Origin of the sequence: Candidatus Enterococcus moelleringii (genome assembly GCF_017377575.1) — a bacterium.
In the GTDB taxonomy this organism is placed as follows: Bacteria; Bacillota; Bacilli; order Lactobacillales; family Enterococcaceae; genus Enterococcus_A; species Enterococcus_A moelleringii.
This window is the reverse complement of the sequence record NZ_JAFREM010000031.1, coordinates 1-57671: the sequence shown is the minus strand read 5'-3', so window position 1 is coordinate 57671 and position 57671 is coordinate 1. Positions and strand designations below refer to the sequence as shown.

Genomic DNA, 57671 nt, shown 5'->3' with positions numbered 1-57671 from the left:
TCGTCCCAATGGGAGAAGTTTGTGCCATCGCCACGTAAGGCGTCCAACAATAGTTTTTCGTATGCTTCAGGACTATTTTCGGTAATCTCTGCTGATTGACGGAAGTCCATTTTTACTGGTTCGGGACTAAAGCCTTGTCCAATTTGCTTCCCGTTTAGGGTTAATGAAAATCCTTCGGTTGGTTGGATGTAAATGGTTAACACGTTTTCGGCTAATTCTGGTGAAACATCTTCGTTATCAAAATGGAAGACATTAACCGGTACTTGTTTGAATACAACATTGATCCGTGTTCCTTTTTCCGTCATGCGCTTACCGGTTCGAATATAAAAGGGAACACCTGACCAGCGGAAGTTGTCGATTAAAAATTTCCCAGCTACAAATGTTTCGGTGGTTGAATCTTCGGCGACGTTGGGCTCCTTGCGATAAGGAATGAATTCTTTAGTATCTAACCTGCCGGCGTCATATTGACCGCGAACAAAATTTTCTACAACTTCTTCCTTAGTATAACGACGAATCGCTTCTAAGGCTTTTACTTTTTCCAAACGAATCGATTCATCGGAAAACGAAACGGGTACTTCCATTGCTAAAAGAGAAACAACTTGCAAGATGTGGTTTTGAACCATGTCTTTTAAGGCGCCACTGTTTTCGTAATAGCCGCCACGGTCTTCAACACCTAAACTTTCGGAGAAGGTGATTTGAACGTTATCAATGTAACGGTTATTCCACATAGATTCAAAAATATTGTTGGCAAAACGTACCACTGCGATGTTCTGAATCATTTCTTTTCCTAAGTAATGATCAATTCGGAAAATATCTTTCTCAGGAAAAACTGCTCGAATTTGTTCATTTAACTTATTGGCGGACTCGTAATCAAAGCCAAAGGGTTTTTCAATGACCAAACGGTTGAAGCCATCTTCGGTCAAAATGCCTTGCGATTGCAAATGTTGAACAATGGTACCGAAAAATTGAGGTGCCATGGCCAAGTAATAAACGCGGTTGTTCTTTAATTGATATTGCTCGTCCAGCTTCCGGGTCAGCTCTCGCAATTCGTCGTAATGCTTCGTATCATTAACGTCGTGAGAAAGATAGTAGAAATGACTAGCGAATTCTTCCGCCTCAGCTGGAGATGGCTGTAATTCGGCAATGGTTTCTTTGACAATGCCGCGATAGTGTTCGTCGCTCCAAGGTCTGCGAGCTGTACCGATCACAGCGAAGTGTTCCTTGAGGTTACCTTTTCTATATAAACGGAACAGGGAAGGATATAGCTTTCTTTTTGCTAAATCGCCAGTTCCGCCGAAAATCGTGAATAATGCTGATTGATCCATGTATTTCCACTCTCCTTATAGTTGATCAACAAATATGGTGCTGGCAGCTTTGTAGCTGATGCTTACTGTCTTCTGGTCATTGGTTAAAGTAATCGGACCTTCATAGGCTGCAATATCTGTAATAGTAAAATCCTCGTGAATCTCGACTTCAAGGTTAACGAGGTAATCCAATAGATCCTTTTCGTCTAAGACGCGAGCAATACGAATATTCGTACCTACTGGGTAATCCACCAATGTTTGTCGTTCCTTTTCATGAATTACTTGTCCGTCTTGGGGAATCATTCCACCGTGAGGACAGTATTTCGGATGTTCAAGATAAGTATCAAGTCTTTTTTCCAGCTGTGAAGAGGTTACGTGTTCTAACACCTCAGCGTCATCATGGACTTCATTCCAGGAGAAACCTAAATGGTTCACAAGAAATACTTCCCATAGTCGGTGTTTGCGAACAAGAGTACTTGCTTTTTCTAAACCTAACGGAGTTAGTTGTACTCCTTGATAAGGTGAATGACTAACTAGTCCTTCTTTCACTAATTTGGATATCATTTCACTAACGGAGGCGCCAGAGATGGTCAGCCCAGAAACAATTTGTTTGTTGCTGACTTTTTGTTTGTCGCCGCCTAGCTCTAATATCAATTTTAAATAATCTTCGCGGTTTGGTGTCATAATGAGTCATCCTTTCAAGACTTGCGCATATCAGAATTAGTTTATCAAATAATCGGATTTTTTACCATTTGATTCAACTTCTTTATTCTGAGATTATTAAGGTTGACTGACAGAACGAAAAAAAATTTCTAAGAAGTATTGCGTAACGCAGGCAAACAAGGTAATATATTAAAAATAAATGAGAATTGTCAAAATATTTAAAGGAATGGTGCCAATATGTCGAATCAGACGCTATCTGGAGCCCCAACCATGTACAGCCCTTCATTTGAGAAGGACGCATGTGGTATGGGCTTTATTGCTCAAATGTATGGAAATGCATCCAGAGAATTAGTTGTACATGCATTAACAATGCTGGAAAGAATGAATCATCGTGGTGGAACTGGAGCAGAGCCGGATACAGGAGATGGTGCCGGAATTTTGATCACTCTACCTGATCGTTTTTTCCGTCGTGAAGCGGAGAAACAAGCGATCACGCTGCCTGCTAAAGGCGAATATGCAGTAGGTATGTTCTTTTTACCTACAGAAGAAAAGCAAAAATTAGGGTTAATGCAAGCAATTATCAATGACATCGAAACGGCTGGTTATCCAGTCATCTGGCATCGTGATGTCCCATTCCAATTTGAAAATTGCGGACCGGGCGCTCAACAAGTTATGCCAAGCTTTGTTCAATTGTTTGTCAAAAAACCGATGGATGTTAAGGCTGGTCGGATGTTTGAAGACCACTTGTATCGTATGCGCCGAAAATTGGAAAAGACCTATCATTCTAATGAAATGTCACTGTGCAGTTTGTCAGCTAAAACAATTGTTTACAAAGGGATGCTGCATGCGTATCAAGTCGGCATATTTTATGAAGATTTACAAGATCCTGATTTTGAAGCGAGTATTGCGGTGGTCCACTCACGGTTCTCCACCAATACCTTCCCAAGTTGGGACCGGGCGCAGCCATTCCGCTTTTTAGCCCACAATGGTGAAATCAATACCTTACGCGGTGCTGAAAACTGGATGAAGAGCCATGGCGTCGAAGTCTACAACGAAGAAGATTCGGATTCCGCTAAATTGGAAAACTGTATGGAATATTTGTATCGTAATGGTCGTGATATTCCACAAGCGTTAATGATGATGGTTCCTGAAGCTTGGTCTGAAGAGGCTGGTCTTGGGGAAGAAATGACCGCTTTTAGTGAATACAATGCCAGCTTTATGGCACCTTGGGACGGACCTGCTGCTTTATGCTTCACTGATGGGGACACAGTAGGGGCTGCTTTAGACCGTAACGGTTTACGCCCATCCCGTTACTCAATTACTAAAGACGGTTTAGTACAAGTCGCTTCCGAATCGGGTGTGGTTGACTTTGAAGCATCCAATATTGTTGAAAAAGGTGTTTTAGGACCGGCTAACATGATCTTAGTAGATACAGTTAAGGGACGTTTCTATCGTAATGAAGAAATCAAAGAAAAATATGCAAAAAGCCATCCATACCAAAAATGGTTGGAAAAAAATCGTTTAGAAATAGATCAACTGACAACGAAAGCTTCAACTGAGACAAAAATGACGGAAGCTGAATTGAAACAAATGTGGCGTTTAAACGGTTATACAGATGAAATCATCCGCGGTGCGATCCTGCCAATGGCGGAAAATGGCGAAGAGCCGGTTATTTCAATGGGTTTTGATGCACCATTAGCTGTGTTAAGTGAAAAACCGCAGTCGTTGTTTACGTATTTCAAACAGCAATTTGCGCAGGTGACCAACCCGCCGATCGACGCGATCCGTGAGCAACTGGTTATCGGAACAGAAATGTTCTTAGGTCGTGATGGGGACATCAGTAAGGATGTTGCTGTCAACTGTCAGAAACTAAAAATTGAAAGTCCAGTTTTAAATACAGAAGATTTTCAGAAAATCGTTTCATTGAATACGAAAAATCAAAAGACAGTCACCGTTTCAACGCTCTATACACTGGGTGAAACAACTAGTCGTTTAGAAGATGCGTTAGAACAAATGTTTAAAACTGCTGAAGCAGCGGTGGATAAAGGAGCGACAATCTTAGTATTAAGTGACCGGAATCCTGAAGAATCGAAAATGGCAATGCCGATTCTTTTAGCTGTTTCCGGGCTGCATAATTACTTAGTTCGTAAAGGAAAAGCGTCATTAGCCAGCATTGTGGTTGATTCTGCTGAAGTTTGCGAGGTTCATCACTTCGCTACCTTGATCGGCTACGGCGCTAGCGGTATCCATCCATATGGAGCATATGCGACCTTACAGGACTTCTCAGTTGAAAACGGCTTTGAAAAATATCGGAAAGCTGCTGAAAAGGGTATCGTTAAAGTCATGTCCCGGATGGGGATTTCAACGATTGCCGGCTATCATGGTGCGCAATTATTTGAAGCCGTAGGGATTAGTCAAAAAGTTACTGATCAATACTTTACTGGTACAGCTAGTCGAATTGGCGGCTTGTCATTAGCTCAAATCGAAGAAGAGTATTTGCATCGTTACACGTTAGCTTATGGTTCAAGAGCCAATGATTTCTTAGCTTCAGGCGGAAGCTTCCAGTTTAAAGCAGAAGGCGAGCATCATTTATACAACCCGAAAACAATTTACAATTTCCAACAGGCAGTACGTGCCGGAGATTATGAGTTGTACAAACGTTATGCGGCTGAAATGAATGAAGAAGCGGATAAAGAACCAACTACCTTGCGCTCTATGTGGGAATTTGCCAGCAAGCGTCAACCAGTGAAGTTGTCTGAAGTTGAGCCAGCTTCCAGCATTGTGAAGCGATTTAAAGTCGGGGCGATGTCTTATGGTTCATTAAGTGAAGAAGCCCATCAATGTATCGCCGAAGCCATGAATGCAATTGGCGCAAAATCCAACAGTGGTGAGGGCGGAGAAAACCGCAATCGTTTCAAACCACGTGCAGATGGCAAGAACTTCAATAGTAAAATTAAACAGGTGGCTTCTGGTCGTTTCGGTGTGAATGCCGAATACTTGATGAGTGCTGAAGAGCTGCAAATCAAGATGGCGCAGGGCGCAAAACCAGGTGAAGGCGGACAGCTTCCAGGGAATAAAGTATTCCCTTGGGTGGCAGAAATCCGCGGATCGACACCAGGTGTACGTTTGATTTCACCACCACCGCATCACGATATTTACTCAATTGAAGATTTGGCGCAATTGATTTACGATTTAAAAACCATCAACCCGTATGCCAAAATCAATGTGAAATTGGTTTCTAGTACCGGTGTTGGCACGATCGCAACTGGTGTAGTAAAAGCGGGTGCCGACGTAGTAGTAATTTCTGGTTACGACGGCGGAACGGGGGCGTCTCCAAGAAACTCAGTCCGTGATGCTGGTTTGCCATGGGAAATGGGCTTAGCCGAAGCACACCAGACTTTAGCGATGAATAACTTGCGTCAACGAATGATCTTAGAAACAGACGGCAAGCTGATGACCGGCCGCGACGTTGCCATGGCAACCTTACTTGGAGCCGAAGAATACAGCTTTGCTTCTTTAGCCTTAGTAGCAATTGGCTGTGTCATGATGCGGGTCTGCAGCTTGAATACTTGTCCGGTTGGTGTGGCAACACAAAATCCAGCCTTGCGCAAATTCTTTGTCGGCAAGCCTGAGCATATCATCAACACGATGATGTTCATTGCTGAAGATTTACGAGAAATTATGGCCGAATTAGGCTTTAGAAGTATCGACGAAATGGTTGGACAGACAGATGTCCTGCAGCCGCGCTTTGTGGCCAAAGGCAAGGCGAAATCTCTTGATTTCAGCCGGATTCTATCAACCAATGTTGGTATCGAACGTAAAGTCGCCGATCCTTTCACTGACAAGCGTCAATGGAAAGAGCTGGATCACTTTGCTGAAAATGCGATTGAAAATGGTGAAATTGTTCGCATTGAGCAGCCAATTAACAACGTAAACCGTTCTGTTGGTGCCCGAATGGGTGGTTGGATTGCTGAACGTTTTGGCAATTACGAGCTGACTCCAGGACAATTGAAATATACCTATCGGGGAATCGCCGGACAAAGCTTCGGGGCCTTTACCACCCAAGGGATGGAATTAAAACTAATTGGTGAGGCTAATGACTATGTTGCTAAAGGTCTAAGTGGTGGGCGCTTAATTATTGTTCCGCCTGAAGATGCCGCCTATGATGTTGAACATTCACCAATTGTCGGTAACGTAGCCTGTTTTGGCGCCAATCGAGGAGAAGCTTTCTTCCGTGGTCGTGCTGGTGAACGTTTCTGTGTTCGTAACAGTGGTGCAACGGTTGTTGTCGAAGGTGTCGGTGATCACGGCTGTGAATACATGACCGGTGGTATTGCGGTTATTCTGGGCTCAACCGGCCGCAACTTTGCAGCAGGGATGTCTGGTGGGGTTGCTTATGTCTATGATCCTGAAGACAAACTTGCAGGCAACTGCAACATGGAAATGGTAGAACTCTTCAAGCTGGATGAAACCGGCGATGATTCCGCTTTGAAGGAATTGTTGGAAAAACACTTAGTCTTTACTGATTCACAAAAAGCTGAAAAGCTTTTGGAAAATTGGGAAGAAGAAAAACAACATTTTGTTAAGGTATACCCAAGTGAATACCACGAAATGATTCGTGTAACCGAAGAATTAGCGAAAACAGGTTTATCCGGGGATGCCTTAGTTGAAGAAGCCTTTAACAAAGTAGTCGGCGTTCAAACCGTACCTGTTGGAAAGGAGCGTGGCTAAACATGGCAGATCCATTTGGTTTCCTAAAATATGCCCGCAAAGATAATCCCTACCGCCCAGTCGAAGAACGAGTGCAAGACTGGAATGAATTACAAGTACCACTAACTGCTGAAGAACGCCAGGAGCAAGCTGCTCGTTGTATGAGCTGCGGTATTCCTTTCTGTCATACGGGTATTTTTTACGGCGGCAAACGAGCTGTGTCCGGCTGTCCCAACGATAACTTAATTCCTGAATGGAATGACTTAGTTTATCGCGGCGAGTTTAAGAAGGCCTTTGACCGTTTAGTGAAGACCAACCCGCTGCCAGAGATGACTGGACGGGTTTGTCCCGCTCCTTGTGAAAAAGCCTGTACTGAAGGCTTGAACGGCTCTGGAGTAACCATTCACGACAATGAGCGCTTTATTATTGATAATGCCTTTGAAAATGATTGGGTCAAAGAGACTGGCTTGCCGGTTGAACGAACCAATTTCAAAGTAGCAGTAGTGGGTTCAGGCCCTGCTGGTTTGTCCGCCGCTTGGCGCTTAAACCAATTAGGTCATAACGTAACGGTTTATGAACGCAGTGATCGTGCTGGTGGATTGTTAATGTACGGCATTCCGAATATGAAACTAGACAAAGATGTCGTTGAACGTCGTATCAAGGTGATGGAAGAAGTAGGCATTCAATTTATCTTGAGTACCGAAATCGGTGTGGATATCACTGGTGAAGAATTACAAAGTCAATACGACCGTGTACTTGTCACAAGTGGTGCCAGCGTGCCGCGGGACTTGAAAGTACCTGGTCGTGAATTACACGGAGTTCAATTTGCAGTTGATTATCTAACTGAATGTACGAAAGATGTACTGAAGCATGGCAAAGAAGCAACCAGCAAGAAATTAGCAGGCAAACATGTCGTTGTAATCGGCGGCGGAGATACTGGTAATGATTGTATCGGTTCAGCTATTCGCCAAGGAGCCGCATCAGTGAAACAGTTGGAAATTACACCGCAATTGCCGCCGTCTCGTACAGCTGCAAATCCTTGGCCGGAATACCCGATGATTAACCGGACAGGTTATGGCCAAGAAGAAGGGCTGGCTGCCAATGAAGATCAGCTAACTTACTATAGTACTTCAACCACTTCCTTCATCGGAGCTGAACGGGGGCAAGTTATTGCAATTGAAACAACTCAAGTCGATGGAAGCTTCCAGCCGGTAGCTGGAACAGAAATGGTGCTAAAAGCTGATTTAGTATTGTTAGCAATGGGCTTTACCGGGGCCGAACAGCGTTTGTTGGATGGTTTTGATGTTCATGAGATTTATGATGATTACACCACTGACAATGAACATGTTTTTGTAGCGGGTGATGCCAGACGGGGACCAAGCTTAGTTATTTGGGCGATTCGTGAAGGCCGCAAAGCTGCCGAAACAGTCGATCAAATGTTACGAGCATTAGTTTATCAATAAAAACAAAAAAATTCTGTTGCGGGAGAACCTGCAACAGAATTTTTATTCTTTATACGCCAGAAATTGGGAACGAAACATCATCTGCTTCGTCGTATAGCGTTGTTGGAACACCATTTTCTGTATGAATGATTAAATGATAGCCGAATTGATCTTGAATCGTTAGTTTATTTTTCGTTAGCTCAACCAAATGATAAGCAATTTCTTTTCCATCAATGTTCATGGATAAGTCTGGATAAATGGTCAGCACGTGATGCTTAGCTTCTTTAGGATGAAAAAACGACCACGAGCCGACATAAAGCAAGCTGGGATCTTCAGACACAGCCTCCTCTTTGCGCAGGAACAAACCTAACGCGCCAGCCACAACAGAAGCACCTAGAAAAACATGCCATTTTCTTTTCATCAAAAAGCTCCTTCCCAATAATCTTCCATTTTACTATATAATAAAGAGTGCCTGGTGACTATCGGGCTTAAGGAGTATTTAATAATTTTAAAGGAATTTGATAAAGATGGAGTATTCGAATATTCAATTGGCGTATTTTATTGAGCGCCCTAATCGTTTTATTGCTCATTGTCGTTTGGTAGAGACTGGGAAAACAGTGGTTGTCCATGTGAAAAATACTGGCAGAGGCAAGGAAGTGCTGCTGCCGGAAGCTTTGGTCGCCTTAGATTATGTACCTTCTCCTAAAAGAAAAACCGATTACGATTTGATTGCAGTGAAAAAGGGTGATAGGTGGATCAATATTGATTCCCAAATCCCCAACGACTTAGCAGCTGAGGGGTTGCTGCAGAAAAAGATTGTCCTCCCTAAATTGATGGGAGAAATTATTTATCTGAAACGGGAATATCGTTATGGAAAGTCGAAATTTGATATGTATTTTGAAACGGATCAAGGAGAAAAGGGTTTTGTTGAGGTAAAAGGATTAACGCTGGAAAATCAAGGGATCGGAGCCTTTCCAGATGCGCCTACCCTGAGAGGAAAAAAACATGTATTAGAGCTGATCGAGGCAACTGCTGCTGGCTATCACAGCTATTTGTTGTTTATTGTGCAATTTTCCAAGATCAAAGTGGCGACGATTCATCAGGCGATGCAGCCAGAATTTTTTCAGGCAGTTGCACAAGCCAAGCAAGACGGCGTGACGATTTTAGCGTATAATTGTGAAGTAGATGAATCAACGATTGAGTTGCTGGGGGAAGTACCTTTTGATTTAACGCAACCGTTTATCGATCCTAATCTTTGAAAGGTGGAATAAGAATGATCAATTTAGGAATTATCGGTACAAATTGGATTACCCACCAATTTGTCGAAGCAGCGATAGCGACAGGAAAGTACCAGCTGACAGCGGTCTATTCTAGACGTTTAGAAACCGCTCAAGAATTTGGCGAACGCTATGGAGATGTTGAATATGCGGTGGATCTGTCAACCTTTTTTAATATTGCTCATCTTGATACAATCTATATTGCTTCTCCTAACAGTTTGCATTTTGAACAAGCAAAGGTGGCCATTTTAGCTGGGAAAAATGTAATTGTCGAAAAACCAGCCTTTTCCACACCCAAGGAAATGGATGAAATCATTCAATTGGCTAACGAAAAGCGAGTATTTTTCTTTGAAGCAGCTAGAAACATTCATGAGAAAGCCTTTAAAACGGTGGCTGATTTCTTACCGCTAAAGGATCGTATTTTGGGAGCAGATTTCAGTTTTTCCAAATACTCTTCTCGTTATGACCTGGTTCTAGACGGTGAAGTGCCAAATATCTTTTCTCCGCATTTTTCTGGCGGGGCGCTAGTCGATTTAGGTGTTTATCCTATTTATGCCGCACTAGCTTGGTTTGGAATGCCTAAAGAGAGTCATTATTTCAGCCAGCTGATCTCGACAGGAGTGGATGGCCTAGGCTATGGTATTCTGCGTTATGATGATTTTGATGTGTCGATTCGCACGGGAAAAATTAATGACAGCTTCCAAAAAGCAGAAATTTATTTAGACAACGGAACCTTGGAAATGAATGCCATCAACTCCATTGATGAAGCAGTTTTCCACGATCGCAACCACAAGCGTCGTGAAAAATTACCAGTGCAGCAATTAGAAAATCCGATGATTGAAGAAGCGGAAGTCTTTGCCAAGGTTATGATGAATCCTGAAGACCGTGATTTAGGATTGCTGTATGAAGAATGGGTAGAATTAGCCCGCAACGTAAACCAAGTATTATATGATATGAGAAAAAGCGCAGGCATCGTTTTTGATGCCGATGAGAAATAGAGGAAATTATGGATAACCAACAATTAACACCATTTCTACAAGAAAACTGGCAAGCAGCTGGTTTTACAGACCCATCATTGATTCAGACCGAAGTATTTGAACCTATTACGGCTGGAAAGAATTTAGTCGGAGTTGCACCTACTGGCAGCGGCAAAACCTTAGCTTATCTTTTGCCCTTAATTAATCAACTGCAGCCGAAAGAAGCCAACCAGCTGCTGATTTTGACTTCATCGCAGGAACTGGCGATGCAAGTAGTGGAAGTCGCGCGGACTTGGCTGAAGGGCTCCGAAATCAAGGTAACTTCGCTAATTGGCGGAGCAAACATTAAACGCCAACAGGATGCCTTAAAGAAAAAGCCAGAGGTCATCGTAGGAACGCCAGGTCGAGTAATGGAACTGATGACCAGCAAGAAACTGAAAAGTCATCAATTTAAAACGGTTGTTTTCGATGAAGTCGATCAACTGATTCACGGACAAAATCTGCAGTTGATCCAGCGAATCTTGAAAAGTCTGCCGCAAACGATTCAACGTTTGTATTTTTCAGCTACAGCTGACAAAGTTTTAACCGAAATTCAACAGATCGATGAAGATTTAGTGGTAGTGGATGTCAGCCATGAGGACACTAGTCAAGGTGATGTGGCACATTTTTATCTAGAAACCAGTGAACGAAAGAAAGTAGACAACTTACGACGTTTATTGAACATTCCCGCATTTTGGGGATTATTATTCTTTAATCAGCTAAGCGATCTAGGCGCGGCTGAAGAAAAGCTGCTTTTCCATAAATTGCCTGTGGCTAGTCTAGCGTCCGATCAAAACAAGCAATTAAGAAAACAAGCGATTGAAAAACTGAAAAAGCATCAGCTAGTTGGTTTACTAACCACTGATATTGCTAGTCGTGGATTGGATATTGATGCCATGCCATTTGTGGTTAATGTAGATTTTCCTAAAAGTGAAGAAAGCTATCTGCATCGAGCTGGCCGCGTAGGTCGGATGGGGAATGAAGGGATCGTCATTTCTTTCGTAACGCCGCCGGAATTAGCCGAAGCTAAAAAGACGGCTAAAAAATTAGGTATCACCATAGAGCCTGTGTATATATTCGGTGGTGCCTTAACGACTGAGAAACCAGAAGTTCATCCTGATCCAAAGAGTAAAAAAAAGAAAAGCAAAGGAAAAAAACGTAAATAACTTTTTTTCTCTTGCGCAAGCAGTCCGAAATCGCTAAAATATAGAAGTATGTCCTTGTAGCTCAGTAGGATAGAGCAATCGCCTCCTAAGCGATAGGTCGCTGGTTCGATTCCAGTCAAGGACGTCTTCTTAAAAACAGCCCCTTTAGAGTTTAAGGGGGCTGTTTTTGGGCCAATAGTATAAATCTTTTATAAAAGGGAGTTTTCTGGGGACAGAGGACTCCTTTTTTTTGTATTTTTTTATGAACCCAAAAAGGAGGGGAGTTTTATGAAGGAAAGCGGCAAAAATAGTGTTAGAACAGGAAAAAACTTGCTTCATCACAACTGAATGTTTGATAACGTTTTCAAGTTGTGATGAACTCCTGAGAATTCGGGGAAATCTAATTTAATATAAATAGTGTGAGGTGCAGGTTGATGAAAGAATTGGAAATCCAAATCATTCAAGAAAGTGTACAGCAACATCAGTTGGAGTTAAAAGAGTTTGTTGCCAAGTACGAAGCTTCTGAACAAAGCATTGTAGAGGCTTTAATGCAGATTAATCAGTTGTTAAAAACGAATTTTATTTCGGAAGGAGGGCAAGTAAGTATTTCTGAAGTTGATCGGGATCGCTGCTACCGTTATTTGAAATACAACCAAATAAAAATGTCGGCTTATTATGAAGTAGGCTGTCGTAGGGATTTATTGTTTCTGCATTTAATTTTTAGCGAGCTGGATCTTAATTTACAAGAATTAGCTGATCAACTGATTGTCAGTAAAAATACTGCTTTAGCTGACATTAAGCGCTTGAAGCTGGAGCTGGAGAAAAAAGATATCTATGTTAAGTATTCGCGAAAGAAAGGCTACTATTTATTCGGTTCTGAATTTAATTTACGAAATGAACTCTTGCTGATTATCAAAAAGATTCTTCGCAAACCTTACGGACGTTACTTATTATTGGATACGGGATACATCAAAGAAAATGAACTTTTACTTTTACGAAATCGTCTGATTCATTGTCAAGAACAAGCCCATGTCACGTTTACCGAAGAAAGTATGGAAGAATTGCCGGTTTTGCTGAGTTTGCTGATTCGTCGAGCGCAGCACTTCAAAACCAGCTGGCAGTTTCCATTGGACAATTATGATTTAGACAACACAAAAGAATACCCAATTTACACTCACATTTTTCGCGGCTTTGAAAATTTGAATGAAACGGATTTGCTCCATATGGTGATGCAGATTTTATCAGCTACGTTCGTTCAATCAAACAATGAGGTTTTTAAAAGCAGTGAAGTAAATACGGCCATCGATACCTTTATTACCTTTTTAAAAGAAGATTGTGTGATGCAATTTACGGATACCCAGGAATTAAAAAACAAACTGCTGCTGCATTTGCGGCCGGCAATTTTCCGTTGCTTGTTGAACGTAAATATCCGCAATCCATTAACGGAAAGAATTCACGAAGAATATCCAATACTCTATGACAAAATCAGTGAAGGGGTCTCTCAAATTGAACAAGTCGTGAATTGCCACTTTCCTGATGAAGAGATCGCCTTTATCGCCATGATCGTTATCAGCTCAATGCAAAGCACCCAACACATTGAAGAACAAAAGACCTTCACCGCTATGGTGCTGTGTCGCAGCGGTATGTCAATTTCAAAAATGTTGTTAGAAACATTGAAGCGCTTGTTTCCGGCTATCGAGTTTATCGGGGCTTACGCCATCAATGAAGTTGCTAAAAGCTCTATCAAACCAGATTTTCTGTTTACCACAGTACCGATTCATTCTGAAATTACGACTTTTCTTATTCCGTCCTTTTTAGATAAACAGGCAAAAGAGGAAATCAAGCAAAAAGTGACCTTGGCCATCAATCAAGACGTGAAGAAAAAAACCAAGGAATTGTATCGTTTCTTAGATGATTTGTTTCCTGATCGTAAAAAAGAGGATGCCCTTGAACGAATTGAGCGATTCTATCAAAAAGAACAAGCACTGTTAGAAGTACAGGAACACTTTTTTCAGTTGAAACCAGAGAAATTTTCTTTTTCTCAGGCAACGACATGGGAAGAAGTATTCAAACAAGCGTTTGATTTATTAAAAGCTAGAGGCAGTGTCACCCAGGAATATATCAATGTCGTTTATGACATTTTCAAAGAGGATTATCCCTTCATGATGATTGCCAAGGATACTTATCTGCCCCATGCAAAGCCAGAATTCGGTGTTCTCCAACCGGATTATCAAGTGGTTTTACTTCAAGATCCAGTCATGCTGCCGAATCAAGAGCCGATGAAAATGATCATCACGTTAGCACCATCGAGGGAGAATCAGCACGTTGAATGGCTGTTACGGCTCAATCATATTTTGTTAGCCAGTGAAACACTGCAGCAAATCAAAGAAATTTCCTCCAGTGAACAGCTGTATCGGTTCATGGAAAATTCTTTTGAAAATAATGATTATTTTAAAGAGGTGAGTAAATGTTAGGTATGGAATTGTTTGATGAAGCACTAGTATTTTTGGAACCGGATATCACCTGTAAGGAAGATCTGTTTCGCTGGTTTGCTGCCCACATGGAAGAACAAGGCTATGTGAAAGGCTCCTATTATGAAAACATCACACAACGTGAGCAGAATTTCCCGACTGGATTGCAAACTTCTACGGTAGGAGTGGCGATCCCGCATACTGATCCGGAAAACTTGGTTCAGCCTTTTATTGCAGTTGTTCGGCCAAAACAGTGCATTGAATTTGACCCTATGGGAATTGAGGAAGGTTCGATTCAAGCGAAACTGATTTTTATGCTGGGAGTTTTAAAGGACGGGCAACAGGTCATTGCATTGCAAAACTTGATGGGATTGTTGTGCAACGAGCAAGCAGTCGAAGGGCTTTTAGAAGCTTCAGATGCAAAGAAGATTATTGGAATTATCGAAAAAAACTTTGGAACAATTGAAATTTAACTATAGAAAGCAGGAATGGAAAATGAAAAAAATTATTGTAGCATGCGGCAGCGGGGTAGCAACTTCTCAGACAGTAGCCAGCAAAGTGAGTCGTTTATTGAAGGATCGAAAAGTTGATGCTTATGTGGAGGCAGTTGATTTGAAATCAGTAGATCGTTACATGGACTCCAGTGTAGCATACATTACCATTACTAAAACAACTAAGGAGTATCCAATTCCAGTAATTAACGGGATTGCCTTTTTAACGGGAATGGGACAAGAAGCGGAGCTGCAAAAACTAATTGACATTGTCAATAGTTAGAAGGAGGAACTAAGATGGAAATTTTACGTTCAGTAGTTGATTACTTATTAAGTTTGGGTGCCGCGATTTTTGTACCAATTATCATTATTATTGCTGGTTTAATTGTAGGAATGAAGATCAAGGATGCCGTAAGTGCCGGGATTACTTTAGGGGTGGCCTTCACCGGAATGACCATGTTGATCGGCTTTATGACTGGGGCGATTAGTCCAGCAGCCGAAGCTATGCTGGAAACCACTGGGATTTCTTTACCAATTGTAGACGGTGGATGGACAACCATGTCGACGATTTCGTGGTCATGGCCCTATGCCTTCTTAATGTTTCCTTTGATGATCGGCATTAATGTCTTGATGCTGGTAATCAACAAAACCAATACCTTCAATGCCGATCTATGGAACGTTTGGGGCAAAATTTTTACCGCAGTTGCCGTAGTGGGTATTACTGGCAGCGTACCATTGGCTTTCGTGGTAGCTGCAGTGCAAATTGTTTTCGAATTGAAATGTGCGGATGCCCATCAACACCGAATCGAAAAGCTTTCGGGTATTCCTGGGGTAACCTGTACCCATAAAATGGTCTTTTTAGCGGCTATTTTCTATCCGATTGATAAATTGCTGCGTAAGATTCCTGCTTTAGATCGAGAGTTTGATGCTGAATCACTAAAAGATAAAGTAGGTATTTTTGCTGAAAACCATGTATTAGGATTTATTTTAGGGATTGTCTTTGGTGTCTTAGCTCGTTATTCGGTAGCGGAAACTTTGACCTTGGCTATTCAAGCTGCAACTGCCCTGACGCTATTCCCGGTTATCACTAAATATTTCATGCAGGCATTGTCACCAATTTCAGAAGCCGTTTCTGACTTTATGAACAAAAAATTCGAAGGGCGTACTTTGCTGGTTGGTTTAGATTGGCCATTTATGGGCGGATCAAATGAAATTTGGTTAGCCGTCATTTACTCAGTGCCAATTACTTTGCTGTTCTCGATGTTTTTACCAGGAAATGAGATTTTGCCATTTGCCGGAATCATTAATATTGCTCTAGCTGTACCTGCCTTCCTAGTAACCGGCGGCAACTTATTACGGATGATTATTTTATGTACAATCGGTTCGCCAATCTTCTTATGGGTAGGCACAGCCTTTGCACCATTTATGACTGACTTAGCTAATCAAACAGGTGCAGTAGAATTGGCAGCTGGTCAAATGATTTCTAACAGCTCCATTGACGGTCCAGTTTTCACTTACGCCTTTTCTCATGTGTTTGCTTTCTTAGAAGGCAACTTTATTCCAGCAATTATTTTAGTAGTCTGGATCGGTTGCTTTGTCTTCTATTATAAAGATTTACGTCGGGAAGAAAAAGCAGCTAATGAAGCATGTGATGTGTCTGGTTCAGAAGAAATCGCTTAGGAAATCGAGGACAAGTTATGATTTATACTATCACTTTAAATCCAGCGATTGATCGTTTGGTTTTTCTAGAAGAACCGTTAGCGAAAAGAAAAAATAATCGTGCTCGGGAAATTCGCTATGATATTGGCGGTAAAGGTACCCACGGCTCCTATGCCATGTCCAAATTGAAGGTTGCCAACTTGGCCTTAGGGTTTGCTGGGGAGCAGAACTTCGCAAAGTTTACTCAGATTTTGGCGGAGAAAGCTATTTCTCATCAATTCCTAGCGGTTCCCGATTGTGCAACACGGGAATCCATCATCCTGATTGATCCTGATAATTTAGGATCTGCGATGGTGACGGAACCCAGTCTAAAGGTATCTGTTAAAGAAAAACAAAGCTTGCTGACTTTTCTTGCTGAGCATTTGAAGCCAGAAGATATGGTGCTGGTAGCCGGTTCTCAACCGGAAGGGTTTGAACTGGCTGACTTGAAAGAATTGCTGACAGTCATCCAGAAAGCGGGAAGTTTTTTAGCCTGCGACTTATCGGATGAAGCTTTACAATTGGCAGTCGAGCTGGCGGTAGACTTTATAAAACCCAACGAGTTTGAGATTGAAGCTTTAATTGACGGTCAACAAACAATCGAAGAAAAGCTAGCAGACTTAGCTGAGAAAATCACTTGTATTGTTGCCTCCCGGGGCAGCAAGGGTTGCCTATGCTACTACGGAGGAAATCAGTACAAAGTGACTGCCCCAAAAGTTTCAGAAATAAATGATACTGGGGCAGGGGACTGCTTTGTAGGTTCGTTCTTAGCAACATTCTATCAAACGCAAGACATTGAGGCTTCATTAAAAATGGCAAGCGCTTGTGCTGCCAGCAAGGTTCAACACGAAGACAGTTCATTTTTTGATGTAACAGAAGCGAATCAACTGATTCATTCTGTAGAAATTCAAATCGAGGAGGAAAATTATGCTATATCCAATAGAAAGAGCTCACCTAGCTAAGATTGTTAAAAATATTTATGACCGCTATGGAACAAACGCGGCGGGAGGAAATATCAGTGTTCGCTTAAACGACGAACATATCATTATGACACCGACATTAATGTCGCAAAATCATTTGTGTGATTTATCTCCTTATCAGATTCTAGTAGTAGATATGGATGAGAATATTGTTGAAGGAGATGGGCGCTTAACCCGAGAAATCAACATGCATATGGCTTGCTATCGTGAAAACCGCAAGATCGGCTGCGTGCTGCACGGACACGCTCGGGAATCGATGGTCTTTGCTTGTCAGGGAATGGACATGCCTAATTTGACAGAAGCGACTCAAAAATTTGGCGAAATCCCATGCCTGCCGTTTGCGCCTGCCTGTTCGCCAGAGCTAGCCGAAATTGTTAAAAATCATGTGGCTAGTTTAGGAGATGACGTCCTTTCTAAAGTTATGCTGTTAAACAAGCATGGTGTTTTGGTCTTAGAAGAAAATCTGAACAAAGCCAACGATATGCTTGAACGCCTAGAGTATAATGCCTATATTGCGTATAAAGCGATGATTTATGACAAATTGGGAATCAGCGACACGGAAAACAAAGAGTACGCTTATAATTTAGAAGAATAAAAAAGAGGTTGATCTTTCTATAAGCTCAGAAAGATCAACCTTATTTTATTGCGCCCAGTCGCCGTCTCTAAAAACCGGAACACGGCTGCCGTCCTCACGGATACCCTCAATCGACATTCTATTCGATCCAACCATGAAATCAACATGGGTTTGACTGTTGTTCAAACCAGTTTCAGCTAATTCTTCTTCAGTCATTTCAGTTCCACCTTCAACACTAAATGGGTAAGCAGCACCTAAAGCTAAGTGATTTGAAGCATTTTCGTCAAACAAGGTATTGTAAAAAGTGATACCTGATTGTGAAATAGGTGAAGGATCTGGAACAAGCGCAACTTCTCCCAGGTGTTTAGCCCCTTCATCGGTGTCTAACAGTGAGGCCAGAACATCTTGACCTTCTTTTGCTGAGAAATCAACGACTTTTCCGTCTTTAAAGGTGAATTTCATATCTATCAAAGTTGTGCCGGCATAGCTTAATGGTTTTGTACTGGTAATATAGCCATCCACACGATTACGATCGGGAGCTGTGAAAACCTCTTCGGTCGGCATATTAGCCATAAATTCATTGCCGTCAGCTGCGAAGCTTCCAGCGCCTTCCCAAATATGTTTCTTTGGTAAACCAATTATTAAATCGGTTCCTGGTGCTGTGTAATGCAGGGCAGTGAACTGTTCTTTGTTCAGTTTTTCTGCTTGAGCTCGCATGTTCTGATCATGCTCCTGCCAAGCTTTTACTGGATCATCATTGTAAATCCGAGTTGTTTTGAATATTTCATCCCAGAGCGCGTCTACTTGGTTTTCAGTTGAGTCTAATTCAGGGAAAACTTTCTTCGCCCAAGCAGGACTTGCGGCCGCGACAACTGTCCAACGCAGCTTATTCGATTGTGTGGCCTGCATAACGGCTTTTAGCGCTTTTCCCCGGGCTTGTTGGTAAGTAGCTACCCGATCAGTAGCGACGCCTAGTAAGGCATCTGGATCAGAAGAGACAATACTAATCCGGCTTACCCGTTTTTCGGCAAAAGTATCAGCTTCAGCTTTTTTATATTCAGGAACAGTAGAAATGTGTTCTTCGTCAGCATGCATTAGAAATTCCCGTTGTATTAAATCGTCATTCCATTGAACAAGTACTTGAGCAGCTCCTAGTTTATAAGCATGGGTTGTAACCAAACGAGCCAGAGGTGCTTGATCGACACTAGCGTAAACAACGACTGTATCTCCCTTTTGCGTATTGATCCCCACTTCTGTAATCAATCGGGCATATTTGTCTAGGTTATCTAAGAAATTTGGTAATACCATATCTATTCCTCCGTTTCTGTACTGTATTTATCATAGCATTTCTTGTTCGTACAAAAAAGGAATCTTCCTCAATGAAAGATTCCTTCAATAATTATTCAACTGCTTCAGCTAATTTTTTAGCGAATACTTCTAAGTTTTCGATATCTTCCTCTTCGGCAGCCATTTCAACTTTTACATTTTCCGCACCTTTAGTGGCACCTGTTTTGGCAAATGCAGCATCGAAATCGTCCACTGATTTGCAGTACATTTCGTAGAAGGTATCACCAGAACCGCAAACACCATAGACTTTGCCGGATAAATCCAGTTCCTGTAATTCTTCATAAAGATCGACGATTTCATCAGGCAGGTCGCCTTCGCCGTAAGTGTAAGTTGCTACGACACAGATATCGGCATCTTGAAAATCTTCCGCATCCACCTGGGTACACTCATCTACCTCTACTTCAATATTTAAATTTTCAAGGGCTTCCGCTACGATGTCGGCGATTTCCTCAGTATTTCCAGTCATACTTGCGTATACAATTTTTGCTAATGTCAAAAAGAATTCCTCCTTGGAACTATATTTAGGCAGATTATACCAAAAGTCTAAGCAAAAAGGAATGTTTCTTTAAGAGAATCGTTAAGCATTTGTTCGCTTTATAGGGTTATGTTAAAATAGGAAGGATGAAAAAGGAGACGAGAACATGATTACATTAAAATCACCAAGAGAAATTGAAATGATGAACGAATCCGGCGAATTGTTAGCTGACGTACATCGTCATTTACGCGCATTTATTAAACCAGGTATTACAAGCTGGGATATTGAAGTTTTTGTTCGCAAGTTTATTGAAAGCCACGGTGGAATAGCCGCTCAAATCGGCTTTGAAGGCTACAAATATGCTACTTGTATTAGTATCAACGATGAAATCTGTCATGGATTCCCTCGTAAAAAGCCGTTAAAAAATGGCGACTTAATCAAAGTTGACATGTGTGTGGAATACAAGGGTGCTATGTCAGACTCTTGCTGGGCATACGTTGTAGGAGAAGCTTCTCCTGAAATTCAACGCTTAATGGATGTCACGAAAAAAGCTTTATACTTAGGGATTGAACAAGCCCAAGTAGGCAATCGGATTGGCGATATCGGCCATGCAATTCAAACTTATGCTGAAGGCGAAGGATTTTCAGTCGTACGCGATTTTGTTGGGCACGGCATTGGACCTACGATTCACGAAGAACCTGCTATTCCTCACTACGGTGAAGCTGGCAAAGGCCTTCGCTTAAGAGAAGGCATGGTTATTACGATTGAACCGATGATTAATACCGGTGATTGGCAAATGAAAATGGACTCCAACGGTTGGACTGCCTATACTTGTGATGGCGGCTGGAGCTGTCAATATGAGCACACTTTGGCAATTACCAAAGAAGGTCCTAAGTTGTTAACCTCTCAAGGGGAAGAAGGCACATACTAGAAAAGGAAACACTATGCTGGAGAAACTAAAAAGCAATGAAAAATTGATGCGTTTGATTGAAACTGTACAGACCCACGTGCAAGAAACTGAAATAGGCGACCGTTCCGTTGTAGTCGCCTATTATTTATTGCTGTCATTTTTTCCATTGTTGATTGTTATTGGGAACTTGCTCCCATACTTGAGTATTACACCGGAAACCGTTCTACCTTACGTGCGGGAAATTATTCCTGCTGAAATTTATGAATTTCTTAAACCAGCAATCGAAGGACTGCTTTCCAATAATTCAGGCGGTCTATTGTCTATCTCGGTTTTTGCGGCTATCTGGTCTTCCAGTAAAGGCGTAAACGCTTTGCAAACGGCGTTGAACCGAGCATATGGAGTAGATGACCGCGGGAATTTTGTTATCAGCCGGATTGTTTCGGTGGGAATGGTGGGTCTGCTTCTAATGGCGGTTATAGCGATTGCGCTGTTTTTCAGTGTTGGTCAGATAATAATGGATGGATTACAACCTTTATTGGGGTTCTCGACTGCATACATTGAGACCTTTACTCGCTTACGTTGGCCAATTACTTTATTAGGGTTGCTGATTATTTTGAGTGCAATTTACATCTTGATACCTAATGCCAAAGTTCGACTGAGATATACTCTTCCAGGAACTATTTTTGCAACACTGGGCTGGATGGTTTTAGCCCAAGGCTTTGGCTTGTATGCACGAACGTTTGCTCGCAGTATTTCTGGTTATCAAATCATCGGAAGTTTTATTGTTTTAATGCTTTGGTTGAATTTTGCAGCTACCATTGTCATTTTCGGTGGTATCATAAATGTAACTTTGGAGGAAATTCGTACCGGTCGTGAAGTACGCCAAGGAAACAGTAGAGTAAACAAGCTTTTAAAATTTTTCAAAGAAAAGTCATCAAAAAGTGACAAATCAGACCAATAACTCCTATAACCTTGCCTTAGATGGTTGTAAAGCAGGGGGAATTCGCTATAATATTTTTTGAGAAAAGGTGGGTGGCAAAATGATAGTCTCGTTTGGACTAATTATCAAGTATTTCCTTACATTTTTAATGGCGCTGATCCTAACGCCGATATTTAAAATTATTTCTGTTCAAACAGGAATGGTTGATAAACCAAATGCACGACGAATCAATGAGGTGACTATGCCTAGTGCAGGCGGTCTGCCGATTTTCATTACCTTTGCCATTTCAACACTCTTTTTCTTTAGGCACGTAATTCCACATACATATCTGCTGCCAATTTTATTAGGCGGAACCGTGATTGTTATTACGGGCATACTAGATGACAAATTTGAATTAAGTCCGAAGCAAAAAAGCTTGGGCATTTTAATTGCGGCACTAATTATTTATTTTAGATCAGATATCCAATTTAATTTTTTAACTATTCCTATATTAGGCCACGTGGAGCTAGGCTGGTTTAGCTTACCAGCTACGGTCTTTTGGATTTTTGGTATTACCAATGCAGTGAATTTGATTGACGGCTTGGACGGTTTGGCTTCCGGCGTTTCAATTATCGGCTTGACGACAATCGGTGTAATCGGCTATTTCTTCTTGCACGCGTCAACGACCTATATTTCACTAACTATTTTTTGTCTGGTTGCCAGCATTATGGGCTTTTTCCCTTACAATTTCAATCCTGCTAAAATATATCTAGGGGATACAGGCGCTTTGTTTTTAGGATTTATGATTGCTGTTTTATCCTTAGAAGGGTTAAAAAACGTGACTTTTATTACATTAATTACCCCTTTAATTATTTTAGGAGTTCCAGTAACAGACACGTTTTTTGCAATGATACGCCGACGTGCCAAGAAAATACCTATCTCAGAGGCCGACAAGCAGCATTTGCACCATCGATTAATGGATTTAGGCTTTGGCCATCGCGGCGCGGTATTAACGATCTATGCGATTGCAGTGCTCTTTTCTTTTACAGCCTTGTTAATCAACTACACCAGCAAAATCGGCACGATTGTTCTGATCATAGCCATGGGCTTTGCGATTACTTTCTTATTAGAGCTGATTGGATTAATCAGCGAAAAATACAGTTTTATCACGAAAACCTTCCGCCTTTTTGGAAACAAAGAATACCGTTCGCAAGTCCTTAAGAAATACTTTAAGAAATGAGCCAGCCATTGATGAATACACCTACAGAGATTGTCACTATTAGTATCGTTACCCATAATAGTGACAAAATTTTTTTAAGTTTGGATACGTTGATTGATAAGCTTGGGGATAACCCCGCTGTCAAAATAATAATTTTTGATAATCATTCGGAGGCTGGATACCAGCAAAAATTGTTGGGTTACCAGCGTTTTCCGTTTATTCAAGTGACTCTTCATGAAGAAAATAAAGGGTTCGGTTTCGGACATAATTATAATCTATTATCTAAACCTTCTGATTTTGCAATTATTTTTAATCCAGACATTATTTTAGAACAAGATGTTCTAAACGGATTAGTTTCTTTGTTGAAGCAGCACTCGGAGGCAGCATTGCTGGCTCCGAAAATTTTGAACGAAGACGGGACTACACAGCACTTAGTTCGTCAAAAGCTGGATGTTTTTGACTACATGCTGCGCTTTGTTCCTTTTCATTTTGTCAAAAAAATGTTTGACAAACGTTTAGCCAGGTTTGAATGCCGGGAGTTGCCGGATGATCGGGACAGCTATGTGCGGATGATTTCAGGCAGCTTCATGGTGGTGGATGTTGAGAAGTTTGCCGCTGTAGAAGGTTTCGACGAGCGCTATTTTATGTATTTTGAAGACAACGATCTTTGTAGAAAGATGGAAGCTGCCGGATACAAAGTGTTATACACACCAAGATTTCAAGTTGTTCATTTATATGAACGGGGAGCGGTGAAAAGCCGCAAGCTGTTTTTCGTCTTTTTGCAATCAATGAGAAAGTATTTCAACAAATGGGGTTGGCAATTCTTCTAGGGAGGATCACATGCACAATAATCAAGGGCTATCTGTTTCTGTTTGTATGGCCACATATAATGGGAGAGCGTTTATTGAAGCACAGCTAGACAGCATTCTGCCGCAATTAACTGAACAAGACGAACTAGTCGTTTCTGATAACTCTTCAACCGATGGTACTTGGGAATTGTTGAAAGCCTATCAAGAAAATGACCACCGAATCCGACTTTTCAAAAACGAACGCCCCGGTGTAATTGGTAATTTTGAATATGCCATATCTAAAGGTCAAAATGATCTTATTTTTCTAAGTGATCAAGACGATGTGTGGCAGCCGAATAAAGTAAGTGTCATGAAAAAGTACTTTCAAGGGCATCCAAATATCACCGTGATTGTTTCAGATTTAATAATCGTTGACAATGATTTTCAAACGCTGATTCCTTCTTATCAGGCATTGCGTCATACTAAGCCAGGTTTCTGGCACAATTTGCTTCGCAGTAGCTATATCGGTGCAGGAATGGCTTTTCGTAAAGAACTCAAGGACTTGATTTTACCAATCCCAAGCGACGTTCCAATGCATGACATGTGGATCGGATTATTAGCTGATCACACGAAAGGTGTAGTGTTTATTCCAGACCAACTAGTTTATTACCGTAGGCATGGTTTAAACACAACTGAGATAAAAACATCTGCCTCAAAGGTACAACAATTTCAATGGCGCTGGAAAGCATGGCGTTTAGTTAGGAAAAGACTGACTGAAAATAAAAAAAATACGTAAAGTACTTTCTCCATTAGTAACACATCATGTATAATGAGACACGTATGTATAGAAAAAGTTAGGAGCGTAAACATGAAAGGAATTATTTTAGCAGGCGGCAGCGGTACGCGCTTGTATCCATTAACCAAAGCAACTTCGAAACAATTAATGCCTGTCTATGACAAACCAATGATTTATTACCCAATGTCTACTTTAATGTTGGCTGGTATTAAGGAAATTTTAATTATTTCGACACCAGAGGATACACCACGATTTGAAAGCTTATTCGGTAACGGACAAGAACTAGGTATTCACATCGAATACGCTGTTCAAGAAAGCCCAGATGGATTAGCGCAAGCCTTCATTATTGGCGAGGAATTTATTGGTGATGATAGTGTTTGCTTAGTTCTAGGCGACAATATTTATTACGGTGACGGATTATCTCGTATGTTGCAGCGCACCGCAGCTAAAAAAGAAGGTGCTACAGTATTCGGCTATCACGTAAACGATCCCGAACGGTTCGGTGTCGTTGAGTTTGACGACAATATGCAAGCTGTTTCCATTGAAGAAAAACCGGAACAACCTAAGTCAAACTATGCTGTTACTGGCCTATATTTCTACGATAACGATGTTGTGGAAATTGCTAAAAATATTAAACCTTCAGATCGTGGCGAATTAGAAATCACCGATGTGAATAAAGAATACTTGAATCGCAACAAGCTTTCGGTTGAAGTAATGAGTCGGGGATTTGCCTGGTTAGATACGGGAACCCATGAGTCATTATTAGAAGCTTCTACCTTTATTTCGACGATCGAGAAGCGTCAGAATCTAAAAGTAGCCTGCTTAGAGGAAATTGCATTCCGTATGGGTTACATCACTAAAGAACAGCTAGTTGAATTAGCTCAACCATTGAAGAAAAATCAATATGGACAATACTTATTACGTTTAGCAAAAGAGGAAATATAATGGGAAAATTAGTCGTAACTGAAACCAAATTAACCGATGTAAAAATTTTGGAGCCGGCTGTATTTGGCGACCATCGCGGTTTTTTCACTGAAAGCTATTCTGAAAAAGATTTTAAAGAAGCCGGAATTGAAGCTGATTTTATCCAAGACAACCATTCTTTATCTAGTCAACCGGGTGTTTTGAGAGGTCTGCATTTCCAAAAAGGAAAATCAGCGCAGACAAAACTTATTCGCGTGGTTACTGGAGCTGTATTAGATGTAATTGTTGACATACGCAAAGGTAGTCCAACTTATGGTCAATGGGAAGGTTATATCTTGTCTGAACACAACCATCGTCAACTATTGGTACCAAAAGGATATGCCCATGGCTTTATGACTTTAACACCAGACGTTAACTTCTTATACAAATGCGATAACTATTATGATGCAGCAGCTGACGGCGGCATTGCCTTCAACGATCCTGACTTAAACATCCAATGGCCAATGGCGATGGATAAAGCTATTACTTCAGAGAAGGATCAAAAGCATCCGACATTAAAAGAATTCGAAGCAGAAAATCCGTTCGTTTACGGTGAAATTTAAGGAGACAAAGCATGAAAAAGATAATCGTTACTGGTGGAGCCGGCTTCATCGGTTCTAACTTCGTTCATTACGTGGTAAATCATCATCCGGAGGTTCACGTTACTGTTCTTGATAAATTGACCTACGCGGGTAATGAAGCTAATTTGGCCGGCTTGCCAGAAGAGCAAGTGAAATTGGTAGTTGGCGATATCGCTGATGCTGAATTAGTTGAGCAGCTAGTAAAAGAAACGGATGCTGTAGTACATTATGCAGCTGAATCTCACAATGATAATTCATTAAAAGATCCATTCCCATTTGTGCAAACTAACATTATTGGGACTTACACGTTAATCGAAGCATGCCGCAAACACAATGTACGCTATCATCATGTTTCGACTGATGAAGTATATGGAGATCTGCCACTACGAGAAGATCTTCCAGGGCACGGTGAAGGTGAAGGCGAGAAGTTCACGGACCAAACACCTTACAATCCTTCAAGTCCGTATTCATCAACTAAAGCAGGATCTGATTTATTAGTAAAAGCTTGGGTTCGTTCGTTTAATTTGCAAGCGACAATTTCTAATTGTTCTAATAACTATGGTCCTTACCAACATATTGAAAAATTCATACCGCGTCAAATTACTAACGTATTGAGCGGTATTCGCCCTAAATTATATGGCGATGGCAAAAATGTCCGCGATTGGATCCATACTAACGATCATTCTTCAGCGGTTTGGACAATTCTTACTAAAGGCAAGATTGGTGAAACTTACCTAATTGGTGCTGATGGCGAAGAAAACAACAAATCAGTCATGGAATTAATTCTAGAGTTGATGGGTCAATCTAAAGATGCTTACGATCACGTAAATGATCGTCCAGGTCATGACTTGCGTTACGCAATTGATTCTACCAAACTGCGGGAAGAACTAGGTTGGACACCTGAGTTTACCAATTTTCGTGATGGATTAGCAGATACGATTCGCTGGTATGAAGAAAACCGTAATTGGTGGGAAGCTGAAAAACAAGCTGTTGAAGCCAATTACGCGAAAAACGGTCAATAATTCAACTGGCAGGGAGACCTGCCTTTTTTTGAGAAAAGGAGAGAAACGCGATGATCTTATTAACAGGCGGTAACGGGCAACTAGGAACTGAACTAAGAAAGCTGTTAGACGAAAAAGGCTGGGAATACATTTCAACGGATGCAGATGTTTTAGATATTACAGATGCTGAGAAAACGATGGATTATATCACTGATTTGAAGCCGGAACTGGTTTATCATTGTGCGGCTTATACAGCTGTTGATAAAGCGGAAGACGAAGGCAAAGAATTAGATGAAAAAATTAATGTTGACGGTACCCGCAATGTGGCGAAAGCAGCAAAAGCTGCTGGTTCAAAATTAGTCTATATTAGTACAGACTATGTTTTTGACGGCACACGCAAAGACGGAATGTATCAAGTGGATGATAAAACTAACCCACAAAGCGAATATGGCCGTACTAAACTATTAGGCGAAAAAGCTGTTCAAGAAATCATGGATGATTATTTCATTATTCGTACCTCTTGGGTATTCGGTATCTATGGTCACAATTTCGTTTACACGATGCAGCGTTTAGCAGAAACTCATAAACAGCTGACAGTAGTGAATGATCAATATGGTCGCCCAACTTGGACTAGAACGTTAGCTGAGTTCATGACTTTTGTTGTTGAAAAAGAAGCACCATTTGGCGTTTATCATTTATCGAACGAAAACAGCTGCTCATGGTATGAGTTTGCCAAAGAAATTTTGAAGGATACTGAGGTAGAAGTTTTGCCAGTTACTTCTGAAGAGTACCCGCAAAAAGCCAAACGTCCACAGTATTCGGTGATGGATTTAAGTAAAGCTAAAGACTTAGGCTTCAAAATACCAACTTGGCAAGAAGCTTTAGAACAATTTATTAAATTAGAGAAATAAAGCAGAAGGAGGTACAGGATTTGTTCGATATGGTCATTGTGTTATATCAGGTAAAAGCAGCGGATTCTTTAACGGTGCAAAGCCTGCAGCAGATCCTGGCCTTAGAAGCTTTTCCCGAGTTGCGAAGAATAATTGTGTTTGATAATAGTACTGTTGAAGATGCTCCCGTCTTCACGGATGAGCGATTCTTTTATCACTATGTCCATGGAAACCAAGGCTTGGCAAAAGCCTACAATTTCGTATGGCCTCAAAGTTTGGCTGCTGGATGCCAATGGTTGATTACTTTGGACCAAGACACAGAGTTAACGGTAGACTATTTTAAATCAATTATATCTGCAAGTGAAGTTGCTAATAAAACAGTAGGAATCATCGCTCCCGTTATTCAAGACGGTGTGCAACAAGTTTCACCGGTAAGAAATGACACCTTGCGTCCTTTACATACCTCTCTGCCCAAGGGAGGAGAAGTATATAGTGAAAAAATCATGGTAATAAATTCAGCCGCTATGATCTCACTGAGCTTTTTAGAAAAAATTAACGGTTATAATGAAGATTTCTCTTTGGATTATTTAGATCACTGGCTTTGTTGGAAGGTCTATCAAGAGAAGAGGCAAATAAAAGTGTTAGATGAATCGCTTCATCATCAACTGTCGGTATTGGATTACAAGGACAGGATGAACCTGACGAGGTATCAGCAAATTTTAGCTGCAGAAAGTTTGTTTTACCGTGATTATGAAACAAACTTGTTTGCTGAATATAAAAGACAGTTGTTTTTGAGGAGTGTTAAGCAGATTTTCAAAGGATTTTTCCCCTATGCAGGAAGAACCTTGTCACAGTACAAATCAATTTTGGGGGAAAGAAATGGAAACTAGGTTACAACAGAGAAGTAGAGAAAGAGCTAGAGAAAGAAATACGGGGCCTTTAACGAAGATTGCTGATTTTATCATCCGCTTTCGTTATTTAATAGGACTCATTTTCCTTGTTATAATTGTTTCGCTCAATTTAAATGGAAGTTCAATCGGGGCGTGGGATAATACCGTTTCTCAAAGAGATGACGGAAAAACAACGGATGTCATTTTTGGTCAAAGCCGTGGCATTCGTTCAGATGAATGGATGGTTCAGACTCCTTTCTATTTTTCACAAATAGAAGAGGGTTTTCCGGTATTAAATGAGAATTATGGAATCTCTGGTCAAAATATGATTATTGCCTACAATTCTCCTGTGAAAGATATCACTCAAATTGGAAAACCATTTAACTGGGGCTTTTTTTTCTTGGATAAGGATCGCGCGCTCTCTTTCTATTGGGGGTTTAAGATCATTTTCATGATCCTCCTTGGATTTGAACTTTCGATGATTTTAACTAAGAAGAACAAGTATCTTTCTATGTTAGGCTCATTGATGATAACTTTTTCTCCGGCTGTTCAATGGTGGTTTATGCAGCATGTCGGTGATTTAATCTTCTTTACTTTGGGATTAATGGTAGCATTTTATCATTATTTTGCTAATCACGATAATAAAATTCTGCGAAGTTTAATGATGCTTTTGGTAATTATATGCGGGATTGGTTTTGTGCTAGTTCTGTATCCTGCTCACCAGGTTGTATTAGCCTATTTAATCCTGTTTTGGTTTATTGGTCTGGTGGTTCATTTTCGAAAAGAAATTCGCTGGGACAAACTAGATTTACTTTTAATTGGGGTGGCATTGCTGTTTATAGGCTATGTGTTATTTCACTTCTATCAAGAATCTAAAGGTGCATTAGAGGCAACTATGAATACCTTATATCCCGGACGGCGTGTTTCAACTGGTGGAGGATTGAAATTATGGCAAATGCTGCTCTTTTTGACTAATTGGAAGACACCATTTACGGAGAAGATACCGTTCGCCAACCATGCTGAGGTTGCCGGCTTTTTCAATTTGTATTTGTTAATCATTCCTTTTATAGTAGTCATTCTATTAAAAAAAGAGTTGAGAAAAGAGAACTTTTTAGGAGTAAATCTTTTAGTGTTTTCTCTGTTCTTACTAGCTTTCATGGTTTTTGGGTTACCAGAAAATTTAGCAGAAGCGTCTCTTTTATCTTATGTTCCGACAACTAGAGCAGTCTTTACTTTTGGCTTTGTAGCATCATTATTGACTATCTGGTTCATTGGTTTCATTTTTGAACAAAAAAGATTACCTCGATGGTTGCGTGGGGGGATTGCGATAGTTTCTGGGGCAGCAATTTGCGTCACACTAGCCAATTCTCCAATTATGAAATATTTCAATTTGTTTGACCTTATTGCCACGACGTTAATTGTCGCTCTAATTATTTGGTTTATTTTAGCTAAAAAGAAAAGAATAGCTATAGTGATGTTGTTAGCTTGCACAATTACCAGCGGATTTTTTGTAAATCCTGTGGTGCATGGTACCGGAGCAATTTATGAGAAAAGCTTAGCTAAAGCAATTATGAAACAAGAGAAAGAAGATCCAAATCAATTATGGTTGTCGGAATATCATCTGTACAACTTTTTACCAGCTCTTGGAGTAAAAGCCTATAATACAGTCCGATTTTATCCTGATATGGCAATGTGGGAAGATGTAGACCCAGATAAAACGTTTGAAAAAATATACAATAGGTATGCTCATATTGACGCTTATGTTACGAGGGCTGATACTAATTTCGAGCTAACCAATCCCGATTCATTTTCGGTATATATCAACTTTCTTGCTGTCAAGGAACTAGGCATAAAATATGTTGTCACCCATAGAGATCTAACAGCCTTCAATCCTTACAATTTTGCACATTTTAAATTAGTATACGGACCTGAAAAAGATGATTGGCGAATTTATGAGATGAGTTTCCCAGAAGGCGCAGGGCAAATTGAAACTAACACTTCAAGCGGTGAAACGGGAATAAACGAAACCATTCCTGACCCACCACAAGTCGAAACACCGGCATATCCATACAGTTATTATTAAGAGGAGAAAAAAATGCGAGATAATGATACTAATATTTTAAATACGATAAGCCTTTTTATCCTTTTTACGATGATTTGTGCCTGCTTCTTTCTCTGGACAAGAGGTATTGGAACTCAACCGATGCTTGATTTGTACACGGGGATGGTTAGATATGTAACTTTTGCTGCGATTATTGTTTTGATTCTAAATGTTTACCGTTTAGGAGTGGTTGATTGGATTTGGGTAATAGTAGCAGTTGCAACGGTTCCCTTCTATTCTCAATTTTCGGACTTAAGAGGTGCAGGTTTTTTCCAAAATGTAATACTTGCATTAATCATTGTCGTTGTGCTTGATTTTAAAGTTGTTTATTTTCCAAAATGGACTCGGGCACTGCTAGGTAGTATTATTCTAGTCATATTGCTGATTACCATGTTTCGTATTTTTACTGAGATGCCTGCACCGTCGGACGGGAAGTCTATCTGGGCGCCTACCAATAAACTAAAAGAAATTTGGATTAATACGAATACCATCGGGGCATCAGTTATGTCGGCAACGTTCTTGTCCGCGTGCTTAATTAAATCATTGCGAACGGGTTGGAGTGACTGGGTGGTCTATCCGATTTATTTGATGGGATTAGCAGGAACTTGGGTTGTGCAGTCAAAGGCATCATTTGCGGCAACTGTTTGTTTTGTTCTTTTAGATATCTTCCCAGAAAATATTAAGGAAAAATTAAAACATGTGCTTGGTGGAGCCTATACAGTGTTTTTAACAGCTATTTTCCCGATTTCTTACTTTGTTGCTTTTTCAGATGAAGTCAACATTTTTACTGGAAGAGAAGAGATTTGGCGACTTTTTTATGAGGAACTTTTTGAAAAGAGCCAACAGTTTTTCGTGGGGATGCATCCATTTACTTTCCAAAGAGGTAACGAAATTTTGGGTTATCACAATAGTTACAATTCGCTTTTAGGGCAGTATGGAATTATTGGATTGATTCTTATCATCTTGTTTATCCTTTACAATGTGTGGTCAATTGTCATGAAAAGAGATTTTGAAGTAGCTAGATATAGTTTCTTACTCGCTTTTTTTGGCATCTTACTGCAGTCTACAATGGAAGATACTCTTATAGCAGGATTTTGGATTCCACTGACATTTAGCTTATTGGGACTTGCTCATCAACAGTCTTTAGAAGATGAAGAATATGAATATGATTATTATGAAGAAGATTTTTATCAGGATTACCAAGAATTTGAGAACGTCGACAGCGGATCCTTGCATTCTCGCAGCTCACGTCATAAATAATCTTAAGAATAAGCTTAGATATTCTAAATATCTAAGCTTATTCTTTTAGGCAAACTTGCTTTTAAACTTTGAATTCTGTAGAATAAGACCGTTAATCAACTTAGCAATAGTTGCTTGGTTGAATACTGAATGAATAGAAAAATTAGTGTAATGAAGGGAAATACAATGATTAAAGATTTGATTAGTTTTTTTAAAGAGATCTATAGCAACCGTGTGCTTCTAAAGCAATTTTCAGTCAATGATTTTAAGGCGAGGTATGCCGGATCAGCCTTCGGTATTTTTTGGGCATTTGCCAATCCAATCGTAATGGTACTGACTTACTGGTTTGTTTTCGGAGTAGGGTTCAAGGCTGCAATGACTGATGGGAAATATCCATTTATTGTATTCTTGCTGACTGGTTTGGTTCCATGGCTCTATTTTTCTGAAGTTCTAGGAGCAGCAACTAATGTTTTTCGTGAATACAGCTACTTAGTAAAAAAAGTAGTTTTTAATATTAGAATATTACCTACTGTAAAACTATTGTCAAATCTCTATATGCATGCTTTCTTTATCGTTATTGCTTTCATTGTAGCGATATTTAATCAATCAATGCCTAGTCTGTATACCTTGCAAATTTTCTATTATTTGTTTTGTATGATGATGTTTTTGACTGGACTTACTTGGATCACTTCTTCGATCCAACCGTTTTTCCCAGACATCAATCAATTCATTGGGGTCATTATGCAGGCCTTGATGTGGGGAACACCGGTATTGTGGAGTATTAATCAATTTCAGGCCCATCCAACAATTCAATTTATCTTGAAATTGAATCCGATGTTTTATGTTGTTCAAGGGTATCGTGACGCCTTTTTCAGTGAACAGTGGTTTTGGGAAAAACCTTTGCTGACTATCTATTTTTGGGTGATTACATTAATTTTATTAGTTATCGGCAGTGTGGTATTCAAGCGTCTAAAACCACATTTTTCTGACGTATTATAAGGAGACAGAAGTTATGACAGAAACAGTTATTCAAATAAAGCATTTAACTAAGAAATATGATATGTATCAAAAACCATCTGATCGATTAAAAGAAGCATTGAGTCCTAAAAGAAAAAGTTATCATGAAGTCTTCTATGCATTAAATGATGTGAATGTTGATGTTAAAAAAGGTGAAATGATCGGTTTCATCGGTGAAAATGGTTCAGGAAAATCGACTATTTTAAAAATTATTACCGGTGTATTATCACCGTCTGATGGTGAAATCAATATCAAGGGAAATATTTCTGCTCTACTGGAATTAGGTTCGGGCTTTAACCCTGAATACAGCGGCTATGAAAATATCTTTCTCAATGGGATGGTTTTAGGCTTTTCACGTGAAGAAATGGAATCTAAGGTGGATGACATTATCAATTTTGCCGATATTGGGGATCATTTGTATCAGCCAGTAAAAACTTATTCAAGCGGTATGTTCGTTCGGTTGGCTTTTGCGGTGGCGATTAATGTTGATCCTGACATTTTGATTGTTGATGAGGCCTTGGCAGTTGGGGACCTGGAATTCCAATTGAAATGTATGGAAAAATTCACAGAGTTCCGCAATACTGGTAAAACGGTTCTATTTGTATCTCATGATGTAAACGCCGTTCGCCGCTTCTGTGACCGAGTATATTGGTTAAAAGACGGAGTAGTCCGTGCTGAAGGCGATACAATGGAAATAACTGAGGAGTACGAAAACTTCTTAAAGAAAAAATCGTTAAAAAGTATTGATCGTGATGCTTCCTCATCTGAAGAATTTTCTGCCTATGATATTGTAGAAGTGAAATCTGCTGAATTGGTAGACGGTGATCTGAATCCTTTAGAAATCATAGAACAAGATAGCAAGGTAGTCGTTAAAGTAACTTATAATGTAAAAGATGATTCTATCAAGCATCCAGTACTTGGAGTGGCTATTCGTACGGTGGATAACCAATATGTATGCGGTCTGAATACCTTACTGGATAAAGAGAAAATACCTTGGGTAAAAGGCGAGAACGTCTACTATTTAGAGTACGAGAAAATGGCACTTTTGGGTGGCGAATACTATTTTGATGTTGCAATTTTTGAAGAAAACGCTACGGTTCCGTTGGTTTACAAGACGCGCTACTTAACAATGTTTATTACTGGGAAATATGTAGGTGAAGGTATCGTTGTCCTAGATCACACATGGAAGGAAAGTATATAGCCATGAAGTACGATTTTGATTTATCTCTTGATGAGCACACAAGTGTTGGGAAGATAATCAGTCAAATTAATGAAAATAGTCGTGTGTTAGAATTTGGACCTGGAAACGGCCGAATGACTAATTATTTGATTAATGAAAAAAACTGTGAAGTTTCGATTGTAGAATTCGACACTGTTTTATACGATCATGTAATGAGCTTTGCCCAAAATGGCTTTTTAGGAAATATTGAAGAGTATAAATGGGTCGACTATTTTGCGGGACAAAAGTTTGATTATATCATTTTCGCAGATGTCTTAGAGCACTTGACTGACTCTGAGGAAGCTTTACGTCAGGCTCGACTTTTCTTAGCTAAAGACGGTGAAATACTGATAACTTTCCCTAATATTGCCCACAACTCAGTTCTTATCGATTTGTTTAATAATAAGCTGGATTGGAAACAATATGGTCTACTGGATAGAACCCACAATAGCTTTTATACGCAAAAAGGTTTCTATGATTTATTTAGTCGCTTGGATTTGCACGTAAGGAAAGAAGACTATACGTACGCACAAGTTGGACAAAATGAAATTGAAACTTCATATGACCAACTGCCAGCTGAGGTACGGTATTCTTTTAAAAACCGATCTTTTGGAGAAGTTTATCAGTATTTTTTTGCTTTACGAAAAGAAACGATTGCTGAACCAGAACAGGAAACACCACTTAATTCAAATTACAATAAGCAAATTCAACTAGCTTACTCAATCGACAATTCTTTTGAAATGGAACCATATATTTTCAATAATGATAATGGAGAAAATAAAGTGACTGCACACACTGCTCCTTCCGCAACAGAAAGTCTGCGGATTGTTGTTGGAAAACTGCCTGCTATAGTGAGACTATCCGTTGTCTGCGAAAACAAATTAGTTCCTATTAAAGAGACAAACGCTAACTGGTTCAATGAAGATCTGTTCATGTTTAACCATATCGAGGAAGAGCCTTTTGTGATTATTGACGGCAAAGATATTGCGGGTAAAGATTACACGTTGTCGGTTGATGTTCTCAGCGAAGAACATGGCACGCCTGCTGATTCAGAGTTGTTTTCTGATTTGCAGAAAACAAAAAAAGCACAGTATCTGCTTAGTCGAAAATTAGCTTTTTATGAAACAGTTGATTATCATTTGTCACGGATTTCATACAAAAAAACAGAAGAATATCAAGAAAATGTCCGTGTGAATATAGAGACAGTGGAAAACAACGAAACAGATCAGCAAGTGATTGTTAAAGGCTGGGGCTTTTCTTTAGATGATCAGAAGCAACTAGATTTTATGCTAGCTGAAAATAATAATGACTACCAGGTTACTCGATTGCTGAGACCAGACGTAAATGAAGCATTTGAACTTCTGCCAAATGGGAAGTACGGGTTCATTTTGACAATCGACAAATTACAGATAAAAGATACGTTGAAGATTTTGCTGTTGACATCTGCTAATGAAATTTTTCCGTTGGTTGTCAGTGTCAACAAACAAGCCACTACTCCTTTTGTTAAGAAAGTACGGCGTATTTTAGGTTCAGTTAAACGTGAAGGGGTATCTCAAGCCTATAAAAATTATCGGCATCGAAAATCAATCAGTACGAATTATGAAATGTGGATCGAAAAAGATGAAGCAGCATTTAGTGAGAGTCTAATTGAAAAGACGAAAGAATTAGCTTTTGAACCGAAGATATCCTTGGTCGTACCAGTCTATAATGTTGACGAGAAATGGCTGCGAGCATGTGTCGCATCATTGACGCATCAAATTTACTCGAATTGGGAACTATGTCTAGCAGACGATGCTTCTCCTAAGCCGCATATTAGACCTTTGCTGCAGGAATTGAGTGCTGCTGACGAGCGTATCAAAGTAGTTTTTAGAGAAAAAAACGGACATATTTCTGAAGCTACAAACTCAGCGATTGAAATGGCCACCGGAGAATATATTGGTTTTCTAGATAATGATGATATTTTAGCGAACACGGCTCTTTTAGAAGTAGTGAACGCTCTGAACGAAGATAATACAATCGAATTTATTTATACTGATGAAGACAAACTGTCCATGAGCGGCAAACGATTCGATCCGTTTTTCAAAACAAACTGGAATGAAACGCTGCTGCTAGGACATAACTACATCACTCACTTTGTAGTGGTTAAGCGGTCAATCATTGAAAAAATTGGCGGATTACGAACAGAGTATAATGGAAGCCAAGACTATGACTTTGTTCTTCGGGCAACCGAAGCAGCTGGAAAAATCCATCATATTCCTAGAATATTGTACCATTGGCGGACGATCGAAACTTCTGTAGCGATGGATCCTCAAAGTAAAGAATATGCCTATGTTGCTGGACAAGAAGCCATTGAAGCTGCATTAGAACGCCGCAGTTTATCTGGAAAAGTATCAATGACTAAAAATTACGGAGCTTACAAGGTTGATTTCAATTATCAAAACAATGGTAAAGTATCCATCGTTTATACAAAACCGCTTCGCAATGAACAAGTGCTGCTTAATGTATTAGAAACAACTGAGTGGCAAGATTATGAAATCCTGCTACCTGCAAACAGCGAAGTAGCCTTGAAGGACGAACGCATTCGATATGAAGATACAGATAATTTAAATGAGCTTGTTGAAGCATGCCTGGGAGAATATGTAGTATTTTTGGCACCCGATGTTTCGCCATCTAATAGCAATTGGTTAACTGAAGCGATGAACTTTATTCGCTTGCCTGAGGCCGGACTAGTTTCTGGAAAAGTTATTAGCAGTCAAGATGCTGTTCTGAACTGTGGTGTGTTACTAAAACCAGAAGAAGAAACAATTTATTACGAGCAGCAGGGATTATCTAATAAGACAATTGGTACTTATTTTAGACCTGCGTTGCCAAGAGAAATTTACACGGCTACAGAAGATTGCTTGATTATAGCTAAGAAGGATTTCCAACAGCTTAATGGTTTTGATTTAGCACTTAGTGATCAAATCAGAGGTGTTGACTTAAGCATTCGTGTTTATAGTGAATTGAATCGTAAGCATATATTCGATCCTTACTTTGAAGTCATTTGTGAAGAAACCGCAAGATTTTCGTTGCCAAACGGTAGATTTTCTGAACTTACATCAAAACACTCTGTCGAGACGTTAAATGATCCTTATCTTAACAGTAATCAATTTAGCATAGGAGGATAAGTATGTCTGAAAAGAATATTCTTATCTGTATAGATACAAGTGAATATCTTCCAAGTCAAAAGAAAACAGTTTTAAAAGGATGGGCTTTAGAAGAAAAGAGTAAAGAGGTGCCGGCGATCACCGTTGACTCTGAAAACGTTACTGATTATTTTGTAGCTTTTCAATCTCGTTCGGATGTGGCTGCAGCTCATAAAACCAGTGCAACATTGGAAATGGGTTTTTCTTTAGAAATCGAAGTCAAAGATGCTAATGAAAAAATTCCTGTTTTGTTTTCTGTATCGGGAGAAGAGAAAACTAAATGGATAGATCCAAAAGATAATGTAGGAACCGAGGCTGTGCGCACGAATCAACTCCAATCATTTTACAGAAAAGCTAGAAAAGGTTTGGGTTATTTGAAACGCAATGGTCTAAAGAGCACTTTGCGTCGTGTGAAGTTGGAACAAAATAAACAGAACGATGAAAGTTACCAACAATGGATCATCGAAAATGAACAGTGGGATCAAAGTTTAATTAGCAAAGAGATCAATGACTTCACGTATAAGCCGCTAATTTCTATTTTAATGCCAGTGTATAATGTAGAAGAGAAATGGTTGACTAAATGTATCGAATCAGTTCAAAACCAGTTTTATCCAAATTGGGAGCTCTGTATAGCCGATGACCATTCGACTGATGAGGCCGTTCGTCCATTGCTTGAAAAATTCCAGCAGACCGATAAAAGAATTAAAGTCGTTTATCGTGAAGAAAACGGACATATTTCTCAGGCGACAAATTCAGCTCTAGAGATCGCTGAGGGAGAGTTTGTAGCATTATTGGACAATGATGACGAACTAGCTCCGATTGCTCTGTATGAGGTTGCTAAGTGTCTAAATGTTAACCCTGGGTTGGATCTGCTATACAGCGATGAAGATAAGATTGATATGAGTGGTAAACGATTCGATCCTGCTTTTAAACCTGACTGGTCACCAGATTTGCTTTTAGGGACTAATTACATCTCTCATTTGGGAGTATACCGCCGATCGATTATGAATGAAATTGGTGGTTTTCGTGTTGGATACGAAGGCTCTCAAGATTACGATGTGGTTCTTCGTTTCACTGAAAAGACTACATCTGAGAGGATTGCACATATTCCCCAAGTTTTGTATTACTGGAGAATATTACCGAGCTCTACAGCGGCAGACCAGTCAACGAAAAGCTATGCCTTTGACGCTGGCTTAAAAGCTGTTCAAGATGCGATCGAACGAAGAGGTATCAAAGCTGAAGTAACTCATGCAACTGGAAATGGCCTTTACGATGTCCATTATGAAGTTCTAAAGGAAGAACTGGTCAGTGTAATCATTCCCACTAGAAATGGTTATGATGATTTGAAACGTTGTGTTGACTCTATCGTTGCTAAAACGACTTATCCGAATTACGAAATAATCGTAGCTGATAATGGTAGTGATCAACCAGAAATGCAGGAGCTTTACACGAACTATAAAAAACAGCTAGGTGATCGATTCATTATGGAGTCGATTGATATCCCCTTTAATTATTCTCGTATCAACAATTTGGCTGCTGAAAAAGCCAACGGGAAATACTTGCTGTTTTTGAACAATGATACCGAAGTGATCACGCCAGAGTGGATGACTAAAATGGTTTCCTTCGCTCAATTTGAACGAGTCGGTTGTGTTGGGGCAAAGCTTTACTATCCTAATGAAACTATTCAACATGCAGGAGTCATTCTTGGTATGGGTGGAGCAGCGGGTCATGGGCACCACACGTTTCCACGTGGTGACTTCGGATATTTCGGCAAGCTGGAGATTAATGTCGACTATCTTGCTGTAACGGCTGCTTGTATGATGATACGAGCAAAAGATTTTTCGGAGCTGGGTGGTTTTAATGAAGCGTTAACAGTAGCCTTTAATGATGTTGACTTATGTCTCCGTGAATATGAAAGAGGTCACGATAATGTATGGTTGCACGGTGCTGAGCTATATCATTTCGAATCACAATCAAGAGGATACGAGAACACACCAGAAAAACTAGAGCGTTTCAATATGGAAACTGCTTATATGGAAGAAACTTGGGCTAAGTACATTGAAAATGATCCGTATTACAATCCAAATTTGACAAGAGTTGGTGGGGATTTTTCAGTGAGAATAGACAAGGAAAAAGCAGTCGACTAGGCTGCTTTTTCAGGTTAAGTTTCTTTCAATTTTGTTACTTTTCGAGAGTTTTCTATTTTTTCAGCTATGACTATGGTAAGATGGAAAATGGATTATTCATGAGATTAGGAGTGTAATATATAGATGAATAAAAGTGGTGAGTGGGGAACAACACGTCGATTGTTCATAATTGTGTTGGACGTGTTGGTTTATAATCTATCCATCTATGCAAGCTTTTGGCTTAAGTTTGGTGGTGAGATACCGTTAAGAAATTTTCAGACCTTTGAGAATTCTGCGGTTTTTATTTCAATCTTTTTTATCCTATTAAATATGTTGTTGGGAACATACATATTCTACAACCGTATTAGCAGTGACATCATTTTCGTGACAGTGATTGGACAGATACTAATGTCTTTAGGAATTATGATCATAACCTTTGCTGGTAGATGGTTTGCCTTTCCTAGATCCGTGATTCTTTATTCTTTTTTTGTTGGAGTCGTTTTATTGAGTGTTTACCGGCTTTTTGTCTATAAGCTTTACATGAAATTGGGCTCAGACAAAAAGGTTGTAATTATTGGTCATGAGAAAGATGTAGCACCAGCAGTACAAAACTTTAGTACTCATAAAAACAATAAGCATAAAGTAAGTGCGGTGATAATTGGTAACTGCTATAAGAACTTATCTGAATTAATTGATGAGATCGATATTGTTTACTTAGCTTCGAAGTTGGAAGAAGAAGAAAAAATTAAAATTTACCAGTTGGTTACAAAAAAAGAAAAGAAACTGTTTTTAAATACCACCTTTGAGAATTTGATTACAATCAATGCTAATATCATGAACTTTGAAGATGAAAGTATTATTGAGTCTACAGGTTTTAAAATTCCACCTGAGGATGCATTATTCAAAAGGATATTCGACATAGTGGTATCTCTGATCCTGTTGGTAATTGCTTCACCATTCATGTTGTTAACAGCAGCATTGGTCAAAGTAACATCGCCAGGGCCGGTTATATACAAGCAAGTTAGAATTACAAAAGATCAAAAAGAGTTTCCTATCTATAAGTTTCGTTCGATGTCTGCGACAGCTGAAGCAAAATCCGGACCAGTATTAGCGAAAAGTAACGATGCTCGGGTTACCCCTGTTGGTAAATTCATTCGAGCTGTCCGTTTTGACGAACTGCCGCAATTAGTAAACGTGTTAAAAGGAGACATGTCAATTATAGGACCGCGTCCTGAAAGACCTTACTTTGTGAACCAGTTTAATGAAGAGAATCCATACTACTATTTGAGGCATAATGTTCGTGCCGGTATTACCGGATATGCTCAGGTTTATGGGAAGTATGTGTCGGATTACAATAGTAAGCTGAAGTTTGATTTGTTGTATATAAAGAAGTACTCGTTGATGCTGGACATGAAAATTTTGCTTCAAACGATTAAGATATTGTTTGATAAGGTTTCGTCGCAGGGGGTAGATATAGACGATAGCGTAACTCAATTAACTTCAATTGATTTCCCAATAGAAAAAATCTTATCTTAATAGAGGATGTTCAAAATGGTGTCTCCTAAGTTTAGTATTATTATACCAGTTTATAATGCAGAGAATACGGTTAACAGAACAATAAATTACTTGAAGGATTTATCCTATACAAATTATGAAGTAATCTTGATTGATGACGGTTCTGGTGATTCAACAGGTGAGCGAATTAGACAGCTCATCAATGCAGATAACAGATTTAAATTATACAGAAAAGAAAACGAAGGTCCTGGATCAGCTAGAAATTTTGGAATAGAAAAAGCTTGTGGAGATTATCTATTGTTTTTTGATGTAGATGATTATGCAAAATCAACTATTTTACTGGACTATAGTGAGATTATTGGTAAGTATCCAGACATGGATTTGATAATTAGTTCGTTTACTTTCAGATCTAAAGACAAAGATAGAGTTTTATCAGAAAAGGATTATCTTGTTCCAGATTGCGAGTATTTATCCAATAGCACTTTTTTAAGTGATCTATATGATTTAATGAATAAGCAATTAATGTACGTAGTTTGGAATAAATGCTATAAAAGAGAAATAATAATGAAAGAAAAAATTCGATTTAAAGATTATAGAAGCTGTGAGGATAGAATTTTTAATTTGGAATACTATCAATTTTGCAATAAAGTTAGTTTGAACCCGAAAGTTGAATATGTTTACGAATTTGATGGAGCTAGCGGAATAACCAATAGGTATTTTTCGGATAAATTTACAAGTTTCAAAGAGTTTTACGAAGTTGCTAATGATATCACGGATGACCAACTCAAGCCTGAACTAGCTTCACTATTTTTAAAGGGAGTTGTATCGGTCATTTTTTCTGTTCTAAACACTGACAAATTGACTAGCTATAACAAAAAAAATGAGATTAACAGTATCCTAGCAGATTCTAGTGTAATCGAAGCTAAAAAAATCGCAAAAACTGACACGAGTTCTAAGAAAATGGTGAAGTTAATGTTCAACTCGCCGAAGATATTATTTGCTTGTTTCATAAAAATGGGAAGTATCGCAGATGCTAAACTGCCTAGATTAATTACTTATTTAAAAAGAATTTACTGATAGACGTTTACTCATGGAGGGGAAAATGATCAAGAGAGTTTTACACTTTCAGGGAAGAATGGGCTTGGGTGGCGCTGAGTCATTTATGATGAATATATACAGGAAATTAGACAGAAAAAAGGTACAATTTGATTTTGTCATATATGATGATTATTCTGACGTTACAGATTATCATGAAGAAATTCAATCTATGGGGGGGAGAATTTTTGTAGTAACTAACCCTAAAAGAAATATTATTCAATATGTTATTGATGTTAACAAATTGTTAAAAAAATACGAATTTGATATCGTTCATAACGAAGTTTATTTTGGTGGTGGACTCAATTTATACTTATCTAAAATGAATGGTATAAAAAAAAGGATAGCTCATAGTCATGCAACTGAAGATGGAAAAGGTAACGGGTTATTGATCCAAATACTACGAATTTGTTTTAAGAAGTTGTTATTGAAAAATGGAACGGATTTTTTAGCTGTGAGTCACGAAGCAGGCGTAAGTTTGTTTGGGAATAATCCTTTTATTATTGTTCATAATGGAATAGACTTAAAAAATTATGAAGGAACACGAAAGGATTCAATTGATAAAAAGAATGAATTGGGAGTTCCTTCTGATTCTTTTATTATTGGTAACATTGGAAGACTAGAGAAACAAAAGAATCAAAAGCTTTTGATTGAAATTTTCTCAAAAATAAAATTAAAAAAAGCCAATAGTAAGTTGGTTATAGTTGGAGAAGGGTCATTAAGATCGGAACTTGAAAAACAGATAATCAAAAATGGTCTAGAAAAAGATATTTTGTTACTGGGTGAGAGAAAAGATATACCTGAACTATTAAATATTTTTGATGTATTTGTAATGACATCTTTGTATGAAGGGCTACCAATGGTGGGGTTAGAAGCTCAAGCGAGCAAGAAAAAATTAGTTCTCTCTGATACAATATCTAAAGACACGATGCTGACTCCTAATGTTAGTTTTGTATCATTAGAATCGCCGTTAGAGGTTTGGGAAGAAAAAATTACAAGTCCACCATTTGATAATAAAATTACAGAGCTTCTTTTGACTTATGACAGTGATTATACGGTAAAACAAATAATGGAGATTTATGGAATATAAATTAGAAAATGGAGTGGTCCAATGAATGACTCGATATCTTTTGAAGATCTTTTGTCCTTTTTAAAAGAGTATAAAAAGCAAATTGTATTTGGTTTTATATTTTCTTTTGCAGTAATCTTTTTTTTGCTTGTCTATTCGGGGCTTTCAACTCGGAATTACATTAGAGAAGACAAAGAAGTAGAAGGTTTTAGCTTTATCCTTGAAAATAAGGAAGGAGCTATCATCAGTAACACAGGAGTTGTTAAATCAGTACTTGTTGATTCTGTAGAAGAAATTTTGAAGGTAAGTAGTTATAAAGAGGTGGAAAGGATACAAGATGCCACAGAAGTGACCTTTGATGCTACTAGTAGCATGATGGCTGTTACCATTGATAATTCCTATTTAGATTCAAGTATAAAAAATTTAGCTGACTTATACTTTAAACATCTTGCTAATGGGGATTTAAGATATTTTGAGAACAAAAATATTTACATTATGGATCAAAAGCCCACTAAAAGGACTATTAGTGCTCAAGAAGTTGGAAGTATCAATCTCATAGGTAAAAAAAAGATATTAGTTTTTATAGTAGTATGGGTTATATTAGGATTATCGATCAGTTCTTTGTTAATTTTTAGGAAAAATCGAGGTGATAAAACGATAAAGAGCAAGTTTTATTTGTCGAATGAGACAATAAATATTGATATTGAAAAGTTTCATCATCTTTCTTTTGCTGATGAAGCTAAAGAAATTAAAGCCATAATTGATTTTCCTAAACAGAATAAATTCGTAGTTTGCAATGAAAAAAGCTTAGGGAATTTATTTATCGACAATGAGTATATTTTTGTTACGACTAGTTTATCTGAAGTAAGTGATTCGCCATTCAAACCATGTGAAATATTGATTATTTGTACTAAAGGAAAAACTCCTAAAAAATGGTATGAGTTACAAATGGAATTGGTTAAAAATTATAACGCTAATTTGAAGAGCATTTTCATTTCTGGACAGTAGGTACTATTTATGAATATTTATTTAAGTGTACTATTTTTATTGATTTTATTGTCATCATTTGAGTATTTTTCAAAAAACAAAAAATATTTTGTGATGGCGATTTTTTTTCTTGTAGTATTTGCTGGTATGAGGCAAGATGTCGGGTACGATTACAACTCCTATCATAACTTTTATAACGATATAAATTCCTTCAGCGATGTTTTTAATGGGAAAATTGACGCGGAGCCTGGATATGTATTTTTTAATTTTCTTTTTAAGTATTTAGGGTTTCCTTTCAGCACCTTTGTTTTATTTTTCTCTATAGTATCTTTATTACTTTTAGGCATTTGTTTATATAATGTGTTTCCATTTCCTTCATTAGTATTAGTATATTACTATTGTAGATTCTTTTTGGTAAGAGACATGGGACAAATAAGATCATCGTTAGTCTCGATTATATTTTTGATGACGTTGCCCGCAATTAAAAATAGAGATACTAAAAAGGTGCTGTTATTAACACTAATAGGAGCTTTTTTCCACACTGTTGCGATATTTATACCGATCGCTTATTTATTTACAATTGTAGTAAAAAAGATTGGTATTCCTGTAGTATTAGTATACGTTTGTATTGCGACATTAATAGGAACCATTTTCTTTTTCCCTGAATTATTTTCTTGGATTGTTCCAGCAAGATATCTTGGATATTTTGCTGGAAAATATTCCACAGGTAAATGGTTATTAAATCCGATATTCATCATGCAATTAGGAATATTGCTTCTTTCACTAATTGTAGTAAAAAATAAAAATGTAAGCTTTTCAAGTGATTTAGCTATAGTACAGAAAGTTTATTTACTATCAACTTTATTGCTATTGGTTTTTGGTCCTTTGGCTACAATTGGTGGCAGAGTTAGCACTATTTTTGCATCTACTGAAATACTCTTGGTACCAATTCTTTTCGATCATTTTTTTAAGAACAAAATTTTCTCTTTGATCGCTTATTTTGCATTTTGTTTATGCGTTTTTTACCTTATATTCGTTTTTTCTGGAGCAGTCAATTTGTATGTACCATATAAAACAACTCTATTTTAAATTGTTAGTCAAAGAACGGAAGTTTCATTAGAAAGGATTTCGTATGATAGCTTTTATAGCATGGACACCTCTTCATTTAATAAATTGCATGAATGTCAGGTTAAACTTTTTCCCAGAAGAAAAAGCTGATTTATACATTTATGATGAATTTGCAGATTCGAATTTGTATTATGAAAGAATAAAAAAAATAAACATGTTTAACCGAGTTATACTTGTAGATCATACAAATATCTCAGTTGGAATGTTGAAGTATTATGATATCCTATTTAACAAGAATAGATTTAAAGTTGATGGCTGTATTAAGTATGATGAGATTTTTGTTCAAGGAGGTAATTATTTTTCGAAGATATTGTTTAGTAATAATCAAAAGATCAACCCCAAGCTTAAACTTAATTACATCGAAGATGGTATAGCACCATATCTCGGAGGAAGAATATTCTCTACATCTCGGACTAACATTTTAATATATAATTTATTTAATAGGTTTTCTATGCTAAAAAAAGAAATCGATAAGTATTTTGTCTATGAGCCTGAATTAGTTGATTTCCCAAAGAATAAAACTATGAGTATACCTAAAATAACAAAAAGTAATCCAGCACACGATTTTATTTTAGGCGTATTTACGAATGACTTAGAAATTGAAAATGCAGTGGTATTCATTGATCAACCGCTAAAAGATGACAATTATGGGGTAGATGAAATAGAGTTGGCTAATAGAGTCAGCGATATGAATAAAACTACAAAAAATTTTGTTGTAAAACAACATCCTAGGAGCAATAGAGTCTATTCGGGGTTTAAATTATTCAATAGTAATGTTCCTTTTGAAATTTTGGCCTTACGTGGACAGTTGAGAAATAGCATAGTCATAAGTCCAAGTTCTACGATTGCCTTTTCTTCTTATATGATGTTTGGCATTGAATTTGATACTGTCCTACTTTCTCAGCTTATACTAAATGAGTATAAAGACTACGATACTGAGCATAGAAAAATATTCGAAATGATCAGCACATTTACTAAAAAATTCAATAATGTGACTGAAAAGGAGATTTTTCTACCGAGTAACTACAATGAGTTTGAGAAGAAATTTGGTGAGTGGAAACGCAATGAATAAATTAGTAAAGGGTCTTCTTTCTTCTAAGTTAGTGAAATCTAGTTTTTGGTATACGATTGGCAATTTTTTCATAAAAGGGATTTCTTTCATAACTATACCTATTTTTGTCAATATAACTACTCAAGCAGAATATGGATTAATAAACAATTTTACGTCGTTTGTTTCAATATTTTCAATACTTGTCGGATTAAGTTTAAACGCCGCAGTGAACAATGCGAGTTTTGATTATAAAGAAAAAATTAATGAGTTTATGTCGTCTGTACTTTTTCTCGCAACTATTTCGTTATTCTCTTTCTTGTTATTAGGGAATATCTACTTTCTTTTTTCTAATAATTTTTTTGACCTGAATCAAATGGTTTTCAATTTAATGATTCTTCAAAGTTTTGCTACATTTGTAATTTCCTATATCCAGGCATACTTTACGATAAATTTCAACCACTTTAAATATTTGTTTCTATCCTTAGTATCTACAGTGGTAAATGTACTGTTTTCTGTATTGTTAATGCAGACGCTTTTTTCTTACGACAAGTATGTTGGTAGAGTAGTAGGGGGAACTGTCTCCTTTACTTTTATAGCTGTTGTTGTATACTTATTTATAATGTTTAAAGGGAAACACTATGTAGATAAAAAGTATTGGAAATATGCTCTAAGAATATCTATGCCGTTAATTCCCCATTCTTTGGCCAATATAATCCTGTCTCAATTTGATCGAATTATGATCAATTCGTATTTAGGTCCTGCTGCTGGGGGTATTTACTCATATATAAGTAATATTGGAATAATTTTGAGTGTTGTTTGGATGTCTACAAATAATGCTTGGGTGCCATGGTTTTATGGTGAAATGAGTAACGAAAACTATTTAACTATAAAAAAAGTGAGCAATTATTATTTACTTGCGTTTACAACAGTGGCTATAATAATAATGGTAGTTTCAATTGACTTAGCACGGTTGATGGCTCCTCAAGATTACTATTCTGGTTTAGCTTTAGTTGTTCCTATTTCGCTGGGTTACTTTTTTCAGTTTTTATATAGCTTGCCTGTAAATGCAGAATTTTATGAGAAGAAGACAGATTTTATTGCTATTGGAACTGTTGCTAGTGCGGGTATAAATATTGGTTTAAATGCACTCTTTATCCCTAGATATGGTATTATTGCGGCAGGATACACAACAGTATTCACTTATTTTCTATTGTTCGTGTTCCATTATTTTATAGCTAAAAAAATCACGAGCAGACAATTATTTGATACGGTAAAAATTTGGAGTGTAGTAATATTTGTCTCACTATTTTCCGCAATGCTACATTTTCTTATTGATTATATTATGATACGGTATGTTATGTTATTCATTGTTCTTGGATTGTTAGGATTGTATTTTATCAAGAACAAAAACAGAATAATGAATGAATTCAATTCTTAAGGAGAAGATCAATTTGTTTGAAAATAAAACTATATTAGTTACTGGTGGTACTGGTTCCATCGGCAGCGAGATTGTAAGGCAGCTATTGAAGGAAAATCCTGAAACAATCCGTATTTTTAGTAGAGGCGAAGAAAAGCAATTTTATATGCAACAAGAGCTTAGTGAGTATTCTAATGTTCGCTTCCTTATTGGCGACGTCAGAGATTACCGCCGAGTTGAATACGCTTGTAAAGACGTAGATATAATTTTTCACGCGGCAGCAATGAAGCACGTTCCTGCCAGCGAGTATAATCCAATGGAAGCTGTAAAAACAAATGTAATGGGTACTCAGAATGTTATAGAAGCAGCTATTACTAATGATGTCGAAAAGTTTGTTTCAGTAAGTACAGATAAAGTTGTTAGCCCGACAAACACTATGGGAGCCACGAAACTATTAAGTGAAAAAATAGTCATGGCGGCCAATCAATACAAAGGTAAGACAAAAACTAAATTTTCTTGTGTTAGGTTTGGAAACGTAATGGGTTCAAGTGGTTCGGTAATTCCTTTGTTTTGTAAACAGATAAAAAGTAATGATGATATTACGATAACTGATCTTGAAATGACTCGTTTTATGATGTCTATACCTCAAGCGGCTAGATTAGTTCTTTCAGCTGCGAAAAATTCAATGTACGGGGAAACATATGTACTTAAGATGCCTGCAATAAAAATTTTAGATTTAGCTGAAGCTTTAATTGCTGAATATAATCGTACTCATACTAAAAATTATAATGGTAAATTAAAGGTAATTGGACCTCGTCCGGGTGAGAAAATGTATGAAGAACTCATGACAGTCGATGAAATTGAAAGATCTTTTGAAAATGATAAAATGTACATTATTCCTCCTATCTACTATCCAACTGACGCATATAAAAATTTAGAACGTATCAAGATTACATCCTATTCGTCTAATGATACTTCTCTTATGACGCAAAAGGAATTTTTGGACGTAGTTAAAGAACATAAAATAATATCTTGGTAAGGAGTCTTTTTATATTATGTACGGAAATACAGTTTATATTATTGCAGAAATTGGTGTCAATCACAATGGAAGTCTTGAACTTGCAATAGAAAGTATTGACGCCGCAAAAAAAGCGGGAGCAAATGCAGTAAAATTTCAAACTTTTAAAACCAATAAGTTGACCACTAAAAAAGCTGAAATGGCATCATACCAAAAAGCCAACACGCAAAAAAATGAATCACAATATGATATGTTGAGTAGATTAGAATTGTCGGAATCTGATTTTCAAGCAATTAAAAATTATTGTGAAGAGTCAGGTATAGATTTCCTCTCAACACCATTTGATGAAGAGAGTGCTTCTTTTTTGAAGAAGATTGGGATTGGTGGCTTTAAAATTGGTTCCGGAGACTTAACCAACTTACCTTTCTTAAGAAAAATAGATATGTATGGACTACCGATATTGCTATCGACAGGTATGGCAACCATGGAAGAAGTTATTGAGGCAACAAATTGTTTTATCAATAGCCCAGTAACTGTGCTACATTGTACTTCTAATTATCCTGCTGATTTTAGCGATATTAATTTGTTAGCCATGAATACGATAAAAGAAACTACTGGTGTGCCAATAGGTTATTCTGATCATTCACTTGGGTATGATGTTGCGATTTGTGCTGTAGCATTGGGAGCTAAAGTACTCGAAAAACATTTTACTTTAGATAAAAATATGCCGGGTCCTGATCACAAAGCTTCTCTAGATCCTGCTGAATTTCTGGAATTCACTCGTCATATACGTAACGCTGAATTGTTTTTAGGTGATGGAATAAAACGTCCTATGCCTTCAGAAGAAAGTACTCGTGAAGTTGCTAGAAAGAGCATTGTGTTAAATAAAGATATTACGGCCGGTCACGTTATTTCTGAAAAAGATATAGTCGTTAAAAGGCCTGGATCAGGAATCCCTCCTAAATATTATTACGAAATAATAGGTAAAAAGGTAATTAGAAGTTTGTCTAAAGATGATATTCTGAAAGAAGAAGATATAGAGTGGATAAAATAGTCGTTGTGAGTGGTACTAGAGCAGATTACGGAATATTTAAACCCATAATCGAGCAATTACAAAAAAATAATTGGGATGTATCTTTCGCTGTTTCAGGGATGCATCTTAGCCATAAATTTGGCTACACAAAACAAATTATAGAAAGTGACAACTTTCGCATATGTGGTGAAGTTCAAAGTATTTTTTTAGAAAACTCTAAAGGTAACATGGCACGTTCAGTGAGCTTAGAAATATCTGGTTTTACTAGTATTTTTGAAAGAGAATCACCAGATTTTATTTTGTTGTTAGGTGATCGAGGTGAAATGTTGGCGGCAGCAATTTCAGCCATGTACTTAGGAATCAAGACTGCTCATATACATGGTGGAGAGGTATCGGGAACGGTAGATGAATCTATTAGACATGCGATTTCCAAGCTATCTACTATACATTTCGCTTCAACTGAAAAGAGTGCTGAGCGATTATTGAAAATGGGGGAGGATCCTTGGAGGGTGTTTCATGTGGGGGCTCCACGAATAGACTCTATAATGAATTCAGAGCTTCCCAATCTTGAGAGTATCAATGAGAAATATGGTTGGAACTTAGAAAAGAAAGAGTATGTACTACAAGTGTTTCATCCAGTAGTAACTGAATTAGATGAAATTAAATATCAGATCGAGATGCTAAACTCGAGTATAGAAAAAACTAAACTACGAGTTTTATGTATTTTACCTAATGCTGACGCTGGTGGAAATATAATTCGAGACGAATATAGGAATATGCCAGATGATTCTGTAGTTTTTATTAGTAACTTAGAACCGGATGAATATCTTAGGATTCTTAAGGATTGTCTGTTTATGATAGGGAACTCATCTTCAGGAATTATCGAGGCTGCTTCGTATAATGTTCCTGTAGTGAACTTAGGGAGTAGGCAAGTAGGGCGTGAACAATCTGAAAATATCATCGATTCAGACTTTATTCAGGAAAATATTGATACTGCTATAAAGACTGTTTTATCTGAAGATTTTAATCGTGAAATTAGAAATTCCTCAAATATATATGGAGATGGAACTGCTTCTGATAGTATTGTAAAAGTGTTGAATAATATTTCAAAAGATAAGGATATAAAAAAATGGATTCAAAAAAAGATAGCTTATTAATATGTGAAAATGAGCTCTCTTATATATTAATCGGAGCTGGGGGACATGCTAAAGTTATAGTGGACATTCTCACCGAAGAAAAAAAGAAAATCACAGGTTTTTTCGATGATAAAAAAACAGAGTTCGAAAACTTGAAATACTTAGGGACTACAGATGATTTGTTGAAAGAAAAAGCTGGTTATTTACATCAATATCGCTTTATCATAGCGATCGGGAGCTGTTCTCAGAGAAAAACTATGTATAATAAATTAGAATTACCTGACGATTGCTACGGCAATGCAGTCCATCCCAATGCTTATATCTCTAAAAATGCTAAAATTAGAAAAGGAACTGTTGTTATGGCTAATGTAGTTGTAAATAGCAGTGCGAATGTCGGAAAACATTCAATTTTGAATAGTAGTTCAGTGATCGAGCATGATAATAAATTGGGAGATTTTGTTCATGTTTCACCAGGGTGCCATTTAGCTGGCGAGGTATCAGTTGGGGAGGGCACACATATAGGTATAGGAACAAATTGTATTCAGCAAATAAACATAGGTGATTGGTGTATTATTGGTGCAGGAAGTGTAATTCTAAAAGATATTCCAGATCATACTTTGTCTTATGGAGTGCCTGTCAAAATAATGAAAGAAGGAATTAATTGTGAATTCTAGAATTCTATTATCCAGCCCGCATATGGGTGAAAATGAAAGAAAATATGTTAAGAAAGCCTTTGATGACAACTGGATTGCTCCATTGGGTGAAAATGTTGACAAGTTTGAGGAAAGCATTGCTGAGTACGTTGGGGCAGAAGGTGGTGCTGCAGCATTAAGTTCGGGAACTGCGGCAATTCATCTTGCTTTAAAAATGTTGAACGTAGGTAGAGATGATATTGTCTTTGCTCCAACATTTACTTTTATTGCTTCTGTAAATCCTATTTTATATCAAGGGGCTAAGCCAGTGTTTATTGACTCTGAACCAGATACTTGGAACATGAGTCCGCGTGCTTTAAAGAGAGCACTGGTAGACGCAGAAAGAAATAACCAATTACCTAAAGCGATTATTGTGGTAAATTTGTATGGTCAGATGGCAAAGTACGATGAAATTATTGCATTAACAAGTAAGTACAACATTCCAATTATAGAGGATGCTGCTGAGTCACTAGGGTCAACTTATAAGGGGAAACAGTCCGGTAATTTTGGAAATATTGGAATATTCTCTTTCAACGGAAATAAAATTATCACAACTTCTGGAGGGGGAGCACTTGTTTCTTCGGATCAATCCTTTGTAAAAAAATCTAGATTCTTAGCAACCCAAGCAAGGGATGAAGCGCCATACTATCAGCATAGTGAGATTGGGTACAATTATCGTTTGAGTAATATATCAGCAGGGATTGGTCGTGGGCAGATGGAAGTATTACCTGATCGTGTAGAAAAAAGAAGAACGATTTTTGAACGTTATAAAAATGAGTTTTCTGCAATGCCTTCTATTGAAATGATGCCTGAGGTTGCTGAAATGATGCCTAATAGGTGGTTATCGACCCTAACTTTCAATGATATTACAAACATAAATGAGGTCGTAGATGTAATTAGTAAGTTTAATGAAAAAAATATTGAAACAAGAGCTCTATGGAAACCACTGCATTTGCAACCACTTTTTATAGATACTCCTGTGTATTTTCATGAAGAAACTTCTAGTGTTGCTGAAAAATTGTTTAATTCAGGACTTTGTCTTCCTTCTGGCAGTAATATGAGTGATGTACAACAAGAGTATGTGATAAACGTTTTTAAAAATATTGTTTCTTAAATATGAACTAATTGAAAAACGGTTGAGTAATTAGAGAAGATGGATTATTCTTGATAGATGATAAGCTATTTAAGAAGTCGACACAGCTTATAAGTAGAAGGGTAAGTCTCATTTATTGGACAAAAAAATATTTATGTAAAGTGGAGTGTGGAAATGAAGTTACTATTTACTATTTGCGGAAGAGCTGGATCTAAAGGTTTAAAAAGTAAAAATTTAAAATCTTTATCCCAGAAACCTTTGGTAGAGTATATACTGTGTTTAATACATTTATTTAGCAAAGCAAGTCCTCACGTAGAATACTTTATTGGGTTAAATACTGATAGTGATGAACTCATTGATATTGTTCATTCTATTAATCCCAATGTGAAAACAGTATTAAGAAAACCTGAGCTAGCAAATGATACAGTTGGTAAGATAGAAGTAATTCGTGATACTTATCTAACGCTCTCCGAAAAGTATGGGGAATTTGATCTTGTTATTGATTTAGATATAACTTCTCCTTTGCGAACACTTGATGACCTTGAAAAATTGATTCATTCTCATCTTGAGGATTCGAGCAAAGATGTTTATTTTTCGGTGGTTCCGTCTAGGAGAAATCCATTCTTCAATATGGTAAAAGAAGAAGATAGCAAAATTTCAATAGTCAACCAATCGTCGTTTACATCTAGGCAGCAAGCTCCGAATGTGTACGATATTAATGGTGCTATGTATTCATACAAACCCCGGTTTTTGAAAGAAAATGCCTACATTTTTAATGGTGATATTGGCGTAATTGAAATGAAAGATTCTCTAATTTTGGATATTGACAGTGAGGAAGATTTTCTTTGGTTAGAATTCCTTTTTCCAAAGTTGTTAAGTGAATCCAAAGGTTTACAAGACATATACAATTGTAAACTACAATAAGGTGAGGTAAGAATGAAAAAATACATTGTAACAGGTGGAGCGGGTTTTATTGGTTCAACATTGGTTAATCATCTTCCAGAAGATAGTATGATAGTAGTTGTTGATGATCTTTCTATGGGAAGTTTAAACAACATTGAGAAAAAGAAAAATATCAAATTTATTCAAGGTAGTGTCACTGATGAGAAATTGATGAGTAAAATATTTTATGAGGACCAATTCGACTATATTTTTCATCTAGCTGCTATCGCAAGTGTTGCTGACTCGGTAGAACGACCACTTGAAACACATCAAGTAAATTTCGAAAGTGTATTAATGCTTCTTGAGTTAATTCGGAAGTATCAAAAGAACCTCAAACGATTAATATTTAGTTCTTCGGCAGCTGTTTATGGCGATGAGCCTACTTTGCCTAAACAAGAAGAGTCAATAATTCGACCTTTAACACCATATGCAGTTGATAAATTTGCTGCCGAGCAGTATGTATTAAACTACAATCATTTATACGGTATCCCTACAAGTGCTGTTCGATTCTTTAATGTGTATGGTCCAAACCAAAATCCTGAATCCCCCTATAGTGGAGTGATCTCTATTTTAGTGAATTGCTATAAGAAATTATTGAGTGGTCAACCAGCATCCTTCTCTCTATTTGGAGATGGATCTCAGTCTAGAGATTTTGTATATGTAGATGATGTGATTCAAGCATTATTATTGATTGCATCAAAAGAAGAGACTTTGGGTAGACAATTCAATGTTGGAACCGGTAAATCAATCACTTTAAATGAATTGATCAGAGTGATTGATGACGAATTAGGGGTTAAATTACCTGTACAGTATAAAGATGAACGTGCTGGTGACATCAAGGATTCAGTCGCGGACATTTCGCGATTGCTCTCAATTGGATTTGAAAGTGAATACACGATCCAATCAGGAATGAAAAATTATTTAAAATCAGAAAACTTGGTCTAAAGCCTGTATATAAACTCAGGCTTTTTTTCTGGTGTGCCAGGCATGGCACTTATCTAGCTGGTGAAAGTCCAGTCGCGGGTAGTTACCGCCAAGCGTAGTGAACCACAGTAAGCGTCAGATAGTAAGGCGTATTTAAAACCCCTAGCTAATTCTTTAGACTAAGAATTAGCTAGGGGTTCCTTGTGTATTTTCTATTTTAATACCTGGCTCCGCAGATTGCCTGAACAGTCGGATTCCATGGCAAATAGGCTGCTAATGCAGTGGGCGTTTGACTGGCTAGATTTGGTATCTTCTCAAATAAGTAAATAAGGTATTTTCGAGGGTCTAATTCATTTTCGAGTGCCGTTCGAACAATACTCAAAATGATACCAGTGGAGCGAGCACCTTTTTCACTTTTAGAAAATAGCCAATTCTTCCTACCGATTACCAGCTCCTTTACGGCTCTTTCTGCACGATTATTCGAAATTTCTACTCGACCTTCTCGTAAAAAAGTACAGAGTCCTTCCTTGTAGGTTAGCGCGTACTTAATCGCTTCGCCAAACTTTGAGTTTGGAAGCACATGACTATCCGCTGCCCATGAGAAGAATGCACGAACGATCGGTTTGATCTTGAGATCTCGTTGTTTTTCGCGCTCTTTCGGACTAAGATGAGCCAGTTTCTTCTCTTCTTTAAACAAACGGTCGCAGTATTGTTCACCGACCAGTGCGTGACTGTATTTCGCTGGTTGGGAACCAATCGCTTCATGGAACTTTCTACGAACGTGTGCCCAGCAGTATGAATTTTGAACCGCTGGAAGTTTGCCATACGCTTTGTACCCATCACTATGCAGGTAGCCGGTAAAATCCTTTAAAAATTCTTGAGGCAATTCATGTTTACGAGACAGCTCATGTTGGTAAAGAACAATCGGATGCTTTTCGGATTTTCCAGAGAGATACACCCAATAGTAGGTAGACTCATTTTTTGCATCGATGACACGATAAGGTGTTTCGTCCACATGCAAGACAGTTTGCTTTTGAAGCTCTTGTTTCAGGACTTTATAAATTGGTGCCAACACATGATCGGTGGATAACAGATGCCAATTGATAACTTTCTGACGATCCAATGGAAACCCAAAGGATTTCCATTCATTTTCTTGACGATAAGCAGGAACTTTTTTGACATACTTCTCCATAATCGTATGTGCAACTACAGTGGGGCTTCCTAAGCTGTTGTTAATTAGCGGTTTTGGAACACTCGCTTTTTTAATCGTTGTTTCGCCTGATTCATTCTCGCAGGCACAACACTTATAGGCGTGTTGATGGAACAGATTCTTTTCAACGTGGGCAGGAATAAATAAAGGTTCTTCTCGAACAACCGTCGAACCGATCTCGGTCATTTGTGTTCCGCACGTCTCGCAGAGACAGGCTTCACCTTCCAACCGATAATCAATATGATTCGCTGGTAAGTGGGCTAAAGACAATGCTTTTTTTCCTTTTGACTTTGCTCGTCGAAATCCTTTGACTTTAATTATTTCCTGGCTTTCTTGTCCAGTGTGCTCTGGTTCGTTAAAAGACTCCTTATCAAATAAGTCCGTTTGTCCATCCACGGATGGCGTGTTCTCTTTCTTGCGCCCATACATTTGGCGCTGTATGTTAAATAACTGCTCCTGCAGATACTGGATCTGATCTAAAGCCATGGTTAACTGGCTGGACAATTCTTGGTTTTTCTTCTCTAACAACATGTTATGTTTGAGTAGCTGATTTCCCTTTTTAGCCAATATTTTCCACCTCTTTTCTAATTCATTTCTTGTTATTATTATACCATTTTTAATGAAGGAAAAACAGTAAAAACCGCATGAAATCAACGTTTTTTACTGTCAATAGTAGGCACCAGGGGTGCTTCTATGAATCGTTTTCTTTTCCTCAATTGCGAAGCCTGTAAGCAGCCGTTTGAGTTGGTGAACATCCAACTGCTTTATTTCTGAGCTATTTCTAGGCCACTGAAGACGTCCGTTTTCAAAGCGTTTGTACAGGAGTAAAAAGCCATCTTTTTCCCAGTAAAGAGCTTTGAACCGATCTGGTCGTGTTCCGCAAAAGAGAAAGAGCGCTTGATCAAATACATCTAATTGATAGGTTTCCGTAATGAAGGCGGCCAAGCCGTCGATGCCTTTGCGTAAATCCGTTTTTCCACAAACCAAAAAAATATTAGGTGTCTTTGTGAAGTCGAGAAGCATGGAAACTCAACTCCTTCAAAATCGTCGTTAAGACATATTTATCTGTTCCGTTGTAGATGTGGACATCAAGGTGTCCTATCTTAATCCGAGCAGCGACTTTTGGCTTGGCTAGAGCAGGTTTTGAAGTGGGCTTTTGATCGACAAGTTGAATAGGTACAATCTCTTTTTTCTCCATAAACTAAACCTCCAATACTTGATCTTGATAGATCTAGTTTATCAAGCCAGCTTCTGGTTATCTAGCCGCCTTACTATCTGACGCTTACGAACCACAAGCCGAAATCAGTAATGATGGGGTGAAGGAAGTGGTGTAGCGAATCTTTGAGCCTACGAACAGAAACTTGATGAGGCTAAATGGTGGATGAGGTTGCCAGACAAACCGAAGTCCAAAAGGTAAACGTAAAACCAAGACAGTAAATCAAGAGGTTGTAAAGAGAAAGATAAGTGTCTTACCCTGGGAGATCCTGCGGACGGATAAGTACGAGAGGCTTTAAAATCAGCGATCGTTAAGGCCGGTCGAAAAAGGTTTATCGCGGGAAGTCAGCTGAGGTCATAGTAGTTATCTTGCCTAGATAATGAAGGACTTAATGTTTGTATAGTGCGAATCACTATAAGCAAATGTTCAAGTAGTCCGAAAACGAGGATACCCTAGCCCAGTGGAACGTAACCATTGATGGGGAAAGTAGTGGGGATGGTCTTGGATACATCTACGAATAGAGGAGGAGCAGCGAATGAGATTGATTGAAAAGATTACGAGTGTTGGAAATATGGAACTGGCAAAGGCCAAAGTCAAAAGTAATAAAGGCGCACCAGGTATTGATAAAATGACGGTGAATGAAATTGACGAATACTTCCACAAGCACGAGAAAGAAATAATAGAAACCCTTCGGGCAGGTAAGTACCG

The 57671-nt window shown here is 38.3% G+C and carries 49 protein-coding genes and 1 tRNA gene (1 of these 50 running past the window's edge); 42 read left to right on the top strand and 8 right to left on the bottom strand.

Annotated features, from left to right (window positions below):
• A protein-coding gene (gene zwf, locus JZO70_RS18950; protein ID WP_207675254.1) for a glucose-6-phosphate dehydrogenase crosses the window boundary here: on the bottom strand, window positions 1-1325 show its 5' portion. 187 nt of this gene lie to the left of the window's left edge; only the first 1325 of its 1512 coding nucleotides appear in the window; it begins with the start codon at window positions 1323-1325; its stop codon lies off the left edge, out of view.
• Between the two features lie 15 nt (window positions 1326-1340).
• A complete protein-coding gene (gene efaR / locus JZO70_RS18945; protein ID WP_207675253.1) occupies window positions 1341-1988 on the bottom strand; it encodes a transcriptional regulator EfaR in 648 nt (215 codons plus the stop codon).
• A 216-nt stretch (window positions 1989-2204) separates the two neighbouring features.
• Here efaR and gltB point away from each other — a divergent pair, with 216 nt between their 5' ends.
• Together gltB and JZO70_RS18935 are read left to right on the top strand one after the other, a co-directional pair.
• Entirely contained in the window at window positions 2205-6698 is a 4494-nt protein-coding gene (gene gltB, locus JZO70_RS18940) for a glutamate synthase large subunit (RefSeq protein WP_207675252.1), read from the top strand.
• A 2-nt stretch (window positions 6699-6700) separates the two neighbouring features.
• Window positions 6701-8140 carry a glutamate synthase subunit beta gene (locus JZO70_RS18935; protein ID WP_207675251.1) on the top strand — a complete coding sequence of 480 codons (1440 nt, stop codon included), beginning with the start codon at window positions 6701-6703 and terminating at the stop codon, window positions 8138-8140.
• Between the two features lie 49 nt (window positions 8141-8189).
• Here JZO70_RS18935 and JZO70_RS18930 read toward each other — a convergent pair whose 3' ends face one another.
• Window positions 8190-8540, bottom strand: a complete 351-nt coding sequence (locus JZO70_RS18930) for a DUF4828 domain-containing protein (RefSeq protein ID WP_207675250.1) — start codon at window positions 8538-8540, stop codon at window positions 8190-8192.
• Window positions 8541-8646: 106 nt separating this feature from the next.
• Here JZO70_RS18930 and sfsA point away from each other — a divergent pair, with 106 nt between their 5' ends.
• The 10 genes from sfsA (at window position 8647) to JZO70_RS18880 (ending at window position 17792) form a co-directional block, all read left to right on the top strand.
• Complete coding sequence (gene sfsA, locus JZO70_RS18925) at window positions 8647-9378, top strand: DNA/RNA nuclease SfsA (RefSeq protein WP_207675249.1); 732 nt, start codon at window positions 8647-8649, stop codon at window positions 9376-9378.
• Window positions 9379-9392: 14 nt separating this feature from the next.
• Window positions 9393-10394, top strand: a complete 1002-nt coding sequence (locus JZO70_RS18920; RefSeq protein ID WP_207675248.1) for a Gfo/Idh/MocA family protein — start codon at window positions 9393-9395, stop codon at window positions 10392-10394.
• Window positions 10395-10402: 8 nt separating this feature from the next.
• Complete coding sequence (locus tag JZO70_RS18915) at window positions 10403-11578, top strand: DEAD/DEAH box helicase (protein WP_207675247.1); 1176 nt, start codon at window positions 10403-10405, stop codon at window positions 11576-11578.
• A gap of 50 nt (window positions 11579-11628) precedes the next feature.
• A tRNA-Arg gene (locus JZO70_RS18910) sits at window positions 11629-11702 on the top strand.
• Between the two features lie 289 nt (window positions 11703-11991).
• Window positions 11992-14031 carry a BglG family transcription antiterminator gene (locus tag JZO70_RS18905; RefSeq protein WP_207675246.1) on the top strand — a complete coding sequence of 680 codons (2040 nt, stop codon included), beginning with the start codon at window positions 11992-11994 and terminating at the stop codon, window positions 14029-14031.
• Complete coding sequence (locus tag JZO70_RS18900) at window positions 14025-14501, top strand: PTS sugar transporter subunit IIA (protein ID WP_207675245.1); 477 nt, start codon at window positions 14025-14027, stop codon at window positions 14499-14501. The genes JZO70_RS18905 and JZO70_RS18900 overlap by 7 nt, the downstream gene beginning before the upstream one ends.
• 22 nt (window positions 14502-14523) lie before the next feature.
• Window positions 14524-14802: a PTS sugar transporter subunit IIB gene (locus tag JZO70_RS18895; RefSeq protein WP_207675244.1), complete on the top strand. Its 279-nt coding sequence runs from the start codon at window positions 14524-14526 to the stop codon at window positions 14800-14802.
• Between the two features lie 14 nt (window positions 14803-14816).
• Complete coding sequence (locus tag JZO70_RS18890) at window positions 14817-16199, top strand: PTS galactitol transporter subunit IIC (protein WP_207675243.1); 1383 nt, start codon at window positions 14817-14819, stop codon at window positions 16197-16199.
• A 17-nt stretch (window positions 16200-16216) separates the two neighbouring features.
• Window positions 16217-17179, top strand: a complete 963-nt coding sequence (locus JZO70_RS18885) for a 1-phosphofructokinase family hexose kinase (RefSeq protein WP_207675242.1) — start codon at window positions 16217-16219, stop codon at window positions 17177-17179.
• Window positions 17145-17792, top strand: a complete 648-nt coding sequence (locus tag JZO70_RS18880) for a class II aldolase/adducin family protein (RefSeq protein WP_207675241.1) — start codon at window positions 17145-17147, stop codon at window positions 17790-17792. Before JZO70_RS18885 ends, JZO70_RS18880 begins: the two co-directional genes overlap by 35 nt.
• A gap of 45 nt (window positions 17793-17837) precedes the next feature.
• Here the strand turns inward: JZO70_RS18880 and JZO70_RS18875 are convergent, their stop codons facing one another.
• Window positions 17838-19079: an aminopeptidase gene (locus JZO70_RS18875; RefSeq protein WP_207675240.1), complete on the bottom strand. Its 1242-nt coding sequence runs from the start codon at window positions 19077-19079 to the stop codon at window positions 17838-17840.
• Between the two features lie 91 nt (window positions 19080-19170).
• On the bottom strand, window positions 19171-19614 hold the full coding sequence (locus tag JZO70_RS18870; protein ID WP_207675239.1) for a flavodoxin: 444 nt from the start codon (window positions 19612-19614) through the stop codon (window positions 19171-19173).
• A gap of 145 nt (window positions 19615-19759) precedes the next feature.
• Between JZO70_RS18870 and map the strand changes: the two genes are divergently transcribed.
• The 30 genes from map (at window position 19760) to JZO70_RS18720 (ending at window position 54558) form a co-directional block, all read left to right on the top strand.
• Window positions 19760-20524 carry a type I methionyl aminopeptidase gene (gene map, locus JZO70_RS18865; RefSeq protein ID WP_207675238.1) on the top strand — a complete coding sequence of 255 codons (765 nt, stop codon included), beginning with the start codon at window positions 19760-19762 and terminating at the stop codon, window positions 20522-20524.
• A 13-nt stretch (window positions 20525-20537) separates the two neighbouring features.
• Complete coding sequence (locus JZO70_RS18860) at window positions 20538-21464, top strand: YihY/virulence factor BrkB family protein (protein WP_207675237.1); 927 nt, start codon at window positions 20538-20540, stop codon at window positions 21462-21464.
• Window positions 21465-21543: 79 nt separating this feature from the next.
• Window positions 21544-22662, top strand: a complete 1119-nt coding sequence (locus JZO70_RS18855) for an MraY family glycosyltransferase (protein WP_207675236.1) — start codon at window positions 21544-21546, stop codon at window positions 22660-22662.
• Window positions 22663-22670: 8 nt separating this feature from the next.
• Window positions 22671-23471: a glycosyltransferase gene (locus JZO70_RS18850; protein ID WP_430748903.1), complete on the top strand. Its 801-nt coding sequence runs from the start codon at window positions 22671-22673 to the stop codon at window positions 23469-23471.
• Between the two features lie 10 nt (window positions 23472-23481).
• The gene (locus JZO70_RS18845) at window positions 23482-24225 is read left to right on the top strand and encodes a glycosyltransferase family 2 protein (RefSeq protein WP_207675234.1); all 744 of its coding nucleotides are present in this window, start codon (window positions 23482-23484) and stop codon (window positions 24223-24225) included.
• 72 nt (window positions 24226-24297) lie between these two features.
• Window positions 24298-25170 carry a glucose-1-phosphate thymidylyltransferase RfbA gene (gene rfbA / locus JZO70_RS18840; RefSeq protein ID WP_207675233.1) on the top strand — a complete coding sequence of 291 codons (873 nt, stop codon included), beginning with the start codon at window positions 24298-24300 and terminating at the stop codon, window positions 25168-25170.
• Window positions 25170-25751, top strand: coding sequence for a dTDP-4-dehydrorhamnose 3,5-epimerase (rfbC, locus tag JZO70_RS18835; RefSeq protein WP_207675232.1), 582 nt, complete (start codon window positions 25170-25172; stop codon window positions 25749-25751). Before rfbA ends, rfbC begins: the two co-directional genes overlap by 1 nt.
• A gap of 11 nt (window positions 25752-25762) precedes the next feature.
• Window positions 25763-26791: a dTDP-glucose 4,6-dehydratase gene (gene rfbB, locus JZO70_RS18830; RefSeq protein WP_207675231.1), complete on the top strand. Its 1029-nt coding sequence runs from the start codon at window positions 25763-25765 to the stop codon at window positions 26789-26791.
• A 50-nt stretch (window positions 26792-26841) separates the two neighbouring features.
• A complete protein-coding gene (gene rfbD, locus JZO70_RS18825; protein ID WP_207675230.1) occupies window positions 26842-27681 on the top strand; it encodes a dTDP-4-dehydrorhamnose reductase in 840 nt (279 codons plus the stop codon).
• 29 nt (window positions 27682-27710) lie between these two features.
• Window positions 27711-28550 (top strand): glycosyltransferase, encoded by an 840-nt coding sequence (locus JZO70_RS18820; protein WP_242704031.1) that lies wholly within the window; start codon window positions 27711-27713, stop codon window positions 28548-28550.
• A complete protein-coding gene (locus JZO70_RS18815) occupies window positions 28540-30633 on the top strand; it encodes a DUF7657 domain-containing protein (protein WP_207675345.1) in 2094 nt (697 codons plus the stop codon). Before JZO70_RS18820 ends, JZO70_RS18815 begins: the two co-directional genes overlap by 11 nt.
• Window positions 30634-30645: 12 nt before the next feature.
• A complete protein-coding gene (locus JZO70_RS18810) occupies window positions 30646-31911 on the top strand; it encodes an EpaQ family protein (protein WP_207675228.1) in 1266 nt (421 codons plus the stop codon).
• A 165-nt stretch (window positions 31912-32076) separates the two neighbouring features.
• Entirely contained in the window at window positions 32077-32889 is an 813-nt protein-coding gene (locus JZO70_RS18805; protein WP_207675227.1) for an ABC transporter permease, read from the top strand.
• 13 nt (window positions 32890-32902) lie between these two features.
• Window positions 32903-34108, top strand: a complete 1206-nt coding sequence (locus tag JZO70_RS18800) for an ABC transporter ATP-binding protein (RefSeq protein ID WP_207675226.1) — start codon at window positions 32903-32905, stop codon at window positions 34106-34108.
• Window positions 34109-34110: 2 nt separating this feature from the next.
• On the top strand, window positions 34111-37293 hold the full coding sequence (locus tag JZO70_RS18795) for a glycosyltransferase (RefSeq protein WP_207675225.1): 3183 nt from the start codon (window positions 34111-34113) through the stop codon (window positions 37291-37293).
• A gap of 2 nt (window positions 37294-37295) precedes the next feature.
• Window positions 37296-39458, top strand: coding sequence for a glycosyltransferase family 2 protein (locus JZO70_RS18790; RefSeq protein WP_207675224.1), 2163 nt, complete (start codon window positions 37296-37298; stop codon window positions 39456-39458).
• Between the two features lie 123 nt (window positions 39459-39581).
• Window positions 39582-40973, top strand: a complete 1392-nt coding sequence (locus JZO70_RS18785; protein WP_207675223.1) for a sugar transferase — start codon at window positions 39582-39584, stop codon at window positions 40971-40973.
• 15 nt (window positions 40974-40988) lie between these two features.
• A complete protein-coding gene (locus tag JZO70_RS18780; RefSeq protein WP_207675222.1) occupies window positions 40989-42029 on the top strand; it encodes a glycosyltransferase family 2 protein in 1041 nt (346 codons plus the stop codon).
• 28 nt (window positions 42030-42057) lie between these two features.
• Window positions 42058-43137, top strand: coding sequence for a glycosyltransferase family 1 protein (locus tag JZO70_RS18775; protein WP_207675344.1), 1080 nt, complete (start codon window positions 42058-42060; stop codon window positions 43135-43137).
• 21 nt (window positions 43138-43158) lie between these two features.
• On the top strand, window positions 43159-44124 hold the full coding sequence (locus JZO70_RS18770; protein ID WP_207675221.1) for a hypothetical protein: 966 nt from the start codon (window positions 43159-43161) through the stop codon (window positions 44122-44124).
• Window positions 44125-44133: 9 nt separating this feature from the next.
• Complete coding sequence (locus JZO70_RS18765) at window positions 44134-45192, top strand: EpsG family protein (RefSeq protein WP_207675220.1); 1059 nt, start codon at window positions 44134-44136, stop codon at window positions 45190-45192.
• Window positions 45193-45235: 43 nt separating this feature from the next.
• Window positions 45236-46303, top strand: coding sequence for a polysialyltransferase family glycosyltransferase (locus JZO70_RS18760; protein WP_207675219.1), 1068 nt, complete (start codon window positions 45236-45238; stop codon window positions 46301-46303).
• Window positions 46296-47720: an oligosaccharide flippase family protein gene (locus JZO70_RS18755; RefSeq protein WP_207675218.1), complete on the top strand. Its 1425-nt coding sequence runs from the start codon at window positions 46296-46298 to the stop codon at window positions 47718-47720. The genes JZO70_RS18760 and JZO70_RS18755 overlap by 8 nt, the downstream gene beginning before the upstream one ends.
• A 13-nt stretch (window positions 47721-47733) precedes the next feature.
• On the top strand, window positions 47734-48738 hold the full coding sequence (locus tag JZO70_RS18750) for a UDP-N-acetylglucosamine 4,6-dehydratase family protein (protein ID WP_207675217.1): 1005 nt from the start codon (window positions 47734-47736) through the stop codon (window positions 48736-48738).
• A 16-nt stretch (window positions 48739-48754) separates the two neighbouring features.
• Complete coding sequence (gene neuB, locus JZO70_RS18745; RefSeq protein WP_207675216.1) at window positions 48755-49771, top strand: N-acetylneuraminate synthase; 1017 nt, start codon at window positions 48755-48757, stop codon at window positions 49769-49771.
• Window positions 49759-50907, top strand: a complete 1149-nt coding sequence (gene neuC, locus JZO70_RS18740; RefSeq protein ID WP_207675215.1) for a UDP-N-acetylglucosamine 2-epimerase — start codon at window positions 49759-49761, stop codon at window positions 50905-50907. The genes neuB and neuC overlap by 13 nt, the downstream gene beginning before the upstream one ends.
• A complete protein-coding gene (locus tag JZO70_RS18735; RefSeq protein ID WP_207675214.1) occupies window positions 50880-51560 on the top strand; it encodes an acetyltransferase in 681 nt (226 codons plus the stop codon). Before neuC ends, JZO70_RS18735 begins: the two co-directional genes overlap by 28 nt.
• Entirely contained in the window at window positions 51550-52692 is a 1143-nt protein-coding gene (locus JZO70_RS18730) for an aminotransferase class I/II-fold pyridoxal phosphate-dependent enzyme (protein ID WP_207675213.1), read from the top strand. The genes JZO70_RS18735 and JZO70_RS18730 overlap by 11 nt, the downstream gene beginning before the upstream one ends.
• Window positions 52693-52845: 153 nt before the next feature.
• On the top strand, window positions 52846-53595 hold the full coding sequence (locus JZO70_RS18725) for an acylneuraminate cytidylyltransferase family protein (protein ID WP_207675212.1): 750 nt from the start codon (window positions 52846-52848) through the stop codon (window positions 53593-53595).
• Between the two features lie 12 nt (window positions 53596-53607).
• A complete protein-coding gene (locus tag JZO70_RS18720; protein ID WP_207675211.1) occupies window positions 53608-54558 on the top strand; it encodes an NAD-dependent epimerase/dehydratase family protein in 951 nt (316 codons plus the stop codon).
• A gap of 196 nt (window positions 54559-54754) precedes the next feature.
• On the opposite strand, the gene tnpC is transcribed toward JZO70_RS18720, so the two are convergent.
• The 3 genes from tnpC to JZO70_RS18705 all read right to left on the bottom strand — a co-directional run bounded on the left by tnpC (window position 54755) and on the right by JZO70_RS18705 (window position 56945).
• On the bottom strand, window positions 54755-56278 hold the full coding sequence (tnpC, locus tag JZO70_RS18715) for an IS66 family transposase (protein WP_430748905.1): 1524 nt from the start codon (window positions 56276-56278) through the stop codon (window positions 54755-54757).
• Between the two features lie 135 nt (window positions 56279-56413).
• Window positions 56414-56770, bottom strand: a complete 357-nt coding sequence (gene tnpB, locus JZO70_RS18710) for an IS66 family insertion sequence element accessory protein TnpB (protein ID WP_207675210.1) — start codon at window positions 56768-56770, stop codon at window positions 56414-56416.
• Complete coding sequence (locus JZO70_RS18705) at window positions 56742-56945, bottom strand: hypothetical protein (protein ID WP_207675209.1); 204 nt, start codon at window positions 56943-56945, stop codon at window positions 56742-56744. The genes tnpB and JZO70_RS18705 overlap by 29 nt, the downstream gene beginning before the upstream one ends.
• Window positions 56946-57671: the final 726 nt, after the last annotated feature.

Coding starts and splice junctions, on each gene's coding strand:
- JZO70_RS18915 (WP_207675247.1), top strand. CDS start 10,403: ATGGATAACCAACAATTAACACCATTTCTACAAGAAAACTGGCAAGCA.
- JZO70_RS18880 (WP_207675241.1), top strand. CDS start 17,145: ATGCTATATCCAATAGAAAGAGCTCACCTAGCTAAGATTGTTAAAAAT.
- JZO70_RS18930 (WP_207675250.1), bottom strand. CDS start 8,540: ATGAAAAGAAAATGGCATGTTTTTCTAGGTGCTTCTGTTGTGGCTGGC.
- JZO70_RS18800 (WP_207675226.1), top strand. CDS start 32,903: ATGACAGAAACAGTTATTCAAATAAAGCATTTAACTAAGAAATATGAT.
- JZO70_RS18855 (WP_207675236.1), top strand. CDS start 21,544: ATGATAGTCTCGTTTGGACTAATTATCAAGTATTTCCTTACATTTTTA.
- JZO70_RS18725 (WP_207675212.1), top strand. CDS start 52,846: ATGAAGTTACTATTTACTATTTGCGGAAGAGCTGGATCTAAAGGTTTA.
- JZO70_RS18785 (WP_207675223.1), top strand. CDS start 39,582: ATGAATAAAAGTGGTGAGTGGGGAACAACACGTCGATTGTTCATAATT.
- JZO70_RS18815 (WP_207675345.1), top strand. CDS start 28,540: ATGGAAACTAGGTTACAACAGAGAAGTAGAGAAAGAGCTAGAGAAAGA.
- efaR (WP_207675253.1), bottom strand. CDS start 1,988: ATGACACCAAACCGCGAAGATTATTTAAAATTGATATTAGAGCTAGGC.
- tnpB (WP_207675210.1), bottom strand. CDS start 56,770: ATGCTTCTCGACTTCACAAAGACACCTAATATTTTTTTGGTTTGTGGA.
- JZO70_RS18900 (WP_207675245.1), top strand. CDS start 14,025: ATGTTAGGTATGGAATTGTTTGATGAAGCACTAGTATTTTTGGAACCG.
- rfbA (WP_207675233.1), top strand. CDS start 24,298: ATGAAAGGAATTATTTTAGCAGGCGGCAGCGGTACGCGCTTGTATCCA.
- JZO70_RS18890 (WP_207675243.1), top strand. CDS start 14,817: ATGGAAATTTTACGTTCAGTAGTTGATTACTTATTAAGTTTGGGTGCC.
- JZO70_RS18790 (WP_207675224.1), top strand. CDS start 37,296: ATGTCTGAAAAGAATATTCTTATCTGTATAGATACAAGTGAATATCTT.
- JZO70_RS18780 (WP_207675222.1), top strand. CDS start 40,989: ATGGTGTCTCCTAAGTTTAGTATTATTATACCAGTTTATAATGCAGAG.
- JZO70_RS18765 (WP_207675220.1), top strand. CDS start 44,134: ATGAATATTTATTTAAGTGTACTATTTTTATTGATTTTATTGTCATCA.
- JZO70_RS18810 (WP_207675228.1), top strand. CDS start 30,646: ATGCGAGATAATGATACTAATATTTTAAATACGATAAGCCTTTTTATC.
- rfbD (WP_207675230.1), top strand. CDS start 26,842: ATGATCTTATTAACAGGCGGTAACGGGCAACTAGGAACTGAACTAAGA.
- JZO70_RS18795 (WP_207675225.1), top strand. CDS start 34,111: ATGAAGTACGATTTTGATTTATCTCTTGATGAGCACACAAGTGTTGGG.
- JZO70_RS18920 (WP_207675248.1), top strand. CDS start 9,393: ATGATCAATTTAGGAATTATCGGTACAAATTGGATTACCCACCAATTT.
- JZO70_RS18860 (WP_207675237.1), top strand. CDS start 20,538: ATGCTGGAGAAACTAAAAAGCAATGAAAAATTGATGCGTTTGATTGAA.
- sfsA (WP_207675249.1), top strand. CDS start 8,647: ATGGAGTATTCGAATATTCAATTGGCGTATTTTATTGAGCGCCCTAAT.
- tnpC (WP_430748905.1), bottom strand. CDS start 56,278: ATGTTGTTAGAGAAGAAAAACCAAGAATTGTCCAGCCAGTTAACCATG.
- JZO70_RS18770 (WP_207675221.1), top strand. CDS start 43,159: ATGAATGACTCGATATCTTTTGAAGATCTTTTGTCCTTTTTAAAAGAG.
- JZO70_RS18755 (WP_207675218.1), top strand. CDS start 46,296: ATGAATAAATTAGTAAAGGGTCTTCTTTCTTCTAAGTTAGTGAAATCT.
- JZO70_RS18935 (WP_207675251.1), top strand. CDS start 6,701: ATGGCAGATCCATTTGGTTTCCTAAAATATGCCCGCAAAGATAATCCC.
- JZO70_RS18760 (WP_207675219.1), top strand. CDS start 45,236: ATGATAGCTTTTATAGCATGGACACCTCTTCATTTAATAAATTGCATG.
- JZO70_RS18720 (WP_207675211.1), top strand. CDS start 53,608: ATGAAAAAATACATTGTAACAGGTGGAGCGGGTTTTATTGGTTCAACA.
- JZO70_RS18705 (WP_207675209.1), bottom strand. CDS start 56,945: ATGGAGAAAAAAGAGATTGTACCTATTCAACTTGTCGATCAAAAGCCC.
- JZO70_RS18820 (WP_242704031.1), top strand. CDS start 27,711: ATGGTCATTGTGTTATATCAGGTAAAAGCAGCGGATTCTTTAACGGTG.
- JZO70_RS18805 (WP_207675227.1), top strand. CDS start 32,077: ATGATTAAAGATTTGATTAGTTTTTTTAAAGAGATCTATAGCAACCGT.
- JZO70_RS18875 (WP_207675240.1), bottom strand. CDS start 19,079: ATGGTATTACCAAATTTCTTAGATAACCTAGACAAATATGCCCGATTG.
- map (WP_207675238.1), top strand. CDS start 19,760: ATGATTACATTAAAATCACCAAGAGAAATTGAAATGATGAACGAATCC.
- rfbB (WP_207675231.1), top strand. CDS start 25,763: ATGAAAAAGATAATCGTTACTGGTGGAGCCGGCTTCATCGGTTCTAAC.
- JZO70_RS18905 (WP_207675246.1), top strand. CDS start 11,992: ATGAAAGAATTGGAAATCCAAATCATTCAAGAAAGTGTACAGCAACAT.
- JZO70_RS18845 (WP_207675234.1), top strand. CDS start 23,482: ATGCACAATAATCAAGGGCTATCTGTTTCTGTTTGTATGGCCACATAT.
- JZO70_RS18885 (WP_207675242.1), top strand. CDS start 16,217: ATGATTTATACTATCACTTTAAATCCAGCGATTGATCGTTTGGTTTTT.
- rfbC (WP_207675232.1), top strand. CDS start 25,170: ATGGGAAAATTAGTCGTAACTGAAACCAAATTAACCGATGTAAAAATT.
- neuB (WP_207675216.1), top strand. CDS start 48,755: ATGTACGGAAATACAGTTTATATTATTGCAGAAATTGGTGTCAATCAC.
- JZO70_RS18735 (WP_207675214.1), top strand. CDS start 50,880: ATGGATTCAAAAAAAGATAGCTTATTAATATGTGAAAATGAGCTCTCT.
- gltB (WP_207675252.1), top strand. CDS start 2,205: ATGTCGAATCAGACGCTATCTGGAGCCCCAACCATGTACAGCCCTTCA.
- JZO70_RS18895 (WP_207675244.1), top strand. CDS start 14,524: ATGAAAAAAATTATTGTAGCATGCGGCAGCGGGGTAGCAACTTCTCAG.